Source organism: Nonomuraea sp. bgisy101 (genome assembly GCF_057708945.1).
In genome coordinates this window covers 111,834-160,160 of sequence record NZ_JBYITD010000027.1, presented here as the reverse complement: position 1 = coordinate 160,160, position 48,327 = coordinate 111,834, and the positions used below count along the sequence as shown (strand labels likewise).

At 70.5% G+C, this 48,327-nt stretch carries 50 protein-coding genes, 4 tRNA genes and 1 riboswitch (1 of these 55 cut by a window edge); of the genes, 29 read left to right on the top strand and 25 right to left on the bottom strand.

The annotated features are described in order from the left end of the window. The first annotated feature begins 1,151 nt into the window (after positions 1-1,151). The 5 genes from AC3EO4_RS39640 to AC3EO4_RS39620 all read left to right on the top strand — a co-directional run bounded on the left by AC3EO4_RS39640 (position 1,152) and on the right by AC3EO4_RS39620 (position 5,354). Positions 1,152-1,442 (top strand): hypothetical protein, encoded by a 291-nt coding sequence (locus tag AC3EO4_RS39640; RefSeq protein ID WP_379574438.1) that lies wholly within the window; start codon positions 1,152-1,154, stop codon positions 1,440-1,442. A gap of 389 nt (positions 1,443-1,831) precedes the next feature. Next, entirely contained in the window at positions 1,832-2,134 is a 303-nt protein-coding gene (locus AC3EO4_RS39635; RefSeq protein WP_379574437.1) for a hypothetical protein, read from the top strand. A gap of 288 nt (positions 2,135-2,422) precedes the next feature. Continuing rightward, positions 2,423-2,869, top strand: a complete 447-nt coding sequence (locus AC3EO4_RS39630; protein WP_379574436.1) for a hypothetical protein — start codon at positions 2,423-2,425, stop codon at positions 2,867-2,869. Between the two features lie 611 nt (positions 2,870-3,480). Next, positions 3,481-4,284, top strand: a complete 804-nt coding sequence (locus tag AC3EO4_RS39625; protein ID WP_431900546.1) for a glycosyltransferase family 2 protein — start codon at positions 3,481-3,483, stop codon at positions 4,282-4,284. 437 nt (positions 4,285-4,721) lie between these two features. Continuing rightward, positions 4,722-5,354, top strand: a complete 633-nt coding sequence (locus AC3EO4_RS39620; protein WP_431900544.1) for a DUF5134 domain-containing protein — start codon at positions 4,722-4,724, stop codon at positions 5,352-5,354. Between the two features lie 121 nt (positions 5,355-5,475). Here the strand turns inward: AC3EO4_RS39620 and AC3EO4_RS39615 are convergent, their stop codons facing one another. Together AC3EO4_RS39615 and AC3EO4_RS39610 are read right to left on the bottom strand one after the other, a co-directional pair. Beyond that, positions 5,476-5,634 carry a hypothetical protein gene (locus AC3EO4_RS39615; RefSeq protein ID WP_431900542.1) on the bottom strand — a complete coding sequence of 53 codons (159 nt, stop codon included), beginning with the start codon at positions 5,632-5,634 and terminating at the stop codon, positions 5,476-5,478. Positions 5,635-5,646: 12 nt separating this feature from the next. Continuing rightward, positions 5,647-6,819 carry an MFS transporter gene (locus tag AC3EO4_RS39610; RefSeq protein WP_431900541.1) on the bottom strand — a complete coding sequence of 391 codons (1,173 nt, stop codon included), beginning with the start codon at positions 6,817-6,819 and terminating at the stop codon, positions 5,647-5,649. Positions 6,820-7,078: 259 nt separating this feature from the next. Here AC3EO4_RS39610 and AC3EO4_RS39605 point away from each other — a divergent pair, with 259 nt between their 5' ends. After that, positions 7,079-7,483, top strand: a complete 405-nt coding sequence (locus AC3EO4_RS39605; RefSeq protein WP_379574431.1) for a nitroreductase family deazaflavin-dependent oxidoreductase — start codon at positions 7,079-7,081, stop codon at positions 7,481-7,483. Here AC3EO4_RS39605 and AC3EO4_RS39600 read toward each other — a convergent pair. From AC3EO4_RS39600 to AC3EO4_RS39590, 3 genes are all read right to left on the bottom strand, one after another. Then, entirely contained in the window at positions 7,476-8,057 is a 582-nt protein-coding gene (locus AC3EO4_RS39600; RefSeq protein WP_379574430.1) for a GNAT family N-acetyltransferase, read from the bottom strand. The two genes, AC3EO4_RS39605 and AC3EO4_RS39600, sit on opposite strands and share 8 nt — an antisense overlap. Before the next feature lie 2 nt (positions 8,058-8,059). Next, positions 8,060-9,538 (bottom strand): Nramp family divalent metal transporter, encoded by a 1,479-nt coding sequence (locus AC3EO4_RS39595; RefSeq protein WP_431900540.1) that lies wholly within the window; start codon positions 9,536-9,538, stop codon positions 8,060-8,062. A 184-nt stretch (positions 9,539-9,722) separates the two neighbouring features. Then, entirely contained in the window at positions 9,723-10,019 is a 297-nt protein-coding gene (locus AC3EO4_RS39590; protein ID WP_431900538.1) for a putative quinol monooxygenase, read from the bottom strand. Positions 10,020-10,113: 94 nt separating this feature from the next. Here AC3EO4_RS39590 and AC3EO4_RS39585 point away from each other — a divergent pair, with 94 nt between their 5' ends. From AC3EO4_RS39585 to AC3EO4_RS39575, 3 genes are all read left to right on the top strand, one after another. Continuing rightward, the gene (locus tag AC3EO4_RS39585) at positions 10,114-11,073 is read left to right on the top strand and encodes a GlxA family transcriptional regulator (RefSeq protein WP_379574427.1); all 960 of its coding nucleotides are present in this window, start codon (positions 10,114-10,116) and stop codon (positions 11,071-11,073) included. A 97-nt stretch (positions 11,074-11,170) separates the two neighbouring features. After that, a complete protein-coding gene (locus tag AC3EO4_RS39580) occupies positions 11,171-11,587 on the top strand; it encodes a luciferase domain-containing protein (protein ID WP_379574426.1) in 417 nt (138 codons plus the stop codon). Between the two features lie 3 nt (positions 11,588-11,590). Beyond that, on the top strand, positions 11,591-11,953 hold the full coding sequence (locus AC3EO4_RS39575; RefSeq protein WP_358143442.1) for a PH domain-containing protein: 363 nt from the start codon (positions 11,591-11,593) through the stop codon (positions 11,951-11,953). Positions 11,954-11,959: 6 nt separating this feature from the next. On the opposite strand, the gene pgeF is transcribed toward AC3EO4_RS39575, so the two are convergent. Both pgeF and AC3EO4_RS39565 read right to left on the bottom strand, forming a co-directional pair. Further along, positions 11,960-12,649, bottom strand: coding sequence for a peptidoglycan editing factor PgeF (gene pgeF / locus AC3EO4_RS39570; protein WP_431900553.1), 690 nt, complete (start codon positions 12,647-12,649; stop codon positions 11,960-11,962). A 62-nt stretch (positions 12,650-12,711) separates the two neighbouring features. Continuing rightward, entirely contained in the window at positions 12,712-13,017 is a 306-nt protein-coding gene (locus AC3EO4_RS39565; protein WP_379574424.1) for a CU044_2847 family protein, read from the bottom strand. A gap of 95 nt (positions 13,018-13,112) precedes the next feature. On the opposite strand from AC3EO4_RS39565, the gene AC3EO4_RS39560 reads away from it, so the two are divergent. After that, positions 13,113-14,399, top strand: a complete 1,287-nt coding sequence (locus tag AC3EO4_RS39560) for a hypothetical protein (RefSeq protein WP_431900536.1) — start codon at positions 13,113-13,115, stop codon at positions 14,397-14,399. A gap of 18 nt (positions 14,400-14,417) precedes the next feature. Here the strand turns inward: AC3EO4_RS39560 and glgA are convergent, their stop codons facing one another. Then, positions 14,418-15,590, bottom strand: a complete 1,173-nt coding sequence (gene glgA, locus AC3EO4_RS39555) for a glycogen synthase (protein WP_379574422.1) — start codon at positions 15,588-15,590, stop codon at positions 14,418-14,420. A gap of 265 nt (positions 15,591-15,855) precedes the next feature. Between glgA and glgC the strand changes: the two genes are divergently transcribed. The 5 genes from glgC to AC3EO4_RS39530 all read left to right on the top strand — a co-directional run bounded on the left by glgC (position 15,856) and on the right by AC3EO4_RS39530 (position 22,652). After that, positions 15,856-17,091: a glucose-1-phosphate adenylyltransferase gene (gene glgC / locus AC3EO4_RS39550; protein ID WP_379574421.1), complete on the top strand. Its 1,236-nt coding sequence runs from the start codon at positions 15,856-15,858 to the stop codon at positions 17,089-17,091. A 280-nt stretch (positions 17,092-17,371) separates the two neighbouring features. Then, complete coding sequence (locus AC3EO4_RS39545) at positions 17,372-18,673, top strand: lipopolysaccharide biosynthesis protein (protein WP_379574420.1); 1,302 nt, start codon at positions 17,372-17,374, stop codon at positions 18,671-18,673. Between the two features lie 23 nt (positions 18,674-18,696). Then, positions 18,697-19,779 carry a GNAT family N-acetyltransferase gene (locus tag AC3EO4_RS39540; protein ID WP_379574418.1) on the top strand — a complete coding sequence of 361 codons (1,083 nt, stop codon included), beginning with the start codon at positions 18,697-18,699 and terminating at the stop codon, positions 19,777-19,779. Further along, positions 19,779-20,942 (top strand): DegT/DnrJ/EryC1/StrS family aminotransferase, encoded by a 1,164-nt coding sequence (locus tag AC3EO4_RS39535; protein ID WP_379574417.1) that lies wholly within the window; start codon positions 19,779-19,781, stop codon positions 20,940-20,942. The genes AC3EO4_RS39540 and AC3EO4_RS39535 overlap by 1 nt, the downstream gene beginning before the upstream one ends. 186 nt (positions 20,943-21,128) lie before the next feature. Next, entirely contained in the window at positions 21,129-22,652 is a 1,524-nt protein-coding gene (locus AC3EO4_RS39530) for a hypothetical protein (RefSeq protein ID WP_379574415.1), read from the top strand. Here the strand turns inward: AC3EO4_RS39530 and AC3EO4_RS39525 are convergent. The 5 genes from AC3EO4_RS39525 to AC3EO4_RS39505 all read right to left on the bottom strand — a co-directional run bounded on the left by AC3EO4_RS39525 (position 22,581) and on the right by AC3EO4_RS39505 (position 28,760). Continuing rightward, entirely contained in the window at positions 22,581-23,678 is a 1,098-nt protein-coding gene (locus AC3EO4_RS39525) for a mechanosensitive ion channel family protein (protein ID WP_379574414.1), read from the bottom strand. The genes AC3EO4_RS39530 and AC3EO4_RS39525 overlap by 72 nt on opposite strands. Before the next feature lie 28 nt (positions 23,679-23,706). Beyond that, on the bottom strand, positions 23,707-24,702 hold the full coding sequence (locus AC3EO4_RS39520) for a ribonucleotide-diphosphate reductase subunit beta (protein ID WP_379574413.1): 996 nt from the start codon (positions 24,700-24,702) through the stop codon (positions 23,707-23,709). Positions 24,703-24,749: 47 nt separating this feature from the next. After that, positions 24,750-26,927: a ribonucleoside-diphosphate reductase subunit alpha gene (locus tag AC3EO4_RS39515; protein ID WP_431900533.1), complete on the bottom strand. Its 2,178-nt coding sequence runs from the start codon at positions 26,925-26,927 to the stop codon at positions 24,750-24,752. An 86-nt stretch (positions 26,928-27,013) separates the two neighbouring features. Then, positions 27,014-27,211, bottom strand: a riboswitch (cobalamin riboswitch). Between the two features lie 4 nt (positions 27,212-27,215). Beyond that, entirely contained in the window at positions 27,216-28,121 is a 906-nt protein-coding gene (locus AC3EO4_RS39510; protein WP_379574411.1) for a Bug family tripartite tricarboxylate transporter substrate binding protein, read from the bottom strand. 63 nt (positions 28,122-28,184) lie between these two features. After that, a complete protein-coding gene (locus AC3EO4_RS39505; RefSeq protein ID WP_379574410.1) occupies positions 28,185-28,760 on the bottom strand; it encodes an ArsR/SmtB family transcription factor in 576 nt (191 codons plus the stop codon). Positions 28,761-28,839: 79 nt separating this feature from the next. Between AC3EO4_RS39505 and AC3EO4_RS39500 the strand changes: the two genes are divergently transcribed. Continuing rightward, positions 28,840-30,285: an alpha/beta hydrolase family protein gene (locus tag AC3EO4_RS39500; protein ID WP_379574409.1), complete on the top strand. Its 1,446-nt coding sequence runs from the start codon at positions 28,840-28,842 to the stop codon at positions 30,283-30,285. A gap of 17 nt (positions 30,286-30,302) precedes the next feature. On the opposite strand, the gene glmS is transcribed toward AC3EO4_RS39500, so the two are convergent. Then, the gene (glmS, locus tag AC3EO4_RS39495) at positions 30,303-32,123 is read right to left on the bottom strand and encodes a glutamine--fructose-6-phosphate transaminase (isomerizing) (protein WP_379574408.1); all 1,821 of its coding nucleotides are present in this window, start codon (positions 32,121-32,123) and stop codon (positions 30,303-30,305) included. Positions 32,124-32,135: 12 nt separating this feature from the next. Then, complete coding sequence (locus AC3EO4_RS39490) at positions 32,136-32,399, bottom strand: hypothetical protein (RefSeq protein WP_379574407.1); 264 nt, start codon at positions 32,397-32,399, stop codon at positions 32,136-32,138. A 187-nt stretch (positions 32,400-32,586) separates the two neighbouring features. Here AC3EO4_RS39490 and AC3EO4_RS39485 point away from each other — a divergent pair, with 187 nt between their 5' ends. The 12 genes from AC3EO4_RS39485 (at position 32,587) to nfi (ending at position 39,783) form a co-directional block, all read left to right on the top strand. Then, positions 32,587-34,407 (top strand): N-acetylmuramoyl-L-alanine amidase, encoded by a 1,821-nt coding sequence (locus tag AC3EO4_RS39485; RefSeq protein WP_379574406.1) that lies wholly within the window; start codon positions 32,587-32,589, stop codon positions 34,405-34,407. Between the two features lie 92 nt (positions 34,408-34,499). Continuing rightward, positions 34,500-34,571: transfer RNA gene (locus AC3EO4_RS39480), tRNA-Gly, on the top strand. Positions 34,572-34,587: 16 nt separating this feature from the next. Continuing rightward, a tRNA-Cys gene (locus AC3EO4_RS39475) sits at positions 34,588-34,658 on the top strand. Between the two features lie 50 nt (positions 34,659-34,708). Beyond that, a tRNA-Gly gene (locus tag AC3EO4_RS39470) sits at positions 34,709-34,780 on the top strand. Positions 34,781-34,799: 19 nt separating this feature from the next. Further along, positions 34,800-34,874: transfer RNA gene (locus tag AC3EO4_RS39465), tRNA-Val, on the top strand. A gap of 378 nt (positions 34,875-35,252) precedes the next feature. Next, positions 35,253-35,390 (top strand): hypothetical protein, encoded by a 138-nt coding sequence (locus tag AC3EO4_RS39460; protein ID WP_379574405.1) that lies wholly within the window; start codon positions 35,253-35,255, stop codon positions 35,388-35,390. Positions 35,391-35,427: 37 nt separating this feature from the next. After that, the gene (locus tag AC3EO4_RS39455; protein WP_379574404.1) at positions 35,428-36,498 is read left to right on the top strand and encodes a serine hydrolase domain-containing protein; all 1,071 of its coding nucleotides are present in this window, start codon (positions 35,428-35,430) and stop codon (positions 36,496-36,498) included. A 114-nt stretch (positions 36,499-36,612) separates the two neighbouring features. After that, positions 36,613-37,110, top strand: coding sequence for a copper chaperone PCu(A)C (locus tag AC3EO4_RS39450; RefSeq protein WP_379574403.1), 498 nt, complete (start codon positions 36,613-36,615; stop codon positions 37,108-37,110). A gap of 70 nt (positions 37,111-37,180) precedes the next feature. Next, a complete protein-coding gene (locus AC3EO4_RS39445) occupies positions 37,181-37,738 on the top strand; it encodes a TetR/AcrR family transcriptional regulator (protein WP_379574402.1) in 558 nt (185 codons plus the stop codon). Further along, positions 37,735-38,142 (top strand): DUF6463 family protein, encoded by a 408-nt coding sequence (locus AC3EO4_RS39440; protein WP_379574401.1) that lies wholly within the window; start codon positions 37,735-37,737, stop codon positions 38,140-38,142. Before AC3EO4_RS39445 ends, AC3EO4_RS39440 begins: the two co-directional genes overlap by 4 nt. After that, positions 38,139-39,071, top strand: coding sequence for an NAD-dependent epimerase/dehydratase family protein (locus tag AC3EO4_RS39435; RefSeq protein WP_431900528.1), 933 nt, complete (start codon positions 38,139-38,141; stop codon positions 39,069-39,071). The genes AC3EO4_RS39440 and AC3EO4_RS39435 overlap by 4 nt, the downstream gene beginning before the upstream one ends. A gap of 55 nt (positions 39,072-39,126) precedes the next feature. After that, complete coding sequence (nfi, locus tag AC3EO4_RS39430; protein ID WP_431900527.1) at positions 39,127-39,783, top strand: deoxyribonuclease V; 657 nt, start codon at positions 39,127-39,129, stop codon at positions 39,781-39,783. On the opposite strand, the gene AC3EO4_RS39425 is transcribed toward nfi, so the two are convergent. The 8 genes from AC3EO4_RS39425 to AC3EO4_RS39390 all read right to left on the bottom strand — a co-directional run bounded on the left by AC3EO4_RS39425 (position 39,780) and on the right by AC3EO4_RS39390 (position 46,377). Then, on the bottom strand, positions 39,780-40,667 hold the full coding sequence (locus tag AC3EO4_RS39425) for an alpha/beta fold hydrolase (protein WP_379574399.1): 888 nt from the start codon (positions 40,665-40,667) through the stop codon (positions 39,780-39,782). The two genes, nfi and AC3EO4_RS39425, sit on opposite strands and share 4 nt — an antisense overlap. Beyond that, on the bottom strand, positions 40,664-40,954 hold the full coding sequence (locus AC3EO4_RS39420; RefSeq protein WP_379574398.1) for a hypothetical protein: 291 nt from the start codon (positions 40,952-40,954) through the stop codon (positions 40,664-40,666). Before AC3EO4_RS39420 ends, AC3EO4_RS39425 begins: the two co-directional genes overlap by 4 nt. Continuing rightward, on the bottom strand, positions 40,951-41,253 hold the full coding sequence (locus tag AC3EO4_RS39415) for a hypothetical protein (RefSeq protein WP_379574397.1): 303 nt from the start codon (positions 41,251-41,253) through the stop codon (positions 40,951-40,953). Before AC3EO4_RS39415 ends, AC3EO4_RS39420 begins: the two co-directional genes overlap by 4 nt. A gap of 13 nt (positions 41,254-41,266) precedes the next feature. Beyond that, the gene (locus AC3EO4_RS39410; protein WP_379574396.1) at positions 41,267-42,274 is read right to left on the bottom strand and encodes an alpha/beta fold hydrolase; all 1,008 of its coding nucleotides are present in this window, start codon (positions 42,272-42,274) and stop codon (positions 41,267-41,269) included. Positions 42,275-42,283: 9 nt separating this feature from the next. Continuing rightward, positions 42,284-43,390, bottom strand: coding sequence for an NAD(P)-dependent alcohol dehydrogenase (locus AC3EO4_RS39405; RefSeq protein WP_379574395.1), 1,107 nt, complete (start codon positions 43,388-43,390; stop codon positions 42,284-42,286). Next, positions 43,387-44,022 (bottom strand): hypothetical protein, encoded by a 636-nt coding sequence (locus AC3EO4_RS39400; protein ID WP_379574394.1) that lies wholly within the window; start codon positions 44,020-44,022, stop codon positions 43,387-43,389. The genes AC3EO4_RS39405 and AC3EO4_RS39400 overlap by 4 nt, the downstream gene beginning before the upstream one ends. 74 nt (positions 44,023-44,096) lie before the next feature. Next, positions 44,097-45,377 (bottom strand): ferritin-like domain-containing protein, encoded by a 1,281-nt coding sequence (locus AC3EO4_RS39395; RefSeq protein WP_379574393.1) that lies wholly within the window; start codon positions 45,375-45,377, stop codon positions 44,097-44,099. A 1-nt stretch (position 45,378) separates the two neighbouring features. Beyond that, the gene (locus AC3EO4_RS39390; protein ID WP_379574392.1) at positions 45,379-46,377 is read right to left on the bottom strand and encodes an alcohol dehydrogenase catalytic domain-containing protein; all 999 of its coding nucleotides are present in this window, start codon (positions 46,375-46,377) and stop codon (positions 45,379-45,381) included. A 143-nt stretch (positions 46,378-46,520) separates the two neighbouring features. Between AC3EO4_RS39390 and AC3EO4_RS39385 the strand changes: the two genes are divergently transcribed. Further along, the gene (locus AC3EO4_RS39385) at positions 46,521-46,976 is read left to right on the top strand and encodes a group II truncated hemoglobin (protein ID WP_379574391.1); all 456 of its coding nucleotides are present in this window, start codon (positions 46,521-46,523) and stop codon (positions 46,974-46,976) included. On the opposite strand, the gene AC3EO4_RS39380 is transcribed toward AC3EO4_RS39385, so the two are convergent. After that, positions 46,961-47,872: a hypothetical protein gene (locus AC3EO4_RS39380; RefSeq protein WP_379574390.1), complete on the bottom strand. Its 912-nt coding sequence runs from the start codon at positions 47,870-47,872 to the stop codon at positions 46,961-46,963. The genes AC3EO4_RS39385 and AC3EO4_RS39380 overlap by 16 nt on opposite strands. Before the next feature lie 106 nt (positions 47,873-47,978). Next, a protein-coding gene (locus AC3EO4_RS39375; protein WP_431900523.1) for a type I polyketide synthase crosses the window boundary here: on the bottom strand, positions 47,979-48,327 show its 3' portion. It continues 2,600 nt past the right edge of the window; 349 of the gene's 2,949 nt are visible here — the last part of the coding sequence; its start codon lies beyond the right edge, outside the window; its stop codon occupies positions 47,979-47,981.

Below are 48,327 nucleotides of genomic sequence, written 5' to 3'. Positions count from 1 at the left end.
AGGCCGAGAAGGAGCGTCAATCCCGCAGAAAGCGATCGACTGAAGACGGGTTCACGGCGATCACCGCTGAGCGTCACCCCTGGACGACCACCCCGGCCCACGACGCCCACCCCATCCGAGATGCCCACCCGACATCCGAGACGCCCACCCCATCCGACGCGACCGACATGCCGCCCCTTCACCCCTCCACCCCTCCACCCCTCCATCCCTCCGCCCCTCCATCCCTCTCCGCCCCTCTCCGCCCCTCCGCCCCTCTCCGCCCCTCCACGAGAACCATCGCCCAACGGCCTTTTGCAGGGACGCTCTCGCCCCCGCATCCACGCGAGACACGTCACCCGGCCCCATCCGCCGGTTAATCGTCGAGGTCCAGGCGGGCCATGAGACGCCCTCGACATCCGCCCTCCCAGTCGCTGTGACCGGCACCAGAGCCGCGCGCGGCAGTCTTCGCCTGAAGTCCATGAAGGGCATGCTCGGGATAGGCCGCCTGTGAGGCGGACCTGCGATCAGGCAGCAGCCGACAGGCGCGTGGCGCCCGCTCGTCACCCCAGCCGGTGTACGGCGCGCTCGGATCATCGATGCGGCCACGGCCTCCGCCGTGTGAGAGCGATCTGCGGCCCGCCGGACCCTCGACGATCATCCGCGAATCGCCGCGACCAACTCGGACACGGCGACTTCAGACCGGCGGCTACGACTTCCTCAGCCTGGCCGAAGATCCGGTTCGCTGTGCGCGCGGGCCGGGCAGCGCCGCCGTACGCAGGCCGGCATCGACGGGTCCGACACGGTCGTCACACGATCTGCAGCCCGCAGACAGCCTTTGAGCACGAGCCCCGCGTGGTTGCTGGACCGCCTCGAAGGTTCACGTCCCCGCGCCAGGCCGTCCGCGCCGCTCTCCTCAACTCCGCCCCTGAACGGCAGGAGGAGCCGAGCTCACAGGCGCTCGGACGGGCGGACAGCGGCCTGTCCAGACTCCCGACCGGTACGCAGCAGAGCGCGGATCCCCCGACGGATACGAGATTCCGACAAATCGCTCATATCAACTGCTATTGGCATGAAAGGGATATGCAAGTCGGTTCGACTAGAAATCACCCATAGCTCAAACGAGCTCGCACCACCACATAGCTCCCCGGAGCACACCAAAGGAGAAAGCACACATGCTCGACCTCAAGAAGACCCTCGCCGCCGCCACTCTCGCCGCCTCCGCCATGGTCGTCCCCATGGCACTGTCGGCCCAGCCCGCCTCCGCGGCGCCCGTGGCCTCCACCACCCACGCCACCGACGTCTCCTCGGTCACCTGCGGCGACGGAGGGGGTCACGGCCCCGGCAGGAAGAAGGCCGGACGCGACAACATCGACATCAGCGACAGCAACGTCGGTGTCGGCAACGGCAACGGGGACAACGGCGGCAACGACAACGACGGCAACACCGTCTCCATCGGCGGCTGACCTCAACCGAATATCGACCCAGGAGCGATGATCCTCAACGATCATCAACCCGGAGGCAAGGGCGGTCGACGCTGTTCGCGTCGGCCGCCCTTGCTGTACGACCACCATGACACCGAGCTCCGCACATGCCCCGCCATGGCATCTCCCGCGCGCCTGCGGCATCCACTCCCACCGCCGGTCGCAACCGCTCACGGCCAACCCGGATCGCCCCAGTCTGGATGCCGAGTGCGCCCAGACACGAGACCGCAAGCAGCGCGTCTACCTCTCCCCACAATCCACAATTACGACATATAGCGCAGAGCTTCTTCTATCGGCACGAAAGGGACATGCAAGTCGACTCCGGTAGAAATATCCACATAACTTCCTGAGCCGTACCAAGGAGAACCTTCATGTTCAGCATCACGAAGACCATCGCCGCAGTCTCACTCGCCGCCTCCGCCATGGTCGTCCCCATGACGTTGACGGCGCAACCCGCCAGCGCCGCCACGACCGCCACCACCGCCGATGTCGCCTCTGTCGACCTCCACACCGCCACGAACACCTGGGGCAGGCCTCCTCGTTGGGCCAAGAAGCGCCGACCGGTGATCAAGATTTGCATCATCAAGAACAGCGTCATCGGCGTAGGCAACGCCAAGGGCAAGGTCGCCAAGGGTGGTAGCAGGAACGACAACAACCGGGTCCGCGTCTGCTAACACCCCAGATGATCGATCCCGAAGCCGATGATCGACGGTGATACGGCCAGGACATGGGCGGTTGACGCGAAGAGCGTCAACCGCCCTCCTGCGTGTCGGGAAGCCGTCAGACGGAGCCGCACGCCGGTGACAAGGAAGGCGAATGTCCGGTCAGCCCCAGCCCGTCCTGGATCAGGGTGGGCCTGTCGTCGCCCTTGTTCAACAGCCGGTCACGACACATCGGCATCAGCCCGCGAATTGTCGGTGGCGCCGTCTAGCATGAGCGACCTCACGGAGGGATGTTCACAGATGCTCGACTCGCTGATCGTGCCGCTACTGGTCACCACCGATCTGCCGCCCGAGGCGGATCTGGCCGAGTTCGGTGACCTGCTCACCGGCGCGGCGCGGACCCTGGAGCGCGACGGGTCGAGCTATCCGGCGTTCCTGGCGGGCAAGGTGTTCTGGCTCGACCAGCCAGGCTCCGCCGACGCTCCGGGCGATCTCAGGTTCGCCGCGCTGCTCGGCTACCTGGCCGCTTCGGGCTCCGAGCACGTGGCCAGGAACGTCGTGGCCGACGCGCGCAAGGCCATCAGCGCCGCCGTCGACTCCCGTTACGGTGACCTCGGGGCGGCGACACCGGCCGTCATGGCGATCAGGGCGACCGACGTCCGGGAGCGCACCCCTTCACCCGCGCTGTTCGTCGAGACCGCCGACGCCCTCCCCGAGCTGGTCGCGGTCACCAAGCCGTACACCTGACCGGGCTGCTCCCCCCTTCACGCCATCCCCTGCCGCGACCCCTCGGTGAACTTTCACCGCCGACGCCACGCGGCCTTTCAGCGTCCCTCCGTCCCGCCCACCGCCGACGCCACCCGACCTTTCAGCGCCCCTCCGGCCGGCCCACCGCCCGCGGCCGCGCGGCCTTCCAGGATCCTGCCCGGCGGTGATGCCGCCCCAGAGTCCTTCGGGCAAGCCCGCGTCTATGGTCGCCTTCAGGGGATGGCCACGCCACTCACGGTGCGGTCCCTAGCGGGTCACCCTCCCTGCCAGGCGCCCCTTCCTTGGGAGGCGCTGCTTCCACCCTCGCGGTCCTCCGCCTGATCGTGGCCGCAGCCCGCCCCTCAGAAAACGGAGCCCGCTCTTCGCGGTGTCCATCGAAGTGCCGTCCCCGAGCCCATGCGTCCTGGAAGACTTTTCGTGGCCGTCCATCGGATTGCCCTCCTCAAGCCGATGGCCTATGGGAAGGCCCTTCGCGGCCGTCCATCGGATTGGCTCTTCCCCCATGCCATCGCATGGAAGACCCCTCGCTCTGCGAGCGACCGTGGGCCCGTTAGGGTGACGATCTAGCCGACCCCCGGGAGAGCACGGTCTTGTTCACCTTCGTCATCCCCGCCCACAACGAAGAGGCCACCGTGGCCACCATCGTCGGTCAGGCCCGCGCCGCCGCCCAGCAAGGCGATCGCGTTCTGGTCGTCGACAGCGCCTCCACGGACGCCACCGCCGACCGGGCGTCGGCCGCGGGTGCCGAGGTCCTGCGCGGGCCGAAGGGCAAGGGTGCCGCGATGAACGCCGCGCTGGACCTCGTCCGTACCGAATGGGCGTGCTTCCTCGACGCCGACCTGGTCTCGTCGGAGGTCAACATCGCCGCCGAACTCCGCGCCGCCGCGGTCTCGGGCACCTCCGGCCACGTGGTGGGCGACTACGAGTACGACCATCCGGGCACGATCCTCAGCTCCACCTTCACCATCTACGAGCCGCTGACCGACAGGTTCTTCCCCGAGACCGGGTTCATGGGCGCCAACGCGCTGACCGGCTACCGGGCGATTCACCGTTCGCTGCTCACCCAGCCGCTTCCCGCCGACTTCGGGGTGGAGTCCTTCCTCAACATCACGCTCGCGGTCGCGGGGGCGCGGGCGAACGTCAGGCACCTGGGTGTCGTCGGGAGCCGGTTCCGCGCCACCGGCGGGACGATGGCACGGGAGATCGGCACCGCCATTCTCGACCTGGCCGTCGCGCACGGCCGTCTTGACCCGGCCGAGCGTGGCGTGTGGGAGGCCTGGCTGGAGGATGGCGTCGCCGCCATCGCGCCCCAGGCGGCGGACGGCGGCCGGTCGGCCACCCTGTCCCGCCTGTTCGCCGCGGTCCGCAGGCCGATGCCGTCCTACGGCGACTAGCCGGATCACACGCAGGCGACCCCGGGCGTCAGCGGGTCACGACGTCCTGAGCAGGCCCGACGAACCGGCCCCGCGGCTCTCATCAGCTCCCACCGGGCCCGGCGAAGCGATCCCCCGCAAGCCACATCAGGCCCTGGTGAGCCGATGCCCACAGATCACATCACCCTGGTCAGGCCCTGGTGAGCCGATCCCCGCACGTCACATCACCCTGGTCAGGCCCTGGTGAGCCGATCCGTGGGAAATACGCCGTCCTGGGCGCCACGTGCTCCCTCCTCGTCCAGCGGACGGCGGCCGCACAGGCGTCGTGATCGTTGACCGCTTCGGCGACGGAAGGCCACAGGTTCCTGCCTGTCCGCGGTAGTTCGCGAACCTATCGATGAGTTCCGGCCGCTACGGGGATCAGTACAGGTGGACCGTCCCCCTGCAGAGAGGCCGCCATGACTTCCGCCGACGTGCCGCGCGTGGCGCTCACCGTCGTCTTCGTGCTGGTCACGGCCTGGTTCGTGGTCACAAGCGGGCGGCGGCGCGGTGTGGCCTCCGCCCGCGAGACTCCGGCGCGCGGCACCGGCCGGGTCTGCGACGTGGCTCATGCCACGATGGCCGCGGGGATGGCCGTCATGGTGTGGCCGTGGGAGGTCGTTCCGAGCTGGCTGCAGGGGCTGGTGTTCGCGATCGTCGCGCTCTGGTTCCTCATGCTCGCCGCATCGCCGGACGTCGCGCACAGAGCCGTGGCGGGCGATCACCCCATGGAAGCGGGCATGCGCGGGACGTCGAGGCGGCTGGCCAACCTGCACCATGCCTCGATGGCGGTCGCGATGACGTGGATGATCGTCACTCTGCACGGGCATGCCGAAGGGGTCGCCGCGATCCCGCACCACGCAGCCGTCGGGGCCGCGGGCGCCGTCCCCGTCGCGCCGCCTCCACCACAGGGTGTCGTCGCGGCGCTGGCGGGCTACTTCGTCCTGGCCGCGGTGCCCTGGCTGGCCGGAGCGGTACGGCGGCGCCGTGCCCACCGGCTGTGTCACGCGGCGCTGTCGGCCGGCATGGGAGTCATGCTCCTCCTGGCCTGAACCGCGATGACGTTCCGGACGAAAGCCGGGGAGAACCACCGAGGCGGCGAACCCGGCCGTGAGAAGACGGGACCGGTCGCGGGGCCCTCTCCTGCCGGGCAGGTGAGGGCCCGCGCACGGGTCAGAGCGCCGCGGCCAGCGCCGTCATCGCCTCCACCTGCGGCCGTTCGCCGGCCGAGACGCTGTCGAAGCCGGGGCGTTCGGCGGCGGCGGCCACGGCGTCCGGGCCCGCGTGGGCGCCGAAGGCGGGAAGGCCGGAGCCGATACATGGCATGGTCACGCGTTCTCTCCTCTACTTGCCCGGTACATCCCCAGGGAGTGGGAGCGGACTCGTCCTTCTCGACATCGCGAGAGCCGTCACCAGGTACGGCACGCTGAACAGCACGAACAGCGCGCTGTGGGACAGCACGAGCGAGGCGGCGCCGTACAGGACGAGGGCGACGATCGTGCAGACGTCGGTGAGCAGGCCCGCCAGCGACGTGACGGTGGCGCGGCTCGGCCCGGTGATGCGTCTCTGCAGCCTGGCGTCGGCCAGCACCTCGCCGAGCTGGAACATCGCGAAGGCGACCGCGATGCCCACGAACCCCACAGGGTGCCCGGTGGCCGCGCCGACGCCGAGCGCGAGGCCGCCGACGGCGAGGACGGCGGCCAGGCCGCGCGTCCGCAGCCGCGCGGCCCGCTTGGCGAGCAGTCCGCCCGAGGTGGCGCCCACCCACACCAGCAGCACCAGCAGCGGTACGGCCTGCGTGCTCGCCCCGCTCTCCTGGGCGAGCAGCGGCACGTACTCCTCCAGTTCGCCCCACACGGCCGTCACCGCGGGCACCAGCAGCAGCGCGCGCAGGACCTTGGGGGAGCGGCGCGCCTCGGCCAGCCCCTCCTTGAGCGTGTCGAGGTAGCCGTCCGGGTCGTCGTCCTCGGGCTCGGCGCGGTGTTCGGGCAGCGTGGCGGCGACGGCCGCGCACGCCAGGCAGGCCAGTACGCTGCTCACGCCCACCGCGACGTAGCCCCCGCCGGCGAAGAGGGGTCCTGCGACGGCCATGGCCAGCGCGGTGGCGACCAGGCCGATGGAGCGTGCGCGCCCCATGACCTCGGCGTACCGCTCGCCTCTGCCGGTGTGGGCGAGGTTGTCGTGCACGAGCGCCTCGAGCGCGCCCGACTCCAGCGCTTCGCGCGCGCCCCACAGCACGAAGCCGGCGGCGAAGGCCCAGTAGGAGGGCACGGCCGTCCACAACGCGAAGCCAGCGGCACCGAGCAGCGGGCCCGCGACCAGGAGCGCCTTGCGGGAGAGGGAGTCGGCCAGCGCGCCGCTGGGCACCTCGAGCAGCAGCGCGGCGACGACCCAGATGACGAACAGTGAGGTGATCTCGGGAACGGTCAGCCCGGTGTCGGAGAACAGCAGCGTGTAGACCGGGTACAGCAGGATGAAGTCGCCGAGGAACGAATAGGCGTAGAGCTTCGGCAGCATGAGGTCTTTCCTGTCGGGGGGCGGTGCGGACGTCGGGCGTGGTGCCGTGCCCGGGGGTCCGCGCTCGCGCGCCCCGCGACCTCTGGTACTGGATCAATGTCGCCAGGTCATGTTCGGATTCTAACCATGGAGGCCGCGGGCGGCGCCACGGCGACTGCGGGGAAGCCGGTGCCGCACCCGGGTCGGCCGGTGTTCGCGTGGGGCGCGAACGACCGCAACCGTGGCGATGTCATTACCGAATCCCGGGTAGGAGGGCCACATGCTCTACGGTAAAGAACACGTCCGCCGCTATCAGGAGACCGACGGCGCGGAGGGTCACGACTGGAACGGCACGACGACGCTGCTCCTGACGACGACCGGCCGCAGGTCGGGTAGGAAGTACACCACTCCGCTGATCTACCAGAAGCACGGCGACACCTACGTCGTCGTCGCCTCCAAGGGCGGTGACCCGAAGCACCCCGAGTGGTATCTCAACCTGACGGCCGACCCCACGGTCGAGGTCCAGGTCAAGGACCGGAAGTTCAAGGCCCGCGCCCTCACGGCCAAGCCCGACCAGAAGCCCGCGCTGTGGGGGCTGATGACCAGGGTCTGGCCCGACTACGACCAGTACCAGACCAAGACCGCTCGTGACATCCCCGTGGTGGTCCTGGAGCCGCTCAGCTGACCGGTTCCCTGAGCATCGCCCACACCGTGGGCCCGTCCTCCGGCAGGAGGATCTCGCGGGTGACCTGGAAGCCGTGCTTCTCGTAGAAGGGGACGTTGCTCTCCTTGCTGCTCTCCAGGTAGGCCGCGACCCCGTCGGCGTCGCACCGCTCGATCCGGGCGCGCAGCAGCGCGCTGCCCGCCCCGCGTCCCTGCGCCGCGGGGTCGGTGCCGATCTGCGCCAGGTACCAGTGGGGCCGGGATGGCCGCGCCTTGCGGAACGTCGACTCCAGCAGCTGGCCGTAGGAGACGCGCCGTCCCATGGCCGCGACGAATCCCGGCAGCGAGCGGACCGTGTCGAGCGCCGACTGCCTGTGGCCCGGCGGGTCCCACAGCGCGGCGCCCACCGGTTCCTCGCCGTCGAACGCCAGGTCGCCGAGGGCGTGCACGTGGCGGGCCAGGGTGGCGAACATGCGGTCGGTTCCCTCGCCTGACGGCAGCATCCAGCGGACGACGGGGTCGTCGTGGAAGGCGAGGGCCATGAGGGCGCCGATTCTGACGGCGTCCGCCTTCCTGTCAGCGGGGCGAATGATCACTTTTAGAACGTTATCAGAGGCTCTCCGATGAAGTCGGCGATGAAGTTGACGAAGAAGAAGCCGAAGAACAGGAAGTTCAGCACCAGGATCACGTAGTGCCACCAGTGCGGCCGCGCCGCGCGCGGCAGCCGGCTGTTGAGGTACATCAGCAGGAACGGGTAGATCAGCGCGCCCAGGTTCGACATGTTGGCCGACCACTGCACCAGCTCGACGGGCACCGCCAGGTGCAGCACGATGGCGATGACGACCAGCAGCGTCAGCATGAACGGGTAGTAGAACCGCCTCGGATCGCCCTCGATCAGGGCGCGCAGGCGAGGGCTGGTGGCGTGGGCCGCGTCGGTGGTGACGCGGACCATCGCCTCGAAGATGCCGAGCTGGGTGGAGAAGAGGATCAGCACCCCGACGATCAGCACGAGCACGAACATCGGCCTGCCGTACTGCTCGTTGAGCACGCTGGCCACGAAGGTCGGCACGTTGGCGGCGGTCGGCTTCTGGCCCGAGATCTCGACGGCGCGCGCCATGAGGATCGTGGGCAGCAGCATGCCGAGGATCGCGCCGACGAAGAACACGCCCCACATGTCGACCATCAGCAGGCGGTACCACCGCTTCCACGTGGCCGTGTTCCTTGCGTCGTCGGGGAAGGTCACGCCGCTGTCGAGCAGCTCGCTACGGCCGCCGCGCAGGCCCGAGATGAAGCCGGTGCGGAAGCCCATGCCGTAGCCCTTGTCGCGGTAGTGACCCATGACGTACCAGTTCAGGCCCGAGGCGAGGGCGGTGAAACCGGCGAGGCCGCCGAGCTGGGTGGCGGTGATGCCGGGCGGCGGGGCGGCGGGCGTGACGAAGCCGCGGATGGCGTCCCACCACTGTTCGAAGGGCACCACGAACAGGTCGATGAGCAGCAGCGTGACGAGGATCGCGCTGACCATCAGCCAGTTGGCCAGCTCCAGCGCCCTGCTGATGCGGCGGGCGGCGGCGGTGATGACGAAGACCAGCACGAGCAGGGCGATGGCCCACAGCCTGGGCTCCTCCGCGCCCGCGGGCGCGACCGTGCCGTGGACCAGCGCGTAGACGCCCTGTCCTGCCGACGCGGCCCAGCCTCCTGCGATGAAGGCGAAGATGACCACGAAGACGGACAGGGGCACCCACAGCAGGAAGCCCGGGGGCACCCTGCCCCATCCGACGACGGGCGCCTCGCCCGTGGCCAGCACGTACCGGGAGCATTCGACGTTGTAGAAGGTCTGCAGCAGCGCTGAGACGGTGATCACCCATCCGACGCCGACGAACCCGTACTGGCCGACGGCCTGCGGGCCGAGCAGCCATTCGCCGCTGCCGATGGAGATGCCCAGAGCGATCAGGCTCGGGCCTATGGCGTACTTGACCAGCTCCTTGGCCCCGATGCGCTGGACGCCGAAGACCTCTTCGGGCTGGGGCAGGTCGGTGACGACGAGGTCAGGGCGGCTCACGCCGAGCGGATGGGACATATGCTCACACCCCTCTCAATATCAGGGTGATCCGCGAAGAAGGTCGAGGCAAGGCCTATTTCTGAGAGCCGGATATCGCCGTCGAACGCCGGAACGGGGTGGAGTCGCTGCCCGAAGGACGGGTTCTGTGGCGGCCCCTGAGGAGCCCGGCGCCGGGCCGGGCTCAGGGCTCAGGGCTCAGGGCTCAGGGGAGCTTGACCGCCAGGAGGTCCACGGGGCGGATGTCCGGTGGCGCGCTCAACATCGTCGGCGCCGCCTCCATCAGGGCGGCGGCGATCCTGCCCTGCAGGTGTCCCGAGCGTCCCCTCTCGTCGGCGAAGGTGTCGAAGACGCCGAAGGCGGTGTCGCTCTCCCGGAAGGCGAACCAGGTCAGGGTGTGGTCCTCCTCCTTCGCCAGTTGCACCGCCTCGCGCAGCAGCGCCTCGACCTGGTCGGCGTACTCGGGCTTGGCTTCGATACGGGCCAACAGACCGATGTTCATCATCGGCTCCTTTCGTCGTTGTCACCGGCAACCTAGCCTCGCCCCAGGCGCCGCTCCCAGTGTCGGAAACGACGGCTCTGATACCGTTCCCGTCATGGACGTGGCGGTGCTCGCCTACGACGGCGTCTTCGACTCCGGTCTCTCGGCGATGCTGGACGTGCTGGCCGCGGCCAACGCGATGCGCGGCGAGCTCCCGCAGCCGCCGCCCGAATGGCGGGTCGTCACCGTGGGCCTGCGCCGCAGGATCAGCACCGGCGCCGGGCATCTGGTGCCGGCAGACCCGGTCTCCGCGGCCGAGGGGGCCGACCTGCTGGTGATCCCCGCGCTGGCGGAGCGCCGCCCCGACGCCCTTGTCTGCCATGTGTCGGGGCCGGACGCGGCGGGCGTGCGGCGCCTGGCGGCCGCGGCGCGGGAACGGGGCACGCCCGTCGCCTCCGCCTGCACGGGCACGTTCCTGCTCGCCGAGTCGGGCGTGCTCGACGGCCGGCGTGCGACCACCAGCTGGTGGCTGGCGCCGTACTTCCGCGCCCGCTACCCGAAGGTCGCGCTCGACCAGACCCGGATGGTGGTCACCTGCGACGGGGTGACCACGGCGGGCGCCGCCTTCGGCCACGTCGACCTGGCCCTGGCGGTCGTACGATCGAGCAGCCCGGCCCTCGCCGAGCTCGTCGCCCGGTACCTGGTGATCGACGAACGCCCGTCCCAGTCGGCCTACACGATCCCCAGCGCGCTCGCGCAGAGCGATCCCGTCGTCGCCGCCTTCGAGCGCTGGATCAGGCGGCATCTCGACCGGCCTTTCAGCCTCGCCGACGCGGGCCGGGCGATCGGCGTCAGCGACCGCACGCTCCAGCGAGCCGTCCGCCGGGTCCTCGGCACCTCGCCCGTGCGGTTCGTCCAGGACCTGCGGGTCGAGCAGGCGTCACACCTGTTGCGGACGACCGGCCTCTCGCTGGAGGCGATCGCCCGCGCGGTCGGCTACGAGCACGCCAACACCCTGCGCGTCCTGCTGCGCCGGCGAACCGGGCACACGGCCGCCGCCCTCCGCGACCGGTGATCGCCGCCAGGCGCCGACCGGCGGCCTCAGACAAGGACGCATAACGATTGAGGTCGCCCGGCTACTCTCCGGTGCCGAGCAGGACCACGATGGCAGCATGACGGTCGCCCTGGACTCACGGGCCCGCCGGGCCCTCGCGCTCCTGGAGGAATGGCCCGCGGTGCGAACGACACAGGCCTCCTGCCGCAGGGGCGTCGGCGTGGCCGTCGGCGCCCGCGAGGTCCTGCACCTGCACTCCGACCGCGACGCCGAGCTGTGCCTGACCCGCCCCACGATCGATCGGATGCGCGCGGCGCTGGCCGACACCGGGCAGGTGGTGTTCGGCCCGAGCGAGGACTGGATCGGCGTCCGGCTGGAGAGCGAGGCGGACATCGACCTCCTGCTGGCGCTGCTCAGCGTCGCGATCAAGACCTGCGACCCCGGGCAGGCCGTGACGCGGTGCTCCGCGCCGGCGGATCACGCGGGACGCAGTAGGGGCATCTGTAACAAACCTCGCAGCGAGGCCCATTCCTAGGGTATGGACATCGCGTTCGACCGCCAGGAGCAGCTCCAGCAGATCCAGAGCGGGCTGCTGCCCGGTGAGCAGGTCATAGCGGTCTACGACGCCATCGGCGCGGGCACGGGCTTCCTCGGTCTGACCGACCGGCGCGTGATCGTGCAGGACAAGTCGTTCGTCGGCAAGAAGCTCGCGATCACCAGCATTCCCTACTCGAAGATCTCCGCCGTCAGCGTGGTGAGCAACAAGTCGTTCGCCGGGTCGTTCTTCTCCTCGGGGGCCATCGCCATCCACGTCGGGACGCACACCTACGAGGTGGAGTTCCGCGGCGAGAACAAGGCCCACCACGTGCACAACGTGATCCTGCACTACATCGCCCGATGAGGACGCTCAGCCTGCCAGCCAGGCGTAGGCGGCGAAACGGCCGGTCACGCGCTCTCGGCGGTAGGAGTACAGCTCGGGCGACTCGATCGTGCAGCGCTCGTCGTGCCGTACGTCCTGGACGCCCCTGCCGCGCAGCTGGGCGCTCACGCCCGCCCGCACGTCGAGCGCGGGGGTGCCGAGGCGGGTGGTGGAGCGCATCACGGGCGGCGCGGCCTCGATCAGCTCGGGCGAGACCTCGTAGCACAGGCCGCAGGCGGACGGCCCGATCAGGGCGACCATCCTGTCCGGCTGCGCCCCGTGCCCCGTCATCGCGTCGACCAGCGCGGGCACCACGCCCTTGAACGTGCCCTCGCGCCCCGAATGGGCCACGCCGACCAGCCCCGCGCCGGGGTCGGCCACGACCACGGGCACGCAGTCGGCCACCAGCACCGCCAGGCCGAGACCCGGCTTGTCGGTGAAGATCGCGTCGAGCGGGGGCGGCTCGTCGCCGAACGGCTCGCTCACGTAGGCCACGTCCGCGCTGTGCACCTGGCGCATGAACACCACGTTGCCGGGGTCGAGCCCCAGTTCCTCGGCGGTGTCGCGGCGGTTGGCGAGCACGGTGCCGGGTTCGTCGCCGACCGCGCCGCCGAGGTTCCTGCCGTCGTACGGCGGAGCGCTGCCGCCCCCGCTCCTGTCGGTGACGACAACGTGCACACCCTCGGCCAGCAGCACGGGCTTCCCTTCGATCGTCGGCTCATGAAGCGTACGGCAGTCGCTCAGCCGCCCTCGCCCTTCCACGACAGGCGCACCTGGATATGGCCCTCGACGCAGGTCTTGGCGATCATCGCCCCCGCCTCCGCGTTGAGCTTGACGGAGAACTCCAGCTCGACCTCGTCGGGCGAGGACTCGCGGAAGGCGGCCAGGGTGGCGGCGGCGGCATCCCTGATCGGGCGCAGCGCCGCTTCGAGCGACTCGACGGAGGCCTCGATGACCTCGCCGGTCCGTGAGACCCTGCGGGTGCCCTGGCTGCGGTCGGGCACCTCGACGTAGAGCGCGCCGCCGCCTTCCAGAGGCATACGCATGATCTCTGTCACCGCGACTCCCGGGGGTTGGAACCGCGGCCAGCTTAAACCGGGTAGCGCGGCCAGTCGATGATCGATCTGCGAGACTTACGGGCATGGCCCGTTCCGCCGTTCGCGCCTCGATCCTCACCGCCGTGCTGGCGGCCGGCGCCTGCGCGGGCCCGCCCTCGGCCGGCAGGCTTCCGGCCCGGTCGGACGGGTCCCTCTCCTCCGCCGCGACCACCACGTCCTCTGGGGCGCCGGCCGGCGTCATCTCCCCTGAGGCGGTGCCGGCGGCCCATCTCACCGCGATCCCCGCGCGGCCCGCGTCGTGCCCGCAACCGCCCGCGGAGCGGGACGATCTCAGTCCCCGGCCCACGGCGTCGAGCTGGAAGCGGATCTCCACCGACGAGGCGACGGGCAGCATGGACGATCTGGCCGCCGCCCCCGACGGCACGCTGTGGGCCTCCTCGACCAGGCAGAAGGCCGCGGGTCAAGGCGTGCTGGAGTACACCGACGGCGGGCTGCGCCGGTGGGACGGCACGGCGTGGACGGCGATGCCGCTGCCCAGCGGCCCCGATGTCAGGGTCGTGGCGCTCGCCGCGGCCTCGAAGGAGCGGGCGTGGGCGCTGGGGATCGTGGGCAGGACGGGCCATGTCGCCGCCTTCGACGGAGCCGGATGGCGGGTGGAGCCGCTGTCGGGGGCCGCGGCCGAGAGCATCGGCTGGGGCGGCACCGCCGCCGAGAGCATCGCGCCCGGCAGGCTCTGGGCGGTGAACGGGCGGGTAGGGCTGCTGGACGCCGGCGGAGCCTGGCGCTCGTACGCGCTTCCCTCCCCTGCCTCGGCCGTCGACGGCGAGGGCGGCGAGCTGTGGGCGGCCGGCGGGACGGCCGCGCTGCGCTGGGAGGGCACCGGCTGGCGCCAGGTCGGCGTGCCCGCGCTGGGTGTCCCGGCGAAGGCGCAGGCGCCGCGGGTGTCCCTGACCGACGTCGTGGTGCTCGGCCCCCGTGAGGTGTGGGTGGTCGGCGGGGTGTCGTGGCTGGTGCCTGGCGCGTACAACGAGGAGAACGAGCCGCTCGAACTGACGCGTCCGGTGGCCCTGCGCTGGGACGGGTCGTCGTGGCGGTGCGGATGGGGCGCCGTGGGGACCATGCTCACCGAGGCCGAATCCGACGGGACGGGCGGGCTGTGGGCGCTGGACTCGACCCGGAGCCGGCTGTGGCACCTGTCGGACGGGGAGTGGACCACGGAGAGCCCGCCCGTGCCTGGCGGACGGGTGCCTGAGCTGACCGCGCTGGCCCGCCGGCCCGGCAGCGCGGAGGTCTACGCGGTCGGCGCGTTCGCTCCCGAGGGCGCCGACCATCCCACCTTCGCCGCCCTCTGGCGCACCGCACGCCGCTGACGGCCCGAACCGCGACGGTCAGCCGGTGAGCGTCCGGTACAGCTCCATGGTGCGCTCGGCGATGCGCTCCCACGAGAAGTGCTCGATCGCGCGGGCCCTGCCCGCCTGCCCGAGCGCCTTCGCCCTGTTCGGGTCGCCCAGCAGCGCGTTGACCCTCTCGGCCAGGTCGGCGGCGAACTTCTCCGGATCGTACGGCGTGCCGTCGGGGCCCTGCTCGATCGGCACCAGCAGGCCTGTCGAGCCGTCGGCCACCACCTCGGGGATCCCGCCCGTCGCGGTGGCGACCACCGCCGTCTCGCACGCCATCGCCTCCAGGTTCACGATCCCCATCGGCTCGTAGACCGACGGGCACACGAACACGGTGGCGTGCGTGAGCAGCTGGATGACCTCGGGCTTGGGCAGCATCTCGGAGATCCAGAACACCCCGTCACGCCCCAGCCCTTCGACCAGGCCGCTCACCTCGGCGGCGATCTCCGGCGTGTCGGGCGCGCCCGCGCAGAGCACGAGCTGCGCGCCCGGCTCGAGGTCGCGGGCCGCGCGCAGCAGGTGGACCAGCCCCTTCTGCCGGGTGATCCTGCCGACGAAGACGACATACGGTCTGCCCGGGTCGATCCCGTGCTTCTTCAGCACCTCGAGCCCGCGTTCAGGCGCGTACTCGACGGTGTCGATCCCGTTGTGGATCACGCTCACCCTGCCGGGCGGGATCTCGGGGTAGGCGGCCAGGACGTCGCGCCGCATGCCCTCCGACACCGCGACGATCGCGTCGGCCGAGGCGAGCGCGGTGCGCTCGGCCCACGAGGAGAGCGTGTAGCCGCCGCCCAGTTGCTCGGCCTTCCACGGCCTGAGCGGCTCCAGGCTGTGCGTGGTGACGACGTGGGGGGTGTCGTACAGCATCTTGGCCACATGACCGGCGAAGTTGGCGTACCAGGTGTGGCTGTGCACCAGGTCCGCGCCCTCGCAGGCGGCGGCCATCTCGAGGTCGACGCCGAGCACCTGCAGGGCGGCGTTGGCCGTCTCCAGGCCGCCGGGCACCCGGTAGGCCGAGACGCCCGGTTCGGACCTCGCCGCGCCGAAGCAGCGCACCCGCACGTCGGCCAGGCGTCTGAGCTCCCTGGCGAGGTACTCCACATGCACACCGGCGCCGCCGTACACCTCTGGCGGGTATTCACGACTCAGCAGATCCACGCGCACACGCCGACCCTAACGCACACCCGCGTTCCCGACCGTGCGCGGAACACGCGGGTAAAAGCGTTGATTAGATGAGTTTGGAGTATTTTGCCCTAGCCGGCTGGCCCTCGACCGGACCGCCGTCGAAGGCGGCCGAGGCCCACGGCGGCGGGGCCTCAGGGCGGGAAGACGTCCCGAATGATCACGATCATGGTGGGGAGCGACTCGCTGTCCTGTTGGTGGGCATGTGGATCTGCTTTGTCGGCCGGTTTCGGGGTAGCGTCACGCCATGACGTCGCCCAGGGTGCTCGCAGTCGTGCTAGCAGGTGGAGAAGGCAAGAGATTGATGCCGCTGACGGCTGACCGCGCGAAACCAGCGGTGCCGTTCGGCGGAATGTACCGGCTGATCGACTTCGTGCTGTCGAATCTCGCCAACGGCCACTACCTGCAGATCGTGGTGCTGACGCAGTACAAGAACCACAGCCTCGACCGCCACGTCTCACGGACCTGGCGCCTGTCGGCCATGCTGGGCAACTACGTGACGCCCGTCCCCGCCCAGCAGCGTCTGGGTCCGCGCTGGTTCTCCGGCTCGGCCGACGCGCTGTTCCAGAACCTCAACCTCATCTACGACGAGCTGCCCGAGCACGTGATCGTGTTCGGCGCCGACCACATCTACCGGATGGACCCGCGGCAGATGGTGGCCCAGCACGTCGACTCCGGGGCGGAGGTGACGGTGGCGGCGATCAGGCAGCCGCTGTCGCTGGCCGACCAGTTCGGCGTCATCGAGACCGACCCCTCGGGGCGCAGGATCGTGGCGTTCAGGGAGAAGCCGAAGGACGCGGTGGGCCTGCCCGACCATCCCGACGAGGTCTACGCCTCGATGGGCAACTACGTCTTCAAGACGCAGGCGATGATCGACGCGCTTCGCGAGGACGCGCTCGACCCGACCAGCAAGCACGACCTCGGCGGCAACATCATCCCGATGATGGTCAAGTCGGGCGGCGCCGAGGTCTACGACTTCGCCAACAACCTCGTGCCGGGCTCGACCGAGCGCGACAGGGGCTACTGGCGTGACGTGGGGACGCTCGACGCCTACTACGAGGCGCACATGGACCTGATCTCCGCGCACCCGATCTTCAACCTCTACAACGACCGGTGGCCGATCTACACCGGGCACGACCCGCTGCCGCCTGCCAAGTTCGTGCACAACGAGGGCGACAGGGTGGGCCGCGCCATCGACTCGCTGGTCTCCCCCGGCGTGATCGTCTCCGGCGGCACGGCACAGCGCTCGATCCTGTCGCCGCGCGTGGTCCTGCACTCCCACTCCCTGGTGGAGGACTCGGTGCTGATGGACAACGTCAAGATCGGCAGGGGCGCCGTCGTCCGCAAGGCGATCATCGACAAGAACGTCGTGATCCCCGACGGCGCGAGGATCGGCTTCGACCTCGACTACGACCGCACCCGTTTCGCCGTCACCAGGGGCGGCGTGGTGGTGATCGGCAAGAACGAGATCGTGGATCGCTAGCCGTACCGCGGCGGACGCGGCCTGCCTCGCGCGGGTCCGCCGCGCGAGGCCGCCGAGACGCGCTGAGCGTGACGGCCGACGGCGTTCACCCGGGTCACGAGATTTCGTGATCCGGGGCTGCGCGGGCGGTTCCCGGCGCATAACGAGTGACTCAAGACGTGCCGGGTCACTCCAGCCGTCGGACATGATGGTCAATGTGACAAGTGAGGCACCTGACTCGGACCACCGGGTGAAAGTTACCGGTAAGACCGCTGCAAGCGGCCAGGACGAAGATGGAGCCATGCCAACCCCCGTGGCCGCACCCACCTTGGCCGACCGACTGCGCAGGGACCTGCGGAACCCGCTGTTCCTGCAGGCCTACGCGCTCATGGCCAACACAGGGATCACCGCCGTGCTCGGGCTCGGCTACTGGTTCCTGGCCACCAAGCTCTACACGCCCGCCGCCTTCGGCGAGGGTCAGACGATGATCAGCGCCATGCGCCTGTTCTCGTCGCTGACCGGTCTGGCGCTCGCGGGGGCGATGGCCAGGTTCATCCCGGTGGCGGGCCGGCGCACCGCCGAGTTCGTCCTGCGCGGCTACGCCGTGGCCGGGGCGACGGGCGTCGTCGCGGCGCTCGCCTTCCTGCTGACGCTCCCGCTCTGGGGCCCCGCCTACGCTGACCTCGGCGGTTTCGGCCCCGGGCTGTTCTTCCTGGCCTCCGTGCTGGTCTGGACGATCTTCACGCTCCAGGACGTGACGCTGGCAGGACTGCGCAAGGCGGTCTGGGTGCCGGCCAACAGTCTGGCCTTCGGCCTGGTGAAGATGGTGATGCTGGCGGCCCTGGCGTTCGCGCTGCCCCATGGCGGTCTGTCCGGCGGCATCTTCCTGTCGTGGATCATCCCGACGGCGATGGCGCTGATCCCGATCAACTGGTTCATCTTCAAGGTCTTCATCCCCCGGCACGTCACCGAGAACGGCGGCGACCCGCCCCGGCTCCGCCAGGTCGGCAGGTTCCTCGCAGGCGACTTCCCCGGCGCGCTGTCGCTGCTGCTGACCCTCTACCTGGTCCCTGTCCTGGTGGCCGCCTGGCTCAACGACGCCACCGTCTTCGGCTACTTCTCCGTCACCCACACGCTGGGCTGCATGATCGGGCTGCTGGCCGCCAACATGGCCGTCTCGCTCACGGTCGAGGGCGCCTTCAATGCCTCGGAGCTGGCCCGCAGCGTGCGCAACGCTCTGCGCCGCATCGTGCTGATCATCGTGCCGATCGTGGCGATCGCCGCGCTGGGCGCGCCGCTGATCCTGTCGGTCTTCAGCAGCGAGATGGCCGACGCCGCCTCGCCCCTGCTGCGGCTGATGGCGCTGTCGGTGCTGCCCGGCATGCTGATCGAGATCCACCTCAGCACGCTCAGGGCGATGAGCCAGGCCAGGCGGCTGGCGATCGTGCAGATCGGCCTCGCGGTGCTGACGCTGGGCCTGATCGCCGTCCTCTTCCCCGTGGCGGGGATCACCGGAGTGGGCTACGCGGTGCTGGCGGCCAATGCGATCATTGCGCTGACCGTGGTACCGCACCTTCGTAGGGTTGCTGCTGTTTCTTCATGAGGATGGGTATGTTCCAGCTTGATATGAAACGTTCCACCTTTTCCGTGGTCAGGCCCGGTGAGCTCGGCGAGAGCGAACTCACCGCCTGGCGTGAGATGCAGGCAGCGCAACCCCATCTGGCCAACCCCTTCCTGAGTCCCGAGTTCACGATCGCCATGGGCGAGGTGAGCAGGGCGGCGCGCGTCGGGATCATCAGTGACGGCGAGGGCATCGCCGGGTTCCTGCCCTTCGAGGTCGGCGCGGGCGGCGTGGGGACCGCGATCGGCTCGTGGGTCTCGCTGTGCCAGGGGGTGATCCACAGGACCGGAGTCCGTTTCGACGCCGACGCGCTGCTCAGGGGGCTGGGGCTGCACGTCTGGGAGTTCGGCTGCCTGGTCGAGCGCCAGCCGTGGTTCCAGCCGTACGAGACGCTCTCCCAGCAGAGCGTGGTGCTCGACCTGTCGTCCGGGTACGCCGCCTACGCGGCCGAGCTCGCCAAGCGCTCGTCGAAGTTCTACAAGAGCACGCTGTACAAGGAGCGCAAGCTCGGCAGGGATTTCGGCGAGGTCACCTTCGACTTCGCCTCACGCAGCGCCGACGACTTCCGCGTGCTACGCGAGTGGAAGTCGGCGCAGTACCGCCGGATGGGCCGCGCCGACAGGTTCGGACAGCCGTGGGTGGTGGAGCTGGTCGACCGGCTGTACGCCGTCGACACACCCTCCTTCGCCGGCCCGCTGTCGATGATGTACGTCGACGGCCGCCCGGTCGCCGGACACTTCGGGCTGCGCTCGGACTCGGTGCTGATCGGCTGGTTCCCCGCCTACGACCCCGACTTCGCCAAGTACTCCCCCGGCCTCATCCAGCACCTGCACATGGCCGAGGACGCCGCTGAGATCGGCATCCAGGCCCTCGACCTGGGCATCGGCACGGGCTCGGAGTACAAGGACGCGCTGCGCAGCACTGGAGCGCCCGTCGGCGAGGGGGTCGTGCGCCGCCGTACGCTGGGCGCCACCCTGCACAAGCTGCGCCACGAACCCGTCCGCCGCGCGCGCAGACTCATCCTGGAGACCCCGGCGCTCTACGGGGCCGTCGACAAGATGCTGCGCGCCTACGGCAGGCGCCGGTGATGCGCGACAGAGCGGGGCAGGACTGTCTCCACGTGCCCTCGGGCAGGTTCGCCCTCTATCTGGCGCTGCGCCACTGGTTCAAGCCGGGCGACAGCGTGCTGCTGGCACCGACCAACTGCGAGATCGTGCTGTTCATGGTGCTGGCGGCGGGGCTGACCCCCGTGCTGGCACCGGTCTCGTGGCGTGATGGCAACATCGACGTGCCCGCCGTCGACTGGACAGGTGTGTCGGGCGTCCTCACCACACACCTGTACGGCCAGCCCGACCGGATCGCCGAACTGCGGGAGGCCTGCTCGCGCCACGGGGTGACGATCATCGACGACGCCGCCCACGCCATGCTGACCACGGTCGACGGGCGGCTCGCGGGCACGTTCGGCGTGGCGGGCGTCTACAGCCTGGCCAAGCACGGCCGTGCGATGTCCGGCGCCTTCCTCACCTGCGCCGACCCCGCCGATCTGAGGGCGCTGGAGGAGGCCAGGGACGAGCTCCTCGTGCCCGGACGTCAGCTCGCGGCCGTCATGCGGCCCGTGATCAGGGAGACGATCTACCGCACGGGGCTGGTGCGGCCCATCTGGCACGCGCTCAAGCGGCTGGGCCTGATGACGTGGACGGGGCACCGCCTGCCCTCGCGCGAGCCCGAGCTCAAGGCGGCGCTGGCCGCGGCGCCCGCCGCGGCAGGGGGCGGGGACGCGCGGTCCACGGACGCCGAACTGCTGTCGGCCCTCGACTACTGGCTGTCGATCGACCAGGCCGACTGGCGGATGCGCCACGGCCCGCTCGTGCGCCGGTACCAGAACTCCAGGTTCCGCGTGATCGACCGCGAGAGGGAGCCGCGTCTGGCGGGGGTACGCCTGCTGCGCGAGACCCCGTGGGCCGCCGAAGGGGTGCGCCACGCCGAGCCCCAGCCGCTGCTGCGGGTCCCGCTCGTGGTCGAGGACAGGGACGCCGTCGTCGCCCAGCTCGAGCAGCGGGGCGTCGTGCCCGGGTTCATCTACGACCCGCCGCTGAACGACTACCTCGGCCAGGTGCCGGCGGGGCCGAACCCCGAGGCCGCGCGCTGGTGGACGAGCCATGTCCTGCCCGTCGACCCGCTGCGCGCCGGCAAGATCGCCGGACTTCTCACCGAACTCGGGGTCCGGCCCGCGGTACCGCATGAGGTGTGACCCCGGGCGTGGGCGGCGTGGTTCCATGCCCGGGGCGAGTGGCGTTCACATCCATCCGGGGGGCGCCATTCCCGCCGGTCAGACCTGAGAGAGAAATAGCCTGACGGCTTGGACCGCTTTCTCTCTCGCGAACAGCACAAAGGTAAAAGGCAATTCGCTAAAGTGCCACAGATTAAAATCTCACCCGTGCGCAGATTATCGCCGGCCGAACGCCGCCTGTGGCGGGCCTTTCCCAGCGGGGCATGGGTGGATCTGCGCGCCGGCGACAGGGAACTCGACGATCCGTCGCAGGCCGACCGCTGGGGGCGCGAGCGCGAGGTGCGGGCCGAGGTGATCGCCGCGCTGCTCCTCGGCGCGGTCGAGCGTACCCCCGGCCAGGTGCCGGGGGTACGGCTGGCCGGCGCCCGCGTGACCGGCGCCCTCGACCTGTCGGGCGCGGCCATCGACGTCCCGCTCTACCTGCTCAACTGCCACGTCGCCGAACCCGTCGACCTGTCCGACGCCACCGCCAGGGGAGTCAGGCTGCGCGGCTGCGAGCTGACCAGGTTCAAGGGCTCGCGGATGAAGGTGGACGGCCTGTTCGAGCTGGACGGCTCGACCGTGCACGCGGGGGTACGCCTGGACAACGCCCGCGTCGAAGGCCAGTGCCGGCTGTCCAGGACGACGCTCTCCGCGCCGCCGCCGCGCACCACCACGTCCGAGTCGGCCCACGGCGACGTGCGCGAGCCCCAGGGCGAGGCGGGCGACACCATGCACGAGTGGGCGCTGTGGGCGGGTGGCCTGTCGGTGGGCGGCGGCACGTTCCTGCGCGGCCTGCGCGCCCACGGCGGGCTGCGGTTGATCGGCGGCGAGTTCCCCGGCGGCCTCTATCTCGAGCGGGCGCACGTCGGCTCGATCAACGCCGACTTCATGACGGCGGCCACCGCCGAGCTCAGCAACGGTTTCCGCGCCGACGGCACGATCAGGATGCGCGGCGCGCGGGTCGACGGGGTCCTGTCCTTCCATCACGCCGAGCTCCGGTCGCCGGACAGGGCGCTGCACCTGAGCCACATGCAGGCCGACGAGGTGATCATGCGTCCCGACGTGGTCGAGGGCGGGATCAACTTCGGCTACTCCCGCTTCGGGGTGCTGCTCGACTCCCCCGACGCCTATCCGGACGCCGTGCAGCTCGACGGGCTGACGTACGAGTCGCTGCGCGGGCCGTGGACGCTCGCCGAACGGCTCGGCTGGCTGCGCCACGATCCGAACGGGTACCGGCCGCAGCCGTACGAGCAGCTGGCCTCGTGGTACCGGCGCATCGGGCACGAGCCCGACGCGCGGCGGGCGTTGCTGGCCAAGCAGCGCGAGCGGCGCGGCACCCTGCGCGCGCCCGGCAGGGTGTGGGGGCGGCTGCTCGACCTCATGGTCGGGTACGGCTACCGCTCGTGGCTGGCAGGCCTGTGGGCGGTGGTCCTGCTCGCCGCGGGAACGGTCATCTTCGGACGGATGCCGCCGGTACAGGTGGACCCCGGCGAGACCCGCACGTTCAACGCGTTCGTCTACTCGCTCGACCTGCTGGTGCCGGTGAGCGTGTTCGAGGTGCGCGGCGCGTACGAGCCCGCCGGGTGGACGGCGTGGGTGGCGTGGACGCTGGTGGTGTCAGGGTGGGTTCTGGCCACCGCGCTGATCGCGGGCGCCACGCGGGTCCTTCGGCCAGCCCCCGGAGCCTGAGTCGGCGAAGGCGCCGAAGGAGGAGCTCTCGACCCTGAAGCGGGGCAGCGCCTGCGGGTAGTGGGTCTTCAGGAAGGTCACGAGGTGCTCGCGGGCGTCGCACTTCAGATCCCAGACCGAGGCCGAGTCGGCCGCGCTCATCAGCGCGCGCAGCTCCACCAGGCCGTTGGGCTGGACGTCGGTGACCTGGAGCGTCCAGTCCTTCTGGTCCCACAGCGGGTGGTCCTTGACGAACCGGTGCAGTTCCTCGCGCAGTTCCTGCACGGGCACCGACCAGTCGACGCGGAAGTAGACGTGCCCGATGACCCTGCTGCCGTGCCTGGTCCAGTTCTCGAACGGGTTCTGGGTGAAATAGGAGACGGGGAAGACCAGGCGCCGCTCGTCCCACGAGCGGACCACGACGTAGGTGAGCGTGAGCTCCTCGATCCTGCCCCACTCGTTGTTGACCACGACCACGTCGTCGAGCCGCAACGCGTCGCTGAAGACGAGTTGCAGCCCTGCGAGCATGTTGCCGATCGTGGACTGGGCCGCGATGCCGACGATCGCGCCCGCGATGCCGGCCGAGGCGAGCAGTCCGGCGCCGAGCGCCCGCACCTCGGGGAAGGTGAACAGCGCGGCGCCGAACGAGATCACGATGATCACCGCGGCGGCGGCCCTGCGGACCAGGGTGATCTGGGTCCTTGCCCGCCGGGCTCTGCGGTTGTTCTCCTCGACCCGCTCGAGCTGGTCGAGGACGACATCGGTGACCGCGTAGGCGGCCTGGATGAGCAGCCAGGTGAACGCGGCGATGGTGACGACGCCGGTGAGACGCTCGACGATGGGGCTCGCCGAGGAGCTGACCATGGTGGGGACGAACGCGGCGTTGAAGGCGACGACCGCCGCCACGGCGAACCCGGGCCAGGTGCACCTGACCACCAGGTGCCTGAGGAAGTCCCAGGTACGGCCGGCCTTGAGCAGGACCCTGCGAACCAGTTCGACGCCGATGACCGCCCCGAGCACGGAACCGATCAGGATGAGCCAGTTCATCGGCGACACAATCATGCCCCCTAATGTCTCAGAATGTCTCGTCGAAGGTCACATTGCCCTCAACCGCGACCTGATATGCGGAAACCCTGCGTTCGAAGAAGTTCGCCAGCTCCTGCACGTCCTGCAGTTCCATGAACGCGAAGGGGTTGGCGGTGCCGTACCTAATGGGCAGACCGAGCCGGCGCAGCCGCTGGTCGGCGACGTACTCAAGGTACTCACGCATCTGCCCGACGGTCATGCCCGACATGCCGTCACCGCACAGGTCGCTCGCGAAGGCCAGCTCGGCCGCGACGGCCTCCTCCAGCATCCTGGTGACCTGCTCGCCGAGCTTGTCGTCGAACAGGTCGGGCTCCTCGGCGCGGACGGTGTCGACGACGCTGAAGGCGAACTCCATGTGCATCGACTCGTCGCGGAAGACCCAGTTGGTGCCGGTGGCCAGGCCGCCGAGCAGGCCGCGGGAGCGGAACCAGTAGACGTAGGCGAAGGCGCCGTAGAAGAACAGGCCCTCGATGCAGGCGGCGAAGCAGATGAGGTTGAGCAGGAAGGTCCTGCGGTCCTGCCTGGTCTCCAGCCGCTGCAGGTCGGACAGGGAGTCGATCCACCGGAAGCAGAACTCGGCCTTGTCGCGGATGGAGGGGATGTTGTCGACGGCGGCGAACGCCTTCACGCGCTCGTCGGGGTCGGGCAGGTAGGTGTCGAGCAGCGTCAGGTAGAACTGCACGTGCACCGCCTCCTCGAACAGCTGCCTGGACAGGTACAGGCGGGCTTCGGGGGCGTTGACGTGCTGGTAGAGGTTGAGGACGAGGTTGTTGGCGACGATGGAGTCGCCGGTGGCGAAGAAGGCGACCAGCCGGTTGATGAGGTGGCGCTCCTGGGGCGACATCTTGGCGAGATCGGCCAGGTCGCTGTGCAGGTCCACCTCCTCGACCGTCCAGGTGTTGCGGATCGCGGCCCGGTAGCGCTCGTAGAAGTCGGGATAGCGCATCGGGCGCAGCGTCAGGTCCATACCGGGGTCGAGCAGCATGTGTTTCTCCTTGCGAACGGAACGTCTGTCGTGCGGGGCGGCGGGTCCTACTGGCAGGCCTCGCACACCTCGGGGTTCTCCAGCGAGCACGCGACCGCCTCGCTCACCGTGAACGCCTGCTCGGGCGCCGCCTGCACGGTCGTCTGCGCGATCCTGGTGGCGGGGCGCGAGCGCAGGTAGTAGGTGGTCTTCAGCCCCTGCTTCCACGCGTAGGCGTACATCGACGACAGCTTGCCGATCGTCGGCGTCGCCATGAAGAGGTTCAGTGACTGCGACTGGTCGATGTAGGGCGTCCGCGCCGCCGCCAGGTCGATGAGCGCTTTCTGCGGCAGCTCCCACGCCGTCCTGTACAGGGTCTTGAGCTCGGCCGGGATCCCCTGGATGTCCTGGATCGAGCCGTCCGCGCGCTTCACCGCGTCGCGCATCTCCTGCGTCCACAGCCCAAGACGCTGCAGGTCCGCGACCAGGTACCGGTTGACCTGCAGGAACTCGCCGGACAGGGTCTCGCGCTTGAAGACGTTCGACACCTGCGGCTCGATGCACTCGTAGCAGCCCGCGATCGAGGCGATCGTCGCCGTCGGCGCGATGGCGATCATGAGGGAGTTCCGCAGCCCGGTTCTGTCGATCTTGGCGCGCAGGGCGGTCCACTCGGGCGAGTCGCCGGCGCCGTAGTGGTCCGGGTGCAGGACGCCCTGCGCCGCCCTGGTGTCGCCGTAGGAGGGGTGACGCCCGCGCTCGACGGCGAGGTCGGCGGAGGTGTCGTAGGCGGCCAGCGCGATCTCCTCGGCGATGCGCGTGGACAGCGCGAGCGCCTCGGCCGAGTCGAACGGCAGGCGCAGCGAGAAGAACACGTCGGCCAGGCCCATCACGCCGAGCCCGATCGGCCTCCATCGCAGGTTGGCGGTCTCGGCCTCGGGCGTCGGGTAGAAGCCCAGGTCGATCGTCTTGTCCAGGAAGCGCACCGCGGTCCTGACGGTGGCGCGCAGCCGTACCCAGTCCATGGTGCCGCCCGCCAGGTGGGCGGCCAGGTTGATCGAGCCCAGGTTGCAGACGGCGGTCTCGCCGTCGCTGGTCACCTCGAGGATCTCGGTGCAGAGGTTGGACAGGTGGATGACGTTCTCCGGGCGCGCGGTCTGGTTGGAGGCGCGGTTGGCGGCGTCCTTGAAGGTCATCCAGCCGTTGCCGGTCTGCGCGAGCGTGCGCATCATCCGGCCGTAGAGCGTGCGCGCGGGGATCTGACGGGTGTGCAGGCCCGCCGCCTCCGCGGCCCGGTAGGCCTCGTCGAACGCCTCGCCGTACAGGTCGGTCAGGTGCGGCACCTGCTTGGGGTCGAACAGCGACCACGGCTGGTCGGCCTCGACGCGGCGCATGAACTCGTCGGGCACCCAGTTGGCGAGGTTGAGGTTGTGGGCACGGCGGGCCTCCTCGCCGGTGTTGTCACGCAGTTCGAGGAACTCCTCGATGTCGGCGTGCCAGGTCTCCAGGTAGACGCAGGCCGCGCCCTTGCGGCGGCCGCCCTGGTTGACGGCGGCCACGCTGGAGTCGAGCGTGCGCAGCCACGGGACGATGCCGTTGGAGTGGCCGTTCGTGCCGCGGATCAGCGAGCCGCGCGAGCGGACCCTGGTCCACGCGATGCCGATGCCGCCGGCGTACTTCGACAGCCTGGCGACCTGGCCGTAACGCTCGTAGATCCCTTCCAGCTCGTCGCGCGGCGAGTCGAGCAGGAAGCACGACGAGAGCTGGGGACGGCGGGAGCCGGAGTTGAACAGCGTGGGCGAGCTGGGCAGGTACGACAGCGTGGACATCAGCGCGTACAGCTCGGCGGCCTCGGCGACCGAGGCGGAAAGACCGCAGGCGACGCGCAGCAGGAAGTGCTGCGGGCGTTCGAGCACGCCGCGCGTCTCGGGGTGGCGCAGCAGGTAGCGGTCGTAGACGGTGCGCAGGCCGAAGTACTCGAACCTGTCGTCGGCGCTCTCGTCCACCAGCGCGTCGAGGGCGGCGGCGTTGGCCGCCACGAAGGCGGCCAGCCCGTCCTGGAGCAGACCCGCGGCGTGGGTGGCCACGATCGACTCGGAGAAGGTCCTCACGCCGTGCGCGGCGGCCTCGTCCGCGATCTGCTCGGCCAGCAGCCTGGCGGCGACCCTGGAGTTCTCCGGGTCGGCGATCACCCTGGCGGCGGCCTCCTCGATGGCCAGCCGGCGATCCACCTCTACGATCTGCGTCACGCTCTCTCCTCGCGAGCTCACCCCGTGAAGGCAGGCGAGAGCACGCGGGCACGCCGCGAGACCCCGCGGCCCTCCCTCGAGGCCTTGGACAGGTCACACCGCTGGCAGGTCTTCGGACTCGCGGGCGTACGTCAGCTTCCTACTGGCCGTCGCTTCCCAGGCCATGGGCCCAGTGCTTCGTGACGGCGGTCGTTCCCGCTCACCGCTGCGGGGCAGTGCCGGCATCTCACCGGCTTCCCTTTTGCTTCGCCCTGCTCGGGCGAACCAGCGACGACCAGGATCCTACATCTAGTGGCCGCGGACGCAACTACCCCAACAAGTTGTGTCGATCAGCCCCAGGTCCTTGAGCACTTCGCGGGTCCTGCCGGCCTCGGACCCGAGCCACGCGGCGAAGTCGTCGCCGCTGAGCGGGATCGGCTTCCACCCTCTGGCGCGGCAGGCGTCCAGCCACCGCGCGGACCGGGCGACCTCGTCGAGCACCTCGACCGCCCGGGCGCGATCGCGTTCGCTCATCTGCTTGGGCCCGAGCACCGCGCACCAGTCGGCGAAGTCGACCCTGACACCGGACTCCAGCAGGGTCGGCGCCTCGACGTCCTCGACCCGCTCGGCCGAGGAGACGGCCAGCGCCCTGAGACGCCCCTTGCCGAGGCGCTTGCGCCACTCGCCGAGCGGGCCCGCGGCGACGCCCACCCTGCCCGCCAGCAGCGCCTCGGCCGCATCGTCCGTGGTGGGGTAGCCCGCGTAGTCGAGCACCCTGGCGTCCGCGCCGAGACCGCGCGCGACCAGTCCGAACAGCAGGTGATCGGACTCTCCCTGCGGCCTGCCGCCCAGCACGGTGCCGCCGGGGTCGGCGACCAGCCGCCGCGCGAAGTCGTCGAACTCGCGAAAGACGGAGGCGTTGGAGACGACCAGGACCTCGACGTCGCCGACCAGCCTGGCCAGCGGGGTGCCCGTCTCCTTCACCCCGGCCATCTCGGCGGCCGCGATCGCGGGCAGGCCGGTCACCGTCAGCAGGGGCCCTCCCTCGGCCACGCCGTCGCGTTTGAACTGCCCCGCGAGCACCCGCGCGACGGGGACCCAGGCCTCCCCTCCCGGCACGACGGAGAAGCTCGGGGTCGGGCGCGTGGCCGTACCGCAGCCGGCCAGGCCCGCCATAGCGGCCAGCGCTCTCGCGACGAACTCCCGACGGCGCATGCGCAGGCCCCTCCCGTCGCCCCACCCCTCCGCTACTCCATGTTATTGGTCGGAGGCGGAGAGTCACACATCGGGGGCGGGCAGGTCCGCGGGCAGGGCGAGCAGGCGGATGTGCAGGGGCCGGGCCTGCTCAGGAGCGTCGGCGGCACGATGGCTGTACTTCTTCAGCAGCAGCATGTACTCCTCGAAGAAGTCCTCCAGCTCGCCCAGCGTCATCCGGCCGAGAGCGCGCGAGACCTTCACCCACGCGGGATCGGCCTGGTAGGCGGCGGGCAGGAGCTCCAGCAGGATCCCCTTGTCCTCCTCGAGCCCGATCCGGTGGAACTCGGCCAGCACCGGGCGGTCCTCGGGCGCGAGCTGCGCCGGATGGGGCAGCCTGATGTCTCCCGTCTCCGTCTTCCGCCACCACCGCTCACGCCCGGCCGACCGCTCGGGGATCTCCTCGATGAACCCGTACTTCTCCAGCTGGCGCAGGTGATAGCTGGTCGTGCCGGTCTTGGCGTCGAGCAGCGAGCCGAGCGTCGTGGACGTGGCGGGACCGTGCAGGCCCAGGTGACGGAGCATGGCGCGGCGCATCGGGTGGGCCAGGGCCTTCAGCTTGCCCGGGTCGTCCAGGACCCACGGCTCGTCATCCTTCATGACGAGCACCCTAGTCCTCCAGAAGGATTTCTGCAGACATGTCTTTGCCGATAACTCTCTGCAGAGTAGGTTCGGCAACATGAAGAGATTAGTGATCTCAGCGATGGCGCTGCTGGTGGCGCTGGCCGCACCGGCGGCGGCGCACGCCAGGCCGACGACCGGCGTACCGGCGACGGGGGCGCCGCCTGCCGTACCGGTGCCGGCCGATCTGACCACGACGGAAGTGAGCTTCGCGGGCGGCGGCGGGCTCACCCTGCGCGGCACGGTCCTGTCCCCCAGAGGCGGGCAGGGCGCGCGCCCCGGGATCGTGCTCGTGCACGGAGCCGGCGCGGGCACGCCCAGGACCAAGCTCATGACCGAGGCCGTGGAGTTCGCCAGACGCGGCATGGCGGTGCTGGTCTACGACAAGCGCACCGAGGGCTACTCGCTGTTCGAGCGCTCCTATTCACAGCTGGCCGACGACGCGCTCGGCGCGGTGGCGGCGCTGCGCCGCCAGGCGGGCGTGAACCCGGCCCACGTCGGGCTCTGGGGGCTGAGCGAGGGCGGATGGGTGGTGCCGCTGGCCGCCTCACGCTCCACCGACGTGGCGTTCGTGGTGCTGGTCGGCGCCAACTCCCTGCAGCCGCTGCGCCAGCAGGCGTGGGCGGTCTCGGCGGGCCTGCGCAAGGCCGGCGTCGCGGGCTCGCTGCCCGACCGTTCGGTGCCCACGCTGTACCGGGCGATCTCCGACGGCGGGCTGTTCCCCGAGCCATGGCACGACCCGCTGCCCGTGCTGCGGAAGGTCCGTCAGCCGGTCCTGGCGATCTGGGGCACGCACGACCTGCTGACCCCGCCGGTCGAGAGCCCTCCGCTGATGGCGAGAACCCTGGCCGAGGGCGGCAACGAGCACGTGACGCTCCGCCTGTTCACCGGCGCGGACCACGCCGCCCACCGCACTCCCGACGGCGGCGTCACCAGGGCGCCCGAGCTGACGCCCGGCTACCCCGAGCTGGTCGGATCGTGGGTGTCCGACGTCGCCTCCGGGCGCGCGCCCCGTTCGAGCCCGCCGGAGGCGGGCACGAAGGCGCAGCAGGCGTCGGCGACCATCCCTGTGCCGCCGCCCGCCTGGTGGGAGTCGGCTCCCGTGCAGGCCGCCGCGCTCCTGCTGTTCCTGGTCGCCTTCCTCGGCTACCCGCTGGCCGCCGGCGTCCGCAGGGTCAGGGGTACGGCGGTGGCCGCGGGCCCCGCGCCCAGAGTGCTGGCGGGCGCGGGGCTGGCCGTGGTGGCCGGCGGCTTCGGCTACCTGATGTACCTGGTCATGACGGGTGGCAAGCTGGCCGAACCCGGACCCGTCCTGGCGGGCAGGCCCGTGCTCTGGCTGCTGCTGCAGGCACTGGTGGTCACGGTCGCCGTCGCCACCGTGCTGACCGCCCGCGCCTGGCGCGCGGCCGGGCGGGGCTCCGAGCGGGTACGGCTCGGCCTGCTCGTCACGGCCGGCGCGGTCATGATCCCGTGGGCCCTCTACTGGGGCCTGCTGCTGCCCTGAGGGCCCTCTCCTTGGGCCTATTCGACGGTGACGCTCTTGGCCAGGTTGCGCGGCTTGTCGACATCCCGCTCCAGCGCGACGGCCGCGTGGTAGGCCAGCAGCTGCAGCGGGATCGTCAGCAGGATCGGGTCGAGCTCGATCTCGTTCTTGGGGATCACGATCACGTCGTCGGCCAGCTTGGCGTCGGGCTCGCGGTGGCCGACCATGAGGACCTGGCCGCCACGCGCCCTGATCTCGCCCAGCGTGGTGAGGTTCTTGTCGAGCAGCTCGTCGTCGGGCACGATCGCCACCGTCGGCAGCTCGGGGCCGATCAGCGCGAGCGGCCCGTGCTTGAGCTCGCTAGCCGGATAGGCCTCGGCGTGGATGTAGGAGATCTCCTTGAGCTTCTGCGCGCCCTCGCGGGCCACCGGGTAGCCCCGCACCCGGCCGACGAACATCATGCTCGGATGCACCGCGTACTTCTTGGCCAGCTCGGCGATGCGGTCGCCCTGCTCGAGGATCTTCTCGATCTGCGTCGGCAGCTCGCGCAGCCCCTCGACGATGCGGCGGCCGTCGGCCGGCGACAGGTCGTGCACCCGCCCGAAGTGCAGGGCGAGCAGGGCGAAGGCGATCGCGGTCGAGGTGAACGCCTTGGTGGAGGCCACCGACACCTCGGGGCCCGCGTGCAGGTAGATGCCGCCGTCGACCTCCCTGGCGATCGCACTGCCCACCGCGTTGACGATGCCGATGACCCGCCCGCCCTTGCGCTTGAGCTCCTGCACGGCCGCCAGCGTGTCGTAGGTCTCGCCCGACTGGCTGATCGCGACGTAGAGGGTGTCGGGGTCGACGACCGGATTGCGGTAGCGGAACTCGCTGGCGGGCTCGGCGTCGGCGGGGATGCGGGCCAGCTCCTCGATCAGCTGCGCGCCGATCTGGCCGGAGTAGTACGCGCTGCCGCACCCGATGATCTTCACCCGGCGGAAGGACCGGGTCTCGCGGGCGTCCATGTTGAGACCGCCCAGGTGGGCGATGTGGAAGCGCTCGTCGAGGCGGCCGCGCAGGGTCCTGGCGATCGACTCGGGCTGCTCGGAGATCTCCTTGAGCAGGTAGTGCTCGTAGCCGCCGGTGTCGTAGTGGCCCGCGTCCCAGTCGACGGTCAGCGGCTCCTTGGCGGTCTCGCGCCCTCCGCTGGCGAAGGTGTGGAAGCCGTCGGCGGTCAGCACCGCCAGCTCGCCGTCCTCCAGGTGGACGACCTGGCGGGTGTAACGGACGAGGGCGGCCACGTCGGAGGCGGCGAACATCTCCTTCTCACCCAGACCGAGCACGATCGGGCTGCCGTTGCGGGCGACCACGATCTCCTTGGGCCGCTCGGAGTCGACGACCGCGATGCCGTAGGTGCCGACGATGCTCTTGAGCGCCTTCCTGACGGCCTCCTCCAGGGTGTCGGTCTCGGTGACCGTCCGGGCGATCAGGTGCGCGAGCACCTCGGTGTCGGTCTCGGAGACGAAGACCACGCCCTCGGCGACGAGCCTGGCCCGCAGCTCGTCGGCGTTCTCGATGATGCCGTTGTGCACGACGGCGATGCGCTCGTCGGACGACAGGTGCGGATGGGCGTTCTCGTCGCTCGGCACGCCGTGGGTGGCCCAGCGGGTGTGCCCGATGCCGAGCGTCCCCTTGAACCTGGCGGGTACGGCCTTGGCGAGGTCGGCCACGCGGCCCTTGACCTTACGCAGCTTGAGCCCCTTGTTCGACACCACCACCCCGGCCGAGTCGTAGCCGCGGTACTCCAGGCGCTGCAGCCCCTCCAGCAGGATGGGCGCGGCATCCTTGCTGCCGACATAAGCGACGATTCCGCACATGGGCCAACCTTCCTATCCGTAGACGATCCTGCGCAGCTGGCGCAGCGACAGCTCGGGGGCCGCCACGCGCCGCGCGGGTAGTTCCGCCGCGATCCTGGGGAAGATCTCGTCGTTGGTGAGGCCACGGGATTTCAGCTCACCGTGGCGGCGCCGCACGAACTCCTCGACGGGCTCGGAGAAGTACGCCACCACCTCGGCCACCACGCGCGCCGCCTCACCGTGGGCGAGCTGGCTCGTCCTGGTCAGGTGCGCGATGAGGTCCTCGTAGGGATGCACAGGGCAGGACCCTACGCAGGGATCACACGCCATGCCAACATCCTGCCCGAAATCGGGCAGGAATCACCCACTGAAAGGCGACACGCCGATGAATGGGGTGCGCGCAAGCCTCCAAGAGGCCGACACGCGCACAGAGATCGCCATACCCCGCGAAAGCCGCGATCAGCTCGCCCGTTACGCTGCGTTATTGACTGATCTCGCTTCGCAGGGGGTTCTCATGCTGCTCTGGGCCGCCGCCGCCCTTATCGCCGCGCTCGGCCCTGGAGGGGCTCAGGAGGACTTCCAGGCCGCGGCCAAGGAGTACGGCGTGCCGGAGAGCGTGCTGCTCGGCGTGTCCTACCTGGAGTCGCGCTGGGACACCCACGACTGGCGGCCCAGCGTGTCGGGCGGGTACGGACCGATGCACCTGGTGGACGTCAACGCCGTACCCGAGGCGGGACCGCACCACCTGGGCGACCCGCGGGGCGACGACGCGCGGCCGATGCGCATCACCACGACTCCCCCGGCAACCGTCCAGAGGGACGAGCGGACGTTGCAGCGGGCCGCGCGGCTGACCGGGCTGCCCACCGAGCGGCTACGGCACGACAGGGCCGCCAACCTCAGAGGCGGAGCCGCGCTCCTCGCCGAGCAGCAGCGCATGCTCGGCGCCCCGCCCAGCCCCGACCCCATCGCATGGCACGAGGCCGTCGCCCGCTACGCCGGCCCGTCCTTCGCGAACGAGGTGTTCGACGTGATGCGCACCGGCGTCGAGCGCCGCACCGACGACGGATCGCTCGTACGGCTGCCCGCCACCCCGGTGCCCGCCTTCAGGACGGCGGCGGCCCCGAACACCGAGTGCCCCGCCACGCTGGAGTGCGAGTGGATGCCCGCCGCCTACAAACGCTTCGGCAAGGACGACTACGGCAACCACGACAGGCTCAGGACCGAGCGGGAGATCGACTACATCGTGATCCACGACACCGAGGGGTCCTACGCGGGCATCCCCTCACTGGTCAAGAACCCGAAGTACGTCAGCTGGCACTACACCATCCGCTCCGGCGACGGGCACGTCGCCCAGCACGTGCTGACCAAGGACGTGGCCTGGCACGCGGGCAACTGGGACGTCAACACCCGCTCGATCGGCATCGAGCACGAGGGCTACCTCGCCCAGGGCGGCAGCTGGTACACCGAGGCGATGTACCGCTCCTCCGCCAAGCTGGTCCACTACCTGGCCACCAAGTACGACGTGCCGCTCGACAGAGCGCACATCATCGGCCACGACAACGTCCCCGGCTCCCACGCCTCCAGCGTGGCGGGCATGCACGACGACCCGGGGCCCTACTGGGACTGGGCGCGCTTCTTCGACATGATGGAGGCGCCCATCGAGGGTGAGCCGGACGGCCGATCCGTGATCATCAAGCCCGACTACGACCAGCACCAGCCCACGTTCGTCGGCTGCAAGCGCAAGCGTCCCGCCAAGCAGTGCGAGCCGCACGGCGCCACCAGCGTCTGGCTCCACACCGAACCGCGCGATGACGCCCCGCTGGTCGACGACATCGGCCAGCGGAAGACCGGGGCCTCCACCTACAGCGTCTACGACCAGAGCGCCCGCGCCTCCGTCGGCCAGCGCTACGCCGTCGCCGGCGCCTCGGGTGACTGGACGGCCATCTGGTACCTCGGCCAGAAGGCGTGGTTCCGCAACCCGCCCTCCCAGCCCACCGCCGTCCCCGCCTCGGGCCCGCTGGTCACCCCCGTCCGCGACAGGGTCGCCGTGTACGGCAGGGCGTACCCGGAGAGGTCGGCCTACCCGCGAGGAGTGAAGTTCCAGGAGCACGCCGCGCTGCCGTACACACTGAAGCGGGGCCAGTTCTACTCGCTCGGGCAGACGCTGCACGGGTCCTATCTCGCGGCGTCGCACTTCAACCCGTCCAAGCACGTCACGGTGCGCGGCAAGCTCCGCTACCACCAGATCCAGCTCGGGCACAGGGTGATGTTCGTCAAGGCCGATGACGTGCGCGTGGTGGGGTGAAACTCGCCGCCGGCGGCGGCACGTTGCGCACGTGCACTCGCCAAAGGCGATATGGTTTTCTCGTGGCCGGCGAGCAAATCGCTGGAAATCACGCGGAAGTGGCTCAGTGGTAGAGCATCACCTTGCCAAGGTGAGGGTCGCGGGTTCGAATCCCGTCTTCCGCTCGGAGCAAGATCTCCTGGTGGAGTGGCCGAGAGGCGAGGCAGCGGCCTGCAAAGCCGTCCACACGGGTTCAAATCCCGTCTCCACCTCGTGTGTCACGCGGAACCTCCGGGATCCGCTAAAGTAGTGCGAGCATCATGCGGAAGTGGCTCAGTGGTAGAGCATCACCTTGCCAAGGTGAGGGTCGCGGGTTCGAATCCCGTCTTCCGCTCTGAGTGACAACTCAACACGGACGATTAGCTCAGCGGGAGAGCGCTTCCCTGACACGGAAGAGGTCACTGGTTCAATCCCAGTATCGTCCACCAGATGTACGGGCTCGACCCCTCCGGGGTTCGGGCCCTTCTTCACTCGGGCCGGCAGGGCCCGCCACGCCTCGCGCCCTTCCCATAAGCGGCACGCCTCACACGTTGCAGCTGGGGCAGACCGGCCTCCGAGGAGGTAGGGAGTTGATTTTCGTTTCGATGACGAGCGGTGTGGTGCCGCCGCTCGCTGAGGTCGAGGCCGGGCTGCGCCCCTTCCACCCGGCGATCAGGCAGCGGCGGAACCAGCGCGTTCCGGCTGATGACGCGGCACCGGGTCACGAGGCAAGGGCCGCTCGCACTACGGCCAGCGCCCCGGTGGGGGTCGGGGGTTCACAGGGGCAGCGGCCGGTTCTTCACGACACTCTTCATGACGAGGGTCGAGTGTGGGGCGCCCTCATGTTCGGCGAGCCGTTCGGTGTCCAGATCGCCCTCGGCCTGGCCGTCGGCCTCACGGCGGTCGTGATCGTCCACCGCGGCGCCGGGAACCCCGAGCGCACGCGCGCAGCCTTGGCCGACTGATTCGGAGCGATCTTGCTCGCTGGCGTATCGTCGACGGATGGGATTACGTGCCGCAGCCGTCGCCCTGCTGCTGGGACTGTCGGCCTGCGCCTCCGCCACGACCACCCCGATCGGAACCCCGGCCACCATGACCGAGACCTCGGCCGCCGCGGCCAGTCCCCCCGCCACCCCGGCCGGACCGCAGGCGGGCGCTCCGGACGTGCGGGCGGAGACCCGGCGGCTGGTACGGGCGGGAGCTCCGGGAGCGGTCGCGTACGTGCGGGACGGCGAGCGCGTGTGGCAGGCCGCCGCGGGCGTCGCCCGCGAGGGGGTGCCGATGCGGACCGATCACCGGTTCAGGATCGCCAGCATCACCAAGACCTTCACCGCCGCGCTCGTGCTCGAACTCGTCCGCGAGGGAAAGCTGGCGGTCACCGACAGGGTCGAGCGCCTGTTACCCGGCGTGATCAGCACCAGGGCGACCGTGGCCGACCTGCTCACGCACACCAGCGGCATCCCCGACTACCTGACCGCTCCCGGCTTCACCAGGGCGCTGGAGGACGGCGGACACCTCAAGGCGTGGACGCCGCGCGAGCTCCTCGCCCAGGCGGGCCCCCCTGGTCGGCCCGGCACCTCCTCCTACTCCAACACCAACTACATCCTCCTCGGGATGATCCTGGAGAAGCTGCGCCGCGAGCCGTACGAGAAGCTGGTCAGGAAACGGATCGCCCTGCGCTCGACCGAGCTGCCCACCTCCCTGCTGCCCGCACACCTCGCGCACGGGCGGGACGGCGCCACCAGGGTGAACGCGTCGATCTTCTGGACCGCCGGCGGGCTCGTCTCGACGGCCGCGGACGTGGCCGCCTTCTACCGCGCGCTCTTCGGCGGGGCGCGGCCGGAGGGCAGGGTCATGCGCGAGGGCGGGTACGGCGTCTTCTCCGAGCGGCTCCACTGCGGTGTGGACGTGCTCACCCACTCCGGCCTGATCCTCGGGTACGGCGGCGCCGCCATGAGCACCGAGGACGGCCGCCGCGTGGTCGTGGTGCAGGTCAACGCGAGCATGCCGGGCGACGCGATCGCCGCGGCGGGGCGGCTCATGTGCGCGAAGGCTCCAGGGCCGACGTCCTGACCCGCGACCCCCACGGCGGCCAGGTTCCGCGTGCGACCTGCGGGAACGGCGAGTTACACGCGGACCGGTGGGGGTAGCGCGAAAGTTCCGACTCCTCGTGTCAGGAGGGCTGCCGTGTCGAGCTCTCGCGTCATCGTGGCCACCTCGTTCTGTCTCGCCCTCGCCTGCGGCGCGTGCGGCAGCGAAAGACCCGACTACAGCGATGTCACGCACGTCCATCAGCCGGCGAACGAGGGTGCCAACGCCAGCCAGCGTAACCTGCACCTGCGCAACGCCTTTCTTCTCGGCGGCGAGCCGGGACAGCCGGCGCCCGGCGAGCTGCCGCTGTACGCGGTGATCATCAACGACCAGCCGCAGCCCGATCGCCTGGAGCGGATCGGCGTCGAAGGCGGCGGATCGGTACGGCTGGCCGCGCCGCTCGACCTGCCGCCCCGGCAGCCGATCGGGACCGACCGGCCGGTCGCCACCGTCACCGGCGTGCGGGCGACGGGGTGGGTGCCGATGACGTTCACGTTCAAGAACGCGGGCTCGGTGCGGGTGCTGGTGCCGATCAAGGAGAAGGCGGGCTACCTGTCGAGTCTCACGCCCGCGCCGAGCGCCGTGGCGTCGTGAGGCCAGGTGGGCGGCACCCTCTTTCGTGCCGCTCCACCTCCATACCATCCCGTATGGTACGGTGCCTGGCATGGCAAGCAAACGCGACTGGCTGGAAGCGGGGCTCATGGTGCTGGGCCAGGACGGCGCCCCCGCGCTGACCATCGAGCGCCTGTGCGCCGAGCTCGGCCTGACCAAAGGGTCCTTCTACCACCACTTCAAGGGCATGTCCGGGTTCAAGACCGACCTGCTCGAACACTTCGAGGCCGAGCACACCAGCCGCTACATCGCGGGCGCGGAGGTCGGGGGCGAACCCGCGTCCGCCAGGCTGCACCGCCTGATGAACCTGATCCTTGAGGACAAGGGCGGCAACCACGACCTGGAGATCGCCATGCGCGCGTGGGCGTTGCAGGACCCCGAGGTCCACGCCCTCCAGCGGCGCGTCGACCGGCTGCGCGTCGACTACCTCAGGTCCCTGTGGCGAGAGCTCGGCGGACCGGAGGCCGAGGTGGAGCCGATGGCGCACCTGCTCTACCTCGTCCTGGTCGGGGCCCAGCAGGTCGTGCCCCCCGTGCCCGCGGACGACCTGCGTGAGATCTACGCGCTGGCCATGCGCCTGGCGCCGCACGATCGGAGAGACAACGCATGAACGGACTGGCCCGATGGGTCCCCCGGCTGATCATCGCGACCGCGTTACTTCACTTCGTCTGGGCGCTGGCCCAGCCCAACGCCTGGGCCGCCATCGCCGGCGACGGCTTCCTTGGCAGCGTCGTCGACACCGAGGCACCCGACTTCTGGGTGCGTGAGTCGAGCGTGTGGTTCATGACGTGCGGCGTCGCGCTGCTGGCGCTCGGCACGCTGACCCTGCATGCCGTACGGACCACGGGGAGGGTGCCGGCGCAGGTCGGGTGGTATCTGCTGGCCATGGGCGTGCCGCTGTGCGTGCTCTACTTCCCCGTCACGGGCAGCTGGGCGCTCCTCGTCATCGGGGTGCTCGCTCTGGCCGCCGCTCGCCGTACGGACGGGGCGGCGGCGAAGGCGGGAGCGCGATGAGGGTCCTGCTGGCCGGCGCGACAGGAGCCATCGGGGTCCCCCTCGTCCGGGCGCTGACCGGCGCTGGCCACCGGGTCGTCGCGCTCGTCCGCGACCCAGGTAAGCACGACCTGGTCCGCGGGCTGGGCGCCGAACCCGTCACCGCCGATGTCATGGAGCGCGACGCGCTGCTGCGCGCCGTCGAGGGGATGACGGCCGACGCGGTCCTGCACGAGGCCACGGCGCTGCGGGGCGCCGCGCCCCGGCTGAAGGTGGACGACCCCACCAACGCGCTGCGGCACACCGGAACAGAGAACCTGCTCGCCGCGGCACGGGCCGTGGGCGCGCGCCGCCTCGTCACGCAGTCGATGATCCTCGGCTACGGCTACGCCGACCACGGTGACCGCGTCCTGACCGAGTCCGACGCCTTCGGCCTGCCGCGCCGCTCCTACGCCGACACCGTGGTGGCCGGTTGCGAGTCCACCGAGCAGCAGGCCTTCGGCGCGGGCGACGTCGAAGGAGTCGCGCTGCGGTACGGCCTGTTCTACGGCCCTCGGGCCTTCAGCGACATGTTCGCCGACCTGATGCGCAAGCGGCGGCCGTGCGTCCCGACCGGCGGCGGCGGGACCAACTGCTGGATCCACGTCGACGACGCGGCGCGGGCCACGGTCGCGGCGCTGGAGCGCGGCAGGCCGGGGCACGCCTACAACATCGTCGACGGCGAGCCTGTCACGTGGCGCGAGTTCGCCGCAGCCGTGGCCGCCGCGCACGGCACGCCGCCGCCGAGGGCGATGCCCCGCAGCCTGCTGCGGCTGGGCGCGCCCTACCTGGCCTGCCTCATGGCCGACACGTCGATGCGGGTGTCGAACGCCAAGGCCCGCGAGGAGCTCGGGTGGCAACCGTCGTACGGCTCGCTGTCCGAGGGCCTGGCCGCTCCTCCCCCGGGCTGAGCTCGCGCCCCCATCCGCGGTGCGGAGCGGACGCAGGACGCGGTTGGATGTCGGGATGACGTCCGCGCACGAGTGGCCCACCACCATCGCCGAGGCCGAGGCCGTACAGGAGCGGCTGCGCCCGCTGGTCGACCTCGACGACGAGGGGCCCGAGCGGGTGGAGTTCGTGGCAGGGCTCGATGTCGGCTACGCCGCCGACGGCGACGAGGTGACAGGGGCCGTCGTCGTCCTGGAGGCCGACACGCTGCGGGTGGTGGACAGCGCCGTCGTCCGCCGGCGCGCGGCCTTCCCTTACGTGCCGGGCCTGTTCGCCTTCCGCGAACTGCCGCCGCTGCTGGCCGCCATGGAGGAGCTCACGGTCACGCCGGGACTGCTCGTCTGCGACGGGTACGGCCTGGCGCACCCCCGCCGCTTCGGCCTGGCCTGCCACCTGGGCGTCCTGACCGGCCTTCCGGTGATCGGCGTGGCCAAGACCGCCTTCGTGGGAACGCACGACGACCCCGCCGCCGAGCGCGGATCGTGGAGCCCGATCCTGCTCGACGGCGAGGTCGTCGGCCGCGCGCTGCGGACGCGGCGCGGGGTGAAGCCGGTCTACGTGTCCCAGGGGCACCGGATCGGCCTCGACCGCGCCTGTGCCCATGTCCTGCGCATGGCGCCCGCCTACCGCCTGCCCGAGCCGATCAGGCTCGCCGACCGGCTGTCGCGCACCTAGGAGCCGCCGACGCGCCGGAGGAACGCGTGGGCGGCCTCGGCGACGGCGACGGGGTTCATGCTCTGCAGGCCGTGCGTCGCGTTCGGGATCCCGCAGCGCTCGGCCTGGGGCAGCCAGTTCATCAGGAAGCGCTGCGTCTCCCTGAACCCCGGCATGGCCGACTCGCTGTCGAGGCCCATCACGGCCAGCACGGGCATGGCCGGCTTGGCGTCGGCGAACCGGTCCGCCTCGGACGGTTTGAAGCCCCACTGGGAGATCGCGGGGAAGTCGACGGTGAACGTCGTGTCGACGCACTCCTCGACCCTCTCCCACACGTCGAGCGGCCCGGTCATGTCCACGGCGGACAGGAAGTTCGGCCCGCACACCGACTCCATGTACCGCTGCGCGGCACCGAGCTTGTCGCCGCTCTCGTAGAGCTTCATCGCGCCCATGAAGGCGTCGACGTTGGCCTGGATCGCCTGGGGCTCCTCGCGCGGCAGGTAGGGCTCCAGCAGGATCGCGCTGCGTACCCGTTCGGGGTGCGACAGCAGGAACTGGAAGGCGATCACGCCGCCGAAGGAGAAGGCCATGATGTGCGCCCGGTCGATGCCCAGGTGGTCGAGCAGCTCCCTGACGTGCTCGGCGCCCTCCTCGATGCTGAGCGAGTCCTTGTGGAGCGTGCTCCCGTTGTAGCCGGCCCGGTAGTAGCTGATGAACTGGTAGTCGTCCAGCAGCGGCTGGTGGAACCGCAACGGGGTGATGAGGCTGTCGGCGATGCTGGTGCCGTGGATGCACAGCACGGGCTCGCCCTCGCCGAGCACCGTGTAGCGGAGTTCGGCGTCGCTCACCTTGGCGCGCCTGTCGTGTTCGACGTTCCATTCACGCCCGAGGTACAACCCGTTCATAACTGACGCTCCCTGTCGAGGGTGGGCACGAGGTCGTGGACGAGGAACTCGAGGTAGTACTGGCCCCACAGCAGGTGCCAGAGCGAGAACTCGGCGTCGAAGGCCTCGCCGCGCGACTTGGCCAGGCGCTCCTCGAGGTCCCAGACGAAGGAGTTGAACTCCTCCTCGGTGAAGGTCCCGCCCGCGGCGGCGATCACTTCGCTCTTCGGCTTGTCCTTGAGCCGGTCCAGCAGCTCGGGCCGGTCGGCCAGCCCGCGCAGGAAGTCGATGAGGCCCGATGTGCTCACGAGAGCTCCTCGTCGCTGAAGCGGGAGACGACGTCGTGGACCAGGTAGTCGAGGTAGCGCCTGCCCCACATCTGCCGCCACAGGCCGCTGGAGCCGTCGAAGGACTCGCCGTCCTTCCCGACGACGACGTCGACCTCCAGCCTGCCCACGACCTGGCCGACCTCGCTGATGGTGAAGGTGAACCCGTCACCGCGCGCGTGGAACATCATCCGCGACATGTCCATGGGCGCGTAGCGTTCGAGCATGGCGGGGCTGTCGCGGGCGGCCCGCAGGAACCTGACGAACTCTGCCTGGGACAAGGTGGACCTCCCTTCAGCCTTCGAGGGCGTGCCGGATGACGTCGTCGATCGCCTTCACGTCTCCCTCGCTGAGCCCGAAGGTGGCCAGGTGGCCGTAGACGCTGTCGATCTCCCTGAACTGCGCGCCGGGGATCCAGCTCGCGTACTGCCTGCACTCGGCGGGCGGGAACAGCGAGTCGCCGGTGAGCGCGGCGACGGTGGTCTTGGCGGTGACGCGGCCGAGCACTTCCTGCAGCGTCTCGCCGTCGGCGCCGGGCCAGGACGCGCGGGCCTTGCGCGCCTGGACGACCACGTCGTTGGGGTCCTGCGGCAGCCAGAAGCCCTCCCAGAAGCCCTGGACGAAGCCGTCCACGCTGTCGAAACCGAGCGTGCGCCAGACCTCGGCGCTGCCGTAGTAGAAGGAGCGAGGGGGCGCGGTGAGCGCGGAGCCGTGCGCGACCCTTGCCAGGCCGCCGCTGACGGCCGACGCGTCCTGGTAGTCGCCGCCGTTCCAGTGCGGGTCGGCCGTGATGGGCTCCTCCACGACGGTCTTGAGCCACAGCTTGGTCCACGGAGGCGGGGTGGGCGCACCCGCGATGGGCGCGATGCGCCGCACGACGTCGCCGAACCTGAGCGCCCACTCGTAGACCTGGATCGCGCCGATCGACCAGCCCAGCACCAGGCGGACCTCGTGCACGTCGAAGCGATCGGCCAGCAGCCTGCGCTGGGCGATGACGTCGTCGGCGATGGAGACCTCGGGGAAGGCGGGCCCCGCGAACGGCGCGGGCGTGTTGCTGGGCGCGGAGGAGGGGGCGAGACCGAAGTGGCCGGGCAGCACGATGAAGTACCTGCTCGGGTCGAGCGGCCTGCCCTCGCCGATCCACCCGTTGAGCACCTCGGCGGGGGCGCCGAGGAAGGTCGGGAAGACGATCACGTTGTCCTTGGCGGCGTTGAGCTCGCCGAAGGTCTGGTAGGCCAGGCGCGCTGCAGGAAGCGTGGCGCCCGAGATGAGCTGGAAGTCGCCGAGCTCGAATATCTCCATGGTTGCCTCTCAGCCGAATCGCAGGATCGTTTTGAGGTTCTTGCCGGCCTTGAAGTCGTCCACGGCCGACTGGATGTCGGCGAAGCGGTACTCCTTGACGAGCGGCTCGATCGGCAGGCGGCCTGCCTTGATCAGCCTGGCCAGCAGGGGGATCAGCCTGTCGGGGTCGCTGTCGCCCTCGCAGACGCCGAGGACGCGCCGCCCCGGCAGCAGGCGGTGCACGTCGATGGAGACCTCCACCCCGTACGGCGGCGCGCCCACGACGGCGACCGCGCCGCGGGGGGCCAGCGCCTCGATGCCGCCGCGCAGCACGTCGGGGTTGCCGACGGCCTCGACGACGTAGTCCACGCCCGCGCCGGCGGTGATCTCGCGCAGGGCGGTGGCGAGGTCGGCCTGACTGCTGTCGACGGTGTGGGTGGCGCCGAACTTGGCGGCCAGCTCGAGCTGGTCCTGCCTGCGGCCGACGGCGATGATCTCGGCGACGGGCATGAGCGCGGCGCCCATGACGGCCGCCAGGCCCACCGAGCCTGTGCCGATGACCGCGATGGAGGAGCCCGGCTCGGGCTTCAGCGTGTTCCACACCGCGCCGGTGCCGGTCTGGATGCTGCAGCCGAGCGGCGCGAGCAGCTCGAAGGGCAGGTCGTCGACGACCTTGACCACGCTGCGCTGGTCGGCGATCGCCAGCTCGGAGAACGACGACTGGCCGAAGAACCGGCCGCCGAGCTGCGTGCCGTCCCTGCTGATGGGCGAGCTGCCGTCGGCGCGCTTGCCGCCGATGAGGTTCTGCGGGATCCACGTGGTGCAGTAGGCGGGGTGGCCGAGCCTGCACGACGCGCAGCCGCCGCAGGAGGTGAAGGTGAGCACGACGTGGTCGCCGGGACGGACCTTGGTCACGCCCGGGCCGACCTCCTCGACGACGCCCGCGCCCTCGTGGCCGAGCACTCCCGGCAGCGGGAAGGGGATGAGCCCCGCGGCGACGGTGAGGTCGGTGTGGCAGATTCCCGCCGCCTTCATCCTGACGAGGATCTCGCCCTGCCGGGGTTCGTCGAGTTCGACCTCTCGCAGTGTGAAGGGTGCCCCTGGCCCCTCCACGACCGCTGCCTGGGTGATGGTCACAGCTTGTCTCCACTTCTGGTCGGGTAGGAGCTGGTGAGACGGAACCACTCCGTCGGGCCCCACTCGGCGCCGTGCCCGGCCTGCGGTGGTTCGTCCGTCACGCGCACGACGTAGTAGTCGAGCAGGCCGGGCGAGCGGCGCGTCCAGATGGAACCCGCCTCGTCGTGGTGGCGCTGGCCGAAGTAGAGCCGGTCACCGTCGATGCCCAGCAGGTCGTACTCCAGCGGGCAGTCGTCCACGCCCGGCAGGTCGATCGGGGGGCAGCCGCCGAGCGAGACGTCCTGCCACTGGCCCTTCTCCCAGTGCCCGCTGCCGGCCTTCACCTCCTCGGCCGCCGCGATCAGGCCGTCGTCGAACAGCCGCAGGCACGTCTTGGTGCGGGAGAAGTCGACCTCCCTGGCCCCCTCGGTGACGGCGCTCGGGCCCAGCACGTCGAAGAAGCCGGTGATGATCAGCTCGAAGAGCCGCTCTCCGCAGTCGGGGTCCTTGTAGGAGTTGAAGTGGATGGCCCAGAAGGGGCTGCGCAGCCAGAAGTCGTCGATGCCGTAGATCCCGGGAAAGACCTCGGCCGCGAACGGGCTGCGCCACCGTCCGTCCAGGAGCTCGGGCGTGATGTCGGCGCTGGTTTTCATACTGCCTCCTGCGGAAATGCTTTTACGGCCGCGCGGCGGGGGTCAAAGAACCGGCTGGTACCTCGGCAAGTCGCTCACGCAGTTCGTGAGGTCGGCCGCAGGTGTGCCGGCACGTGCGCGGCGAGGCGTTCGGCGATCTCGGCGGCACGCCGTCCGGCGGCGACCACCTCGGCGGGCGCGCCGCCCGAGCGCTCGATCTGCGCGCATCGCTCGACGAGCACCAGCGTCCGTTCGTGCAGCAGCGCCCACGACGGTTCGCGCCAGGGCACGGAGTTGGTCATCGCGTAGTACATCTCGAACGCGAACCCCGCGGTGCTCCCCTGCCGTCCGGAGGGCAGCATGGTCATCGCGGTCGCCAACGGCCTCAGCACCTGGGCCATCAACCCGATCGCCGTGCCCACCAGCAGGCCGAGTTGCTCGTCGCTCTCGTCGGTGTGGGTGAAGAACCGCGTCAGGACGTGCAGGACCAGCTCGTAGGCGACGACCGCGACCTCGGCCACGGCGCGCGTGCCGGGGTCGGCGATCAGCGGCACCGGCTTGACGATGTCGTACGGCTGGCGCAGGTAGCCGGGGACGACCGGCCTGGCCGGCTCGAAGGCGGGATCGGCTTCGCGCAGGGCGCGGTACTCCTCCCACATGGCCAGGAAGCGTCCGTAGTGGGCCTGGCGCCAGTCGCCGCGCGAACCCTCCCCCTGCTCGATGATCATCTCGATCGCGGCCAGGGCCGACTTCAGGTCGGTGACGGCGGTCAGCTGCGGCCAGCGGAACAGCTCGGGCGTGGCCTGGGCGCGCGGGGAGCCGACGAAGACCGCCTGCTCGCCCAGCCTGTCGCACAGCGCCCGCAAACCCTCCTCGAGACCGCGGTAGAGGTGCCCGATGGTGGTGTACTCCTGCCCACGCGGCATGAGCTCCTCGGGCGCGAGCGTGGTGCGGCTCGGCGCGGAGGGCACGAACTCGTGGGCGTCCTCGATCGGCATCCCCTCGGGCCGTTCGAGGAACAGGAAGTGCCGCAGCGCCTGCTCGCCGAAGGGCAGCAGGTCGAGCTGGAACCCCGAGGGGAAGTACCCCGAACGCTGGGGGAAGTTCGGCCTGCCGAAGGTGGGCGCCGCGCCGATGGCCGCCATCAGGTTGGCGACGAGTGCCAGGTGCAGCATCTCCTCGACCGCGATGCCGTGGAGCGTCTCGCGCCACCTGCCGACCGCCTCCGCCTGCTCGGCGGTCAGCTCGCCGGCGTCCTTCAGGCTGAACTCGGCGTAGAGGTACTGGCACATGATCATGTGCTCCAGCTGGGACGCCTCGATGAGCAGCCACCACAGGTGCTCCCTGTTGGCCACCACGATGCCGGGTTCGGGCATGTCAGTCGTGCTCCAGCACGGCGCGGTAGCGTACCTGACCCGCCTCGACGCGTTTGAGCACCTCGTTGATCTCGGCCATCGGGTACTTCTCCACGCGCGGGACGACCTTGCCCTGCGCCATGAGGGTGAGCACCTCGACCAGGTCGGAGCGGTTGTTGTGGGTGCTGCCCTTGATGGAGCACTGCTTGAACAGCAGCGTCATCATGTCCTCGACCTGCAGCGGTCCCGTGACCCCCATGGTGACCAGGCGCCCGCCGTACCGCAGGCCCGACAGGACCTTCGCGACCTGGTCCGCGGAGGTCGTGGTGGCCAGGATGATGTCGGCGCCGCCCGCCTCGGCCAGCGCCTTGCCCGGGTCGCCGTCGACGACGACGCCTTCGGTGGCGCCCAGTTCCCTGGCGTACTCGGCCTTGTCGGGCGAGGTGGTGAGCACGACGGTCTCCAGGCCGATGGCGGCGGCCAGCTGGACGGCCATGTGGCCGAGCCCGCCGACGCCGAGCACGCAGACGCGCTCGCCGGGCCGGGGGTCGGCGTTGCGCAGACCGCTCATCGAGGTGAACCCGGCGCAGAAGGCGACCGCCGCGTCGGTGTAGGACAGGCCTTCGGGCAGCAGCGTGCAGCCGCTCTCCCAGGCCAGCATCAGGTCGGCGTAGCCGCCGCCGAGGTCCATCCAGGTCTGCGTGTGCTCGCAGCGGACCGGCCTGCCGCTCTGGCAGTGCACGCAGCGGCCCTCGCCGCGCTGCATCCAGGAGACGCCCACCCTGTCGCCCACGCGCAGCGTGGTGACGCCGGGGCCGAGCTCGACGACCTCGCCGACCGGCTCGTGGCCGGGCACGATGGGCAGCTGGACGGGCCAGTGCCCACGGTGGACGAGGACGTCGCTGAAGCACATGCCGCATGCCTGGATGCGGACGACGACCTGGCCAGGACCCGCCACGGGGTCGGCGAGCTCCTTGAACTCCCACGGTGAGTTCAGTTGCGTGATCACGGCTGCGCGCACGATCTCCTCCTCCGCCTGCGATCCGGAGGACCACCGTAAGGACGGCTCGAGCGCGGCGGACAGGCTGACTTAACGCAGCTCGACGGGTTTCCTTCAGGGCGAACGTGCTGGACAACCCCGCGGGTGACCATGAAGGTGGGTGCATGACCAGTCTGTACGCGCACGCAGGCGGCGACGACGCGCTGCACAGGCTCGAGGAGATCTTCTACGTGAAGGTCCTCGAGGATCCCCTGCTCAAGCAGCTGTTTCCCGAGCGTCGCGCCACCCACGTCGATCACCTGACCTGGTTCACGGCCGAGTCCTTCGGCGGGCCCGACCGCTTCACCCGTGAGCTCGGATTCGACTACCTCGTCCAGGTGCACCGTCATCTCAACATCACCGACGAGCAGCGCGAGCGTTTCGTGGCGCTGTACATGGAGTCCTTCGACGAGGCGGGGCTGCCCGCCGACGAGCCGTTCCGCGAGGCGGTGCGCGAGCACCTGGAGTTCGGCTCGCGGGTCGCCCAGCAGAACTCCCTCGCCACCACCGACGAGGAGCTCCACCCGCTGCGCGCGGTCCCGAAGTGGACCTGGCAGGAGTCCGATCAGTCCAGCTCGTAGTGCAGCCGCGCCTCGATGGCGTAGGCGTGCGGCGCGTATCCGATGCGCCGGTGCTGGAAGACGACCCACGCGGCCTGCGCGTCGCACTCGGCGGGCAGGCCGGCATCGTGGGCGACGCGCAGGGTGTCGGAGAAGTTGCTCTCCTCGCGGCCCTGCAGGCTGACGGGCACGGGCGGCAGCCTGATGCACAGTTCGGCGGCCAGGCGCTGCATGCAGCGGGTGCCGGTGTCGAGCAGGGCGCGGGTGTGGGCCGGGGCCCAGCTGGGAGCCAGCGCCTCGGTGAGCGCGGCCACGTCGAGGACGATGACCGCGGCCTTCAGCCAGTCCAGGTCGCCCGCGGGCCTGCGGAAGGTGAGGGTCGGGTGGGCGATGTGAGTGCTCTCGACCTCGGTCATCCAGCCCGTCCACTCGGCGAACAGGGTGTCGAGGTGGTCGCGTGAGCCGGTCCTGAGGTAGGCGGCCAGCAGGGCGTCGGCGTCGCGGGGGCCGCAGACGCTTCCCGCCAGCCTGGCGACGAGGCGTTCGCGCCTGCCGTAGGCGTGCAGGAAGCGGAGCAGGTAGGCGGTGACGGCCGCCAGCAGCAGGCCTCTGGAGGCCCACTCGGCCTCTCGCAGCGGCGTGCCGTCCAGCAGGGCGAAGCCCGCGGACGACACGCCGAGCCAGATCGCGGCCACCGTGAAGACGGCGAGCGGCGCGCACAGGTCGAGCAGCGGCTCGCGCACCCGGCGAGGCAGCCGCCCCGCGACCGCGACGAGCACGGACGCGAGGGTCCGCAGGGTACCGCGGACCAGTCTGGACGGTCTGCCCCTGGGGGTGAAGACCGTGAGCAGGACGCTCAGCCAGACCCCTGTCACCAGCGCGCCGCCGACCAGCGCGGTCATCACGGCGATCACCATGGCACCCATCTTCCGGCCTGCGGAGCAGGTGTCCCAGAGCCGCTTGATACTGGCAGTCGGACTGCCACCCGGAACGGCGGCGGCGAAGGGCCCGTCCCGCGGCCGGTCAGGCCGCGCCCGCGACTCGGGCGGCCCTCAGCTCGGTGGCCAGGTCGAGCAGCGTGCTCGGACCGAGCAGGTTGCGGATCGGCACGTCCACGCCCAGGTCGCGGCGCATCCTGTCCCTGAATCTGGTGGCCAGGACCGAGTCGAGGCCGAGGTGCGCGAGCGGGACGTCGACGCCGACCTCGTGCCCCGGCACGGCCAGGACCTGCGCGGCCAGGCGGGCGACGGTGGCGGCGAGCTCGGCCTCCGACAACCCCGCGAGGTCGGGCCGCGAGACGACCGGCGAGGGCTCCGGCGGCTGCGCGCTCCTGGCCGAGTCGGGCCAGAAGCGCCGGCGCTGCCACCGGTAG

Bases quoted from the DNA above. Each gene is read 5' to 3' on its own strand.
- AC3EO4_RS39640 (WP_379574438.1), top strand. From the start codon at position 1,152: ATGCTCGACCTCAAGAAGACCCTCGCCGCCGCCACTCTCGCCGCCTCC.
- AC3EO4_RS39635 (WP_379574437.1), top strand. From the start codon at position 1,832: ATGTTCAGCATCACGAAGACCATCGCCGCAGTCTCACTCGCCGCCTCC.
- AC3EO4_RS39630 (WP_379574436.1), top strand. From the start codon at position 2,423: ATGCTCGACTCGCTGATCGTGCCGCTACTGGTCACCACCGATCTGCCG.
- AC3EO4_RS39620 (WP_431900544.1), top strand. From the start codon at position 4,722: ATGACTTCCGCCGACGTGCCGCGCGTGGCGCTCACCGTCGTCTTCGTG.
- AC3EO4_RS39610 (WP_431900541.1), bottom strand. From the start codon at position 6,819: ATGCTGCCGAAGCTCTACGCCTATTCGTTCCTCGGCGACTTCATCCTG.
- AC3EO4_RS39605 (WP_379574431.1), top strand. From the start codon at position 7,079: ATGCTCTACGGTAAAGAACACGTCCGCCGCTATCAGGAGACCGACGGC.
- AC3EO4_RS39595 (WP_431900540.1), bottom strand. From the start codon at position 9,538: ATGTCCCATCCGCTCGGCGTGAGCCGCCCTGACCTCGTCGTCACCGAC.
- AC3EO4_RS39590 (WP_431900538.1), bottom strand. From the start codon at position 10,019: ATGAACATCGGTCTGTTGGCCCGTATCGAAGCCAAGCCCGAGTACGCC.
- AC3EO4_RS39585 (WP_379574427.1), top strand. From the start codon at position 10,114: ATGGACGTGGCGGTGCTCGCCTACGACGGCGTCTTCGACTCCGGTCTC.
- AC3EO4_RS39580 (WP_379574426.1), top strand. From the start codon at position 11,171: ATGACGGTCGCCCTGGACTCACGGGCCCGCCGGGCCCTCGCGCTCCTG.
- AC3EO4_RS39575 (WP_358143442.1), top strand. From the start codon at position 11,591: ATGGACATCGCGTTCGACCGCCAGGAGCAGCTCCAGCAGATCCAGAGC.
- AC3EO4_RS39565 (WP_379574424.1), bottom strand. From the start codon at position 13,017: ATGCGTATGCCTCTGGAAGGCGGCGGCGCGCTCTACGTCGAGGTGCCC.
- AC3EO4_RS39560 (WP_431900536.1), top strand. From the start codon at position 13,113: ATGGCCCGTTCCGCCGTTCGCGCCTCGATCCTCACCGCCGTGCTGGCG.
- glgC (WP_379574421.1), top strand. From the start codon at position 15,856: ATGACGTCGCCCAGGGTGCTCGCAGTCGTGCTAGCAGGTGGAGAAGGC.
- AC3EO4_RS39545 (WP_379574420.1), top strand. From the start codon at position 17,372: ATGCCAACCCCCGTGGCCGCACCCACCTTGGCCGACCGACTGCGCAGG.
- AC3EO4_RS39540 (WP_379574418.1), top strand. From the start codon at position 18,697: ATGAAACGTTCCACCTTTTCCGTGGTCAGGCCCGGTGAGCTCGGCGAG.
- AC3EO4_RS39535 (WP_379574417.1), top strand. From the start codon at position 19,779: ATGCGCGACAGAGCGGGGCAGGACTGTCTCCACGTGCCCTCGGGCAGG.
- AC3EO4_RS39525 (WP_379574414.1), bottom strand. From the start codon at position 23,678: ATGAACTGGCTCATCCTGATCGGTTCCGTGCTCGGGGCGGTCATCGGC.
- AC3EO4_RS39520 (WP_379574413.1), bottom strand. From the start codon at position 24,702: ATGCTGCTCGACCCCGGTATGGACCTGACGCTGCGCCCGATGCGCTAT.
- AC3EO4_RS39510 (WP_379574411.1), bottom strand. From the start codon at position 28,121: ATGCGCCGTCGGGAGTTCGTCGCGAGAGCGCTGGCCGCTATGGCGGGC.
- AC3EO4_RS39505 (WP_379574410.1), bottom strand. From the start codon at position 28,760: ATGAAGGATGACGAGCCGTGGGTCCTGGACGACCCGGGCAAGCTGAAG.
- AC3EO4_RS39500 (WP_379574409.1), top strand. From the start codon at position 28,840: ATGAAGAGATTAGTGATCTCAGCGATGGCGCTGCTGGTGGCGCTGGCC.
- glmS (WP_379574408.1), bottom strand. From the start codon at position 32,123: ATGTGCGGAATCGTCGCTTATGTCGGCAGCAAGGATGCCGCGCCCATC.
- AC3EO4_RS39455 (WP_379574404.1), top strand. From the start codon at position 35,428: ATGGGATTACGTGCCGCAGCCGTCGCCCTGCTGCTGGGACTGTCGGCC.
- AC3EO4_RS39445 (WP_379574402.1), top strand. From the start codon at position 37,181: ATGGCAAGCAAACGCGACTGGCTGGAAGCGGGGCTCATGGTGCTGGGC.
- AC3EO4_RS39440 (WP_379574401.1), top strand. From the start codon at position 37,735: ATGAACGGACTGGCCCGATGGGTCCCCCGGCTGATCATCGCGACCGCG.
- AC3EO4_RS39435 (WP_431900528.1), top strand. From the start codon at position 38,139: ATGAGGGTCCTGCTGGCCGGCGCGACAGGAGCCATCGGGGTCCCCCTC.
- nfi (WP_431900527.1), top strand. From the start codon at position 39,127: ATGACGTCCGCGCACGAGTGGCCCACCACCATCGCCGAGGCCGAGGCC.
- AC3EO4_RS39425 (WP_379574399.1), bottom strand. From the start codon at position 40,667: ATGAACGGGTTGTACCTCGGGCGTGAATGGAACGTCGAACACGACAGG.
- AC3EO4_RS39410 (WP_379574396.1), bottom strand. From the start codon at position 42,274: ATGGAGATATTCGAGCTCGGCGACTTCCAGCTCATCTCGGGCGCCACG.
- AC3EO4_RS39400 (WP_379574394.1), bottom strand. From the start codon at position 44,022: ATGAAAACCAGCGCCGACATCACGCCCGAGCTCCTGGACGGACGGTGG.
- AC3EO4_RS39395 (WP_379574393.1), bottom strand. From the start codon at position 45,377: ATGCCCGAACCCGGCATCGTGGTGGCCAACAGGGAGCACCTGTGGTGG.
- AC3EO4_RS39385 (WP_379574391.1), top strand. From the start codon at position 46,521: ATGACCAGTCTGTACGCGCACGCAGGCGGCGACGACGCGCTGCACAGG.
- AC3EO4_RS39380 (WP_379574390.1), bottom strand. From the start codon at position 47,872: ATGGTGATCGCCGTGATGACCGCGCTGGTCGGCGGCGCGCTGGTGACA.